This is a genomic window from Exiguobacterium profundum (assembly GCF_001909285.1).
GTDB classification, from domain to species: Bacteria; Bacillota; Bacilli; order Exiguobacteriales; family Exiguobacteriaceae; genus Exiguobacterium; species Exiguobacterium profundum.
In genome coordinates this window covers 2281638-2339308 of the sequence record NZ_MRSV01000001.1, presented here as the reverse complement: position 1 = coordinate 2339308, position 57671 = coordinate 2281638, and the positions used below count along the sequence as shown (strand labels likewise).

The following is a 57671-nucleotide window of genomic DNA, read 5'->3' as shown; positions in this document are numbered from 1 at the left end:
CACTCGCAGGTATCTATATCACGACGCGTCTTATGACGTTGCTCGTCCTTGTATACGGGGCGTACTTAACGTATGAAGGACAACTATCGTACGGACAACTCGTCGGCTTCATCTTGTACATGAATTTACTCATTAAGCCGATTGAAAAGATCACGGCGCTCCTCGAGATGTATCCGAAAGGGATGGCAGGGTTCAAACGATTCACGCAGTTGCTTGATGAAGAGCCGGACATTGAGAACCGAGCGGATGCGACCGAGGTCGAAACGTTGACAGGCGATATCGTCTTCGATGACGTCTCATTCGGCTATTCAGACTACCGCCAAGTGTTGACAGATATTGACTTGTCGATCGAGGCAGGGACGACTGTTGCCTTAGTCGGGACGAGCGGGGCTGGAAAGACAACCATCTGTTCACTCATTCCGCGTTTTTATGACGTCACAAAGGGTGCCATCTCGATTGACGGCATGGATATCCGGAACATGACGAAAGAGAGTTTACGTCGTCAAATCGGAATTGTGCAACAAGATGTCTTCTTATTTGCGGGTACGCTACGGGAGAACATTGCTTACGGGAAACTGGATGCGACCGATGCAGAGATCATGCATGCGGTGGAAAAAGCACATCTCGGCACGCTCGTCGAAGAGCTCGAGCACGGTCTTGATACACAAATCGGAGAGCGTGGACTAAAACTCTCCGGAGGTCAGAAACAACGCATCGCCATTGCGCGTATGTTTTTGAAAAATCCGCCGATTTTAATACTCGATGAGGCGACCTCGGCGCTCGATACGGAGACCGAGGCCATCATTCAGGATTCATTAAATGAACTGGCAGCAAATCGAACGACGCTCATCATCGCGCACCGTTTAGCGACTGTAAGGAATGCCGACCGGATTCTTGTCGTGACGGCAGAAGGAATCGTAGAAGATGGAACGCACGAAGAACTCAGTCAAAAAGGTGGTGTCTTCACGAACCTGTTACAACGTCAACAACTATAAATCGAGGGCTGCCTGATAAAGGGCGGCCCTTTTTTGGCGTGATAACAGCATTTCGTGGGTAAATACTTATGGATGAACGAAAGCGAAGGAGGCAAAATACCATGAAAGCTGTACAAGTCGTAGGATATGGGGACGTTGACCAACTCCAAGTGGTTGATATCCCGAAACCGTCTCCGAAAGCAGGAGAAGTGCTGATCAAGGTACGCGCCTGCGCGATTAACAATACGGAAATATGGATGCGAGAAGGGGCTTATGGAACTGGGGAGAAGTCAGGATGGCGCCCGGAAGGTGTCCAGTTCCCACGCATTCCCGGTTCAGACATCACTGGTGAAGTCGTCGAGCTCGGAGATGGGGTCGACCAAGGGATGATGGGTCGACACGTCGTCTTATTCCCGTTCACCTCGAGCGGACCTGAGCGGAAGGAACACTTGTCGGACGATATGTCCTTTATTGGATCAGAGTATGACGGGGGCTACGCGGAGTATGTATCATGGCCGGCTGACCTTTGTTTTGACATGCCGCTTGATGATTTCGTCGAGAGTGCAGTCTTTTCCGTAAGTGGTCTCACGGCTTGGCATATGAACGAGCAGTTACACATCCGTTCCGGTGAGACGATTGTCGTCACTGGGGCAAGTGGCGGGGTCGGCTCACTCAACATCCAAATTGCGGCGAACGTATTCGGGGCGAATGTGTTCGCTATCGTCGGTGATTTGAAAAACGAGCAAGAGTTAAAAGCGCTTGGGGCGACCGAAGTGTTTTCCTATCGTTCTGAGACGCTCGCCGATGATATCATCGCTGCGAACGGTGGCCCGGTCGACGCGGTCCTCGATGTCGTGGGAGATGCGCTATTTGATGTATCTCTAAACATCTTGAAAAAGGGAGGGAAGTTCTGTATCTCTGGTTCGGCGGGAGGACAGACGACCCATATCGACTTCCGGACGCTGTACTTGAAACATATCGCGATGTACGGGTCTGTTCTCGGGACACGATATGAATTCGCGGAGATGTTGCGCTCGATCGCCGAAGGGAAGCTAAAACCGGTCATTGACCGGACGTTCCCGCTTGAAGAGGCACGTGAGGCACAGGCGTATTTTAAACAATCGGGTAAGTTCGGAAAGATTGTGCTCATTCCGAACACATAAAAAGAGAGGAGATCTCCTCTCTTTTTCATGCGAATTTTACTTTGAGACGATCGACATAGGCGATGAACAGGCGGAACCGTTCTAGCCAAAACTGGAAGAATGGACCGATGAGGAAAATCGATAAGACGGTCCCGAAGAAAAGTGGTCCGCCGAGTGCCCAACCGATGAAACAAGCGGTCAGTTCCATCCAAGTCCTCATGGCACGGACGGACGTTTGGAAACGGTCTGCTAAGGCAAGCGTCAATCCATCGCGTGGACCGGCACCGTACCCGACGGCGACATAGAGACCAGCTCCCATGCCCATCACAAATATGCCGAATGTGAGCCAAACAATATTCACAATCATCCCTTCGAAAACAGGGAGCCATTGCTCATTTAATATCACGTTCATGAACACCCCAACGAACACCGCGTTTACTAGAGTTCCGAACTGAGGACGGATGCGGTCGAGTATGTATTTAAATAGAACGAGTAAAAGACCGACACATAAAATCACCGTCCCGATTGAAATCGGAAGATGGTGAGCGATACCGATATGAAGGACGTCCCACGTGGAAACCCCGAGATTTGCCGTGATCATGATGGATGAACCGAGCGCGAGTAAGAACAACCCGGTCATGAAGAGACCCCATTTGAAGAGAATGCGTAAAAGATGGATGGATCGGACGTGCATGAACATCGCCTCGTTTCAATAGAATGATTGATTTATCTTAGCACAGGCGATTGAAAAACATAAAAAAAACGTCTCAGCTTATTGGCTGAGACGTGAGTTTTATTTCTTCGGTGATTTCTTTGCTTTGTTCTTTTTATAGTAATCGTAGACGAACGGTGCGACCGCCGTCGCGATTTTAATCAATGTTCCCATTTTGCCTTTCTTAGCCATTATGCTGCACCCCTTTCTCTTCTAGAAGAATATATTCCACACAATTTGATTTTGAAAACATATCTCGAGCACATTCCATCTTCATGACAAAGATTATAACCCATCATACTATAGGGTGGAGGAGGTCTATTGATGAAAACAATCATTTGGTACCAAAATGATTTACGTATTGATGATCATTTACCGCTTGAAGAGGCACTTCGCCATGATGATCCGATCGAAGGTCATTTTTTTATCAGTCCGAATCAGTTCGTTGAAAATCGTTATGGCGTCATTCCACTTGGGAAGGAGCGACTTCATTTCTTGAAGGAGTCATTAGAGGATGTGGCCGGTTCACTCGACGCACTTGGTATCCCATTTCACGTGCACGTTGGTCATCCGCTCGAAACGCTCGACCCGTCCGACCGTCTCTTGTTTCAGCGGGCAGTCGGATACAATGAGCGCCGACGTGAAAATGAAGTGATCAAAAAATGGAAAGGGGAGTACGAGACGTTCGGTGGATTCACGTTATTTGAAGAGGGCGATATCCCGTTTGAGAAAATGCCGTTTCTCTTCACGGAGTTTCGAAAAGCGGTCGAATATGATGTACGTCCCCGAGAACTGATTTCCCGTAAGGCGACGGCTGCCACACGCGAGGTGACGTTCCCATTTTCGATTCAAGAAGTAAAGCAAGACCCGAGGACGGCGTTTCCGTTCAAAGGTGGCGAATTGGCAGCGAAGCGTCGATTGAATGACTATTTGTCCGTGCCGATTCGAACGTACAAAGAAACGAGAAATGGTTTTGGTGTCGATGACTCGACGAAGCTATCTTCTTATTTAGCGAACGGCTCGTTATCCCCACGACGGGTATTCTTTGAACTCGAGGCACATGAACGAACGCATGGGGTAAATGAATCAACGTACTGGCTGTACTTTGAACTATTATGGCGTGAGTTCTTTCAATGGGTCGCACTCGAGCAAGGGAAAAAATTATTTCGATCACAAGGCATCCGGTCGAAACGGAAAGACTGGCGAGTCGAGGCGGATGTCATTGAAAAATGGCGAAAGGGAGAGACGGGTGTTGATTTCGTAGATGCGTTTATGCGCGAACTGAATGCGACGGGATGGATGTCCAATCGGGGGCGACAAATCGTGGCGAATTATTTTTCAAAAGAGTTAAAACAAGATTGGCGTTACGGGGCTTCCTACTTTGAATCGAAACTAATCGATTACGACGTGGCGAGCAATTGGGGGAATTGGGCGTACCAGGCGGGTGTCGGGAACGACTCGCGCGACCGCCGTTTCAACATCGAGCGTCAACAGTTCACGTATGACCCGGACCGTGCGTTTCGTAACAAATGGTTGTGACCAAACTGTCACGTGAAGTCGGCGTTTCTCATTGACTTCTTTTTACAGAAGCGCTATAGTTAAATCAACAGATGGGATACCTGAGGTGTACGAGAGCCGCCTTCGTTATTTTGAGCCAACACTTTGAATACGGGAGACCGAACTGCTAACCAGATCAACTGCCTCATCACGTGCAGGAGGACTTGTGAAGGAAACGCTAGGTCACCCACCTGCATACGCAGGTTCAAAAGCAAGGCATCGTCACGGCACTCCGGGCCCCATCGATTTTTTTGTAAATACGTCGCGAGACGTCTTTTTTTTGAATATAATTCCGAGTAAAATAGTATGAGAAAATAGGATTAGTTGGAGGAAGAAATATGTTACACCAGTTTTCACGTAATGAATTGGCCATCGGCTCTGAAGGCCTTGATGCTTTAAAGAATAAAACGGTCGCGATTTTAGGCGTCGGCGGTGTCGGTTCATTTGCGGCAGAGGCACTTGCGCGCAGTGGCGTCGGACGCATCATCCTCGTCGATAAAGATGATATCGACATCACGAACGTCAACCGACAAATCCACGCACTATTGTCGACGGTCGGTCAACCGAAAGTCGAAGCGATGGGGAAACGTCTCCTTGACATCAACCCGGACTTAGACCTCGTCCAATTGAAGATGTTCTATACAGAAGAGACATATGAAGAGTTCTTCGCTCAAAACATCGACTACGTCATCGATGCGTCAGACACGATCATCTATAAGATTCATTTAATCGTAGAATGTAAGCGTCGCGGCATCCCGGTCATCTCAAGCATGGGGATGGCGAATAAGATGGATCCGACACGCATCAAGGTCGTCGACATTAAAGATACGTCATATGACCCGATTGCGAAGATGGTCCGTACTCGTCTACGTAAAGAGAAAATCTACAAAGGCGTCCCGGTCGTCTTCTCGGACGAATCTCCAATCGTGACACGCGAGGACGTGAACGAGGTCGTCGGGAAGAAAGATGCCCCGATCCGTAAAGCGAAGATGCCACCGAGCTCGAACGCGTTCGTCCCATCGGTTGCAGGACTTGTCGCTGCAGGATACGTCATCAATGACTTGCTCGAACAAGCGGGCGTCGAAATCAACCGCATCCAAAAATAAAACGACGCTGGCTCATTTCGAGTCGCGTCGTTTTTCCCAATAATCGAGCCGTTTTTGGATTTGTTGCTCGAATCCACGTGGCGTCGGTTTATAGTAATTTGGTCGTTTTCTAGCCAAGTTTTCTGGCCAATAGTTTTGAGGGACGAACCCGTCTTTTTCGTCATGTGGATACTTGTATCCGACCCCGTTCCCGAGTTCACGTGCTCCTGGACTATGGGCATCCCGGAGATGTACGGGCACAGGGCCTCCCTCGACTGTGCGGACGTGGTGAAGCGCCTTGTCGATGGCGGTGATGACCGCATTTGATTTTGGAGCGGTTGCCAAATAGAGAACGGCTTCTGCGATTGGGATGCGAGCTTCTGGAAAACCGATGTACTCGCTCGCTCGTGCTGCTGCATCGACGATGAGAAGTGCGTTCGGGTCGCTCATTCCGATATCTTCGGCGGCATGGACGTATAAACGACGCATGATGAATCGCGGAGATTCGCCAGCCTCAATCATGACGGCTAGCCAGTATAGCGCGGCATCCGGGTCAGACCCCCGAATCGATTTGATGAACGCCGAAATGACATCGTAATGTCGGTCGCCCGTCTTATCGTATTTGATTGACTTCTGTTGAATCGACTCTTCCGCGACCTCTAGCGTGATATGAATCTCTCCGTCCACCTCAGGCGTTGTCAAGACGGCGAGTTCGAGTGCGTTCAACAGGACACGGTAGTCACCATCCGCCATTTTGATATAATGGTCTGCAGCAGCTTCATCCATTTTGACCGGATAATTTCCGAGACCACGTGAGTCGTGTAGCGCCCGCTCAAGGACGGCACGTAACTCTTCAGCACCAGGTGGCTCGAGTCGAAACACGGTCGCGCGTGACAGGAGTGCGGCGTTTACTTCAAAACTCGGGTTTTCTGTCGTCGCTCCGATGAGGACGAGCTTTCCAGACTCAAGGGCAGGAAGGAGTGCGTCTTGTTGGAGCTTATTGAACCGGTGGATCTCATCTAAAAAGAGAATCGTCCGTTCGTCTTCATAGTCGAAGCGGGACTCCGCTTCACGAATGACGTTCCGCAATTCATCGAGTTTTGCTGTGACGGCGTTCAATTGGACGAATGTCGCTTTCGTGTAATTCGAAATAACACGGGCAAGTGTCGTCTTACCGGTGCCAGGTGGACCATATAGGATAATCGTACCAAGTCGATCGGCTTCGATGGCACGACGAAGTAGCTTGCCCTCGCCGATGATATGGCGCTGTCCGATAACGTCATCTAATGTTTCGGGGCGCATCCGATTGGCGAGCGGTCCGCCATTCGATTGATGAAATAAATCAGGCATACGTAACCATTCCTTTCGACAAACGTTTGTTCGATTAGTATAACAGAAGGAGACTTGAAGATGAAAATATCTACTAAAGGCCGTTATGGCTTGACGATTATGATTGCGTTGGCACGCGAGACTGATAACAAACCGCTCAGTTTAAAAAAGATTGCGGCACGACATGAATTGCCAGAGCATTACTTAGAGCAATTAATCGGCCCACTCCGTAACGGTGGACTCGTCAAGAGCGTGCGTGGTGCGTATGGCGGCTATCAGCTCGTCAAACCGCCAGAAGAAGTGACAGCGGGTGAAATCATTCGCTTGCTCGAAGGACCGCTGGCCATCGTCGAAGAATCTGAAGCAGATGATGCGGTGAAACGGAAGCTTTGGGATAAAATCAAAGAAGCAATTGATACCGTCCTTGATGAAACGACACTCGCTGACCTCGCTGAGGAAGAGTCAGACGGCTACATGTTTTATATTTAATAATGAGGTGACTTTAGATGAACTATTTTGATCACGCTGCGACGACACCGATGCGACCAGAAGTCCTCGAAGCGATGACACCCTACTTTTTAGAGACGTACGGGAACGCGTCGAGCATCCACGGAATTGGACGTAACGCCCGGGCGGCGCTCGATTCGTCACGTCGCGTCCTCGCAAAGTGGATTGGTGCTTCACCGAACGAGATCGTCTTTACGTCAGGTGGGACGGAGTCAGATAATTATGCTTTGTTGGGTGCGGCGTATGCCCATCAAGAAAAAGGCAAACATATCATCACGACAAAAGTCGAACATCACGCCGTTCTTCACGCGATGGAGCAACTTGAGCGCGAGGGCTTCGACGTCACGTATCTCGATGTTGATGAGTCGGGAGCTGTAGATATAGAAACGTTCCGATCAGCGTTACGTGAGGATACGATTCTCGTATCGGTTATGTACGGCAACAACGAGGTCGGAACGCGCCAACCGATTCAAGAAATCGGGGAGTTGTTACAAGACCATCAGGCTCTCTTCCATACGGATGCGGTACAAGCGCTCGGTACAGAAGAAATTGATGTGAAACGTATTCATGTCGATTTATTGTCGGCGTCCGCACATAAAGTGAATGGGCCAAAAGGTATCGGTTTTCTTTTCATGAAAACAGGTGTAAAATTAGCGTCACGTTCTTTTGGTGGACAACAAGAACGTAAACGTCGAGCCGGCACGGAAAATGTTCCGGGTGCCGTCGGATTCCAAAAAGCAGCTGAACTCGTCATGGCAGAGCGTGAGGACCGAGTGACTCTCTATGCTTCGCTCGATTTGGCACTGCGTCAACGTCTTGACGAACTAGGCGTGTCTTATGAGGTGAACGGGTCGAATCGTTTACCTCACATCGTGAACCTATACCTCCCTGGAATTGACCTTGAACCTTTCCTCATCATGATGGATATGCGGGGCATGGCGATTTCGAGCGGGAGCGCCTGCACGGCGGGGTCGGTCGAACCGTCCCATGTATTGTCGGCGATGTACGGGGATTCAGAGCGGACGCGTCAGTCTGTTCGAATCAGTTTTGGCCACGGTAACTCGGTCGAGGACGCGAAACGGCTCGCGGAGCGACTAGAAGAAGTCGTCTCGACATTTATGAACGGAGTGAGATAGATGAATTTACGCACGAAAGCCCCTGAAGAGACGACGGTCGTCGTCGGGATGTCAGGTGGCGTCGATTCATCGGTGACGGCCCATGTGTTAAAAGAACAAGGGTATAACGTCATCGGAATTTTTATGAAAAACTGGGATGACACGGACGAGAACGGTGTGTGTACGGCGACAGAGGACTATGAAGACGTCATCGCCGTGGCGAACCAAATCGGGATTCCTTACTATGCGGTCAACTTTGAAAAAGAATATTGGGACCGCGTCTTTGAATATTTCTTAGCGGAATATCGTCTCGGTCGGACGCCGAACCCGGACGTCATGTGTAACAAAGAAATCAAATTCAAAGCATTCCTCGACCATGCGCTTCGACTCGGTGCCGATTTTGTAGCGACCGGACACTATGCGCAAGTGAAATATGTTGATGGTGAGCATCGTCTGTTACGAGGAAAAGACGATAACAAAGACCAAACGTATTTCTTGAACCAATTGTCACAAGACCAGCTCGCGCGGACGATGTTCCCGATTGGTCATATGGACAAGAAAGATGTACGTGCGATTGCCGAAGAGGCAGGACTCGCGACGGCGAAGAAGAAAGATTCGACGGGAATCTGCTTTATCGGTGAACGGAACTTTAAAGAATTCTTGTCGGAATACCTTCCATCACAGCCTGGTGAAATGCGGACGCTCGATGGCGTCGTCAAAGGACGTCACGACGGGTTGATGTATTATACACTCGGACAACGTCACGGTCTCGGAATCGGTGGCGACGGTGATCCTTGGTTCGTCGTCGGGAAAGATGTTGAGAACAACGTCTTGTTCGTCGGACAAGGGTTCCATCACGACGCGCTCTACTCAGATGCGCTGCTCGCTTCGAAACTATCATGGACGGGAGCTGCTTCATCAGGAGAGTTCCGGGCGACGGCGAAGTTCCGTTATCGCCAACAAGATGTCCCGGTCACGATCGCTCCGCTCGAAAATGGCGAGGTCCTCGTCAAGTTCGATGAGCCACAACGTGCCATCACGCCAGGACAAGCGGTCGTCTTCTATGATGGCGACATCTGTCTCGGTGGGGCAACGATTGACGAAGCGTATCGAAACGGAAAACGACTCGACTATATCGGATGAGGTGATTGATATGAACGCAAACGAACAAGGCATCCAAGCGATGCAGCAAGGTGAATTCGAACAGGCGGCCAAACATTTCAATGAGGCCATCGAAGCGAACCCGACGGACCCGACTGGTTTCGTCAACATGGGGACATTGCTCCAGGCGATCAACGATTACGATCGTGCCGTCATCTTCTATGATAAGGCGATCGAGCTCGATGGTTCGTTCGGTGCCGCTCACTACGCGAAAGGTGCACTTGCCTATGAACTCGAGCAATTGGAGTCAGCGGAGGCGTCGCTTCGCCAAGCGCTCCTTTCTGGGATGGATGATGCTGATCTTCATTTCATGCTCGGGTTGACGTATAAGGCGATGGGTGATTTCGTTCGAGCGATGCCACGCCTGCGTGAAGCGAAAAAACAATCGCCAGAAGACGTGGAGATCACGTTCCAATACGGACTTGCACTCGCACAGAGTGAACAGCTCGAAGAGGCGGTCGTTGCGCTAGAAGAGACGCTCGATCTCGATGCGAGCCATACGGATGCCCGTTACAACTTGGCAATCGCATATGCGTTCTTGGGTGACCAGGAACGAACGTACGCTGAGCTTCAACGCGTCTTGGAGATGCAACCGGATCATGAACTTGCGCGTGACGCCGTCGCGAAGATGGATGCACTGCTTGGAAACTGATTTCTTGAATAGGAAAGTGCCATCGCTCCATTGCGATGGCACTTTTTTGTTGACGCGATTAGAGTTGTTTCGTTGTGATTTTGACGGGTTCTCCGGCAAACTCGCCGTACGCCTCGTCCATATTTTTCGTATACAGTTCGATGATGTTATGGCTCGGGTCTTTGAAGTACGCAGAGCGTTCTTTCCCATTTTTCGTCTCATCCTCGTCCCACATCCGAAGTTTAACAGGGACATCGGTCTCATCTAAGATTTCGAGTGCCTGTTCAAACGACTCCATCGGAACGAAGAACGCACAGTGGACGTGGACGCCACCTTCATCATAGAGCGTGTCCCATTCCGTCACGTCTTGTTTCCGGTTCGCATCCTCTTCATCCGTAAAGTCGCGTTTCAACCAAAGACCTAACCGTGTGTTCCCGCCGATATAGAGCCATGTTGCCCACGGTTCGTTCGCTTGTTCTTGTGATTCACTCGGTTCGGCATCGTCTCCGACCCATTGTTCGACGACAGGAAGCCCTAATTTTTCATGCCAAAAGGCTACGGCTTCGTTCATGTCTGTCACTTCTAAAACGAGTTCACATAATCCGCTGACTGGAATTCGTTTGCCCATAGATGATTCCTCCTTCAATGTTTCATTCGAACAGTTCCCCGTTTCTTTAAATCAAAAACGCGACTAGCTGTGTTGAAGTGGGGGAATGACAACCTATAGAAGGAGGTCGAGTGGCTTGCGAAAATTTAGCATGGTCAGCGTCATTTTGTTTTTTATTGTCGAGTACGTCTGGTTGAATCAATTATTTGAATCGGTAAATGAACGATTAGCAGACGGGAAATGGACGAATACGATCTTATATCAAGTGGTCGTTGAACCACGTGGACTCTTAACGTTAATCCTTCTTTTATTCGTAGCGCTCCTTCTCGTTGGATGGGCTGTTCACTATGTATACAGTGAGCAAAAGTCTTGGCAACATACATCTGAACATGTCGGTATTGGTTGGGTCGTTCCATTGATTTTGGCAGTACTCGGATTCCTCATTCCGAACGTATATGTCCAAGTCGGGATGTTACTCCTTCAAGTAACGTTCATTCCGCTCATCCCGTTCATCCATCAGACCGTTCCATTCTGGAAAGTCGTGACGAACTGGTTGATTCAGTTGGCGGTCATCGGGCTCGTCCTGTTCGGGGCGAGGGGGATGCTTCAGGACTCGATCCGCATCGAGAAGACCGAGCTCTTCACAAAACTCGAGGCATATCAGGCGTCTGGTGACTTGGATAGGATCCAGCGTTTAATTGAAGAGGTGGACCTGGATCAGGTTGAGCGCATTTTGGACCGGGTCGATATCGAACAGTTGATACGTATTTTGGAGGTCGTCGATCTCGACCGAATCGAGCAAATCTTGAGTCTATTCGACTAGGGCATTTGTTCAATCGATTCATCTCGGGCTATAATGGATGATGGAAAAATAGCTGGAGGTGTCGGATATGATGGCAACACCTTATGAGTTGACTGGAAAAGTCATTCGCGTCCTGTTTCAATCAGAAGAAGAGGCGCATACGATTGCGCTCGTACGTATAAAAGAAAAGAATTTTGAGACGGATGAGACCGAGATGGTTATCGCAGGCGTCGGAGTCGGCATTGAGAAGGGCGAGACGTATAAGGCGCACGGTCGTCTCGTCGAACACCCTCGATTCGGAAAACAGATGAAGGCGGATTGGATTCGCCGTGTCGTCCCGATGACGAAACGGGCAGCCGTCCGCTTTTTGACGAACGGGTCTTTCCCTGGAATCGGTCAAAAGACGGCGCAGAAGATTGCAGATTCTCTCGGGGACGATTGTATCGACCAGATTGTGAAACATCCGAGCATCCTGTCCGAGGTCGACGGATTGAAAGAAAAGCAGGCACGTGTGATCACCGAGCGCCTGAATGTCTTATATGGGGTCGATCAATTACTTTTATTTCTCGCTCCATTCGACGTGACACCGCGTCTCGCCTCAAAAATCCATAAAGAGTATGAAGGACGGGCGATGGAGACGATTGAGAAGAATCCGTATGCGCTCATGTACGACGTACAGGGCATCGGTTTCAAGACGGCTGATGCCATCGCGGCGCACTTCGGGATTCAAGGCATTCATCCCGAACGCATCGCGGCAGCGGTGCTTTACGTGTTAGAACTCGAACAAGGGAACGGTCATCTCTACGTGACGGCAGAACAACTTGAAGCCGAGATGCCTCGAATTATCGGGGCGGACCCAGGTGAGGCGCTCGTCACGGCATTAGAGTCACTTGCCAAAGAAGAACGGGTCGTCATCGATGATGGGGTCGTCTATCACCCTCGCGTGTTCCGTGCTGAGCGAAAAGCGGCAGAAGAGTTGGCGCGCATCATGGCGACATCGACAACAGAGGATGTGGATATGACGACCATCTTTGATGCGGTCGGACGTGTTGAGGAAATGTTTTCAATCGAATATGCGACCCAACAGCGAGAAGCCATCGAACTTGCGCTCAAGTCACCGCTCATGGTTCTCACAGGTGGTCCAGGTACCGGGAAGACGACGGTCGTCCGAGGGATCATTCATGCACTCAGCGACGTCTTCGATTGGAAGTTAGATCCCGTTCCGAACCAACCGTTCCCGTTCGTCTTGGCCGCACCGACGGGTCGAGCGGCGAAACGCCTAAGCGAGTCGACAGGGCTACCGGCCTCGACGATTCATCGGCTGTTAAAGTTCGACGGTAGTTCGTTCCAAGTCGATGAGACGAATCCGCTTGTCGGGAAAGTGCTCATCGTCGATGAGGCGTCGATGATTGACATCTTTTTGTTCCGAAGCTTGCTAAAGGCGGTACCGAACGGCATGAAAATCTTGTTCGTTGGAGACCGCGATCAGCTCCCGTCTGTCGGACCGGGGCAAGTACTTGCCGATTTGATGGCGACAGAAGGGATTCCGGTCGTCCGCCTCGACGTCGTCCACCGTCAGGCGTCGGAATCGAGCATCCTCCGACTTGCCCATTCCTTGAACGCCAAAAAGATGCCAGAAGATTTGTTGGCGTCACTGCCGGACCGGCGCTTCTATACGGCGAATCAGGAGACGGCACTTCAAGCGATTTGTCAGATGGCAGGAGCGGCTCTCCGAAAAGGATATTCACCGTTTGATATTCAAGTGCTCGCACCGACGTATCGAGGGGTATGTGGAATTGACGGACTGAATGAAGCACTTCAAAACGTATTCAATCCAAAATCAAGTGCCCGTGAAGTGAAGCATGGGACGCGCATTTACCGAAACGGTGATAAAGTGCTACAACTCGTCAACAACGCCGAGGAGAACGTCTATAACGGGGACATCGGGGAAATCACGAACATCTTCTACGCGAAGGAAAATGTCGATAAGGTCGACAAGATTTATATCCGATTCGACCAGACAGAAGTCGAGTACAACCGTAGTGAATGGGACCAGTTCACCCATGCCTACGCCATCACGATCCATAAGTCACAAGGTTCCGAGTTCCCAATCGTTCTCATGCCGGTCTTCTTCAACGGAGGATTCCGATCGTCGCGCAACTTGATTTATACAGCTGTGACTCGGGCGAAGAAGAGTTTACTCTTGTTTGGTGACGTGCGTGCGCTCGAGGCGGCGACGCGAGAAGAGGAGCCGGTGCGACGGACAAAATTGGTCGAGCGCTTAGGCGGGAAGTCTTGACGTCTTTCCGAACGCGTGTGATAATGACGAATAGACAACTGAAACGATACAGACGATGAAGGAAATGAGTACGTCGTCACCGCCTCTACAGAGACATCTTCCTAGGCTGCGAGAAGATGGGGGTCGGCCGACCGAAGCTATTCTGGAGTCCCCACTCAACCTGGGCGCCTCATCCACGTTAACGGATGTTCGAGGCACGGTGTATACCGTGCGAACGAGGGTGGTACCACGAAGCGATGCTTTCGTCCCTTTCCACAGGGGCAGGCATCGCTTTTTTTCGTTTCGTTCAGAAATAAGGAGGAATTGTTCATGAAACCGCTCAAATCATTGACTGGCGCACAAATTCGCCAAATGTACTTAGATTTCTTCAAATCAAAAGGGCACAGCGTGGAGCCGAGTGCTTCACTTGTACCGGTTGAAGATCCGACTTTGTTGTGGATCAACTCTGGTGTTGCGACATTGAAGAAATACTTTGATGGACGTGTGATTCCAGCGAACCCACGTATCGTCAACGCTCAAAAATCGATTCGTACGAACGATATCGAGAACGTCGGGAAGACAGCGCGTCACCATACGTTCTTCGAGATGCTCGGGAACTTCTCAGTCGGTGAATACTTCCGTGAAGAAGCGATCACATGGGGTTGGGAACTGTTGACGAGCGACGAATGGTACGGACTCGACCCGGACCGTCTCTCTGTCACGATTCACCCGGACGATGAAGAGTCAAAACAAATTTGGTTGAACCTCGGCATGCCGGCTGATCGCATCATCCCGCTAGAAGATAACTTTTGGGAAATTGGCGAAGGCCCATCTGGTCCAAACACGGAGATTTTCTTTGACCGTGGACCAGCATTCGGGGACGACCCGACAGACCCTGAACTTTATCCAGGTGGAGAGAACGAGCGTTATCTTGAAATTTGGAATATCGTGTTCAGCCAATATAACCATGACGGACACGGAAACTATACAGAGCTTCCGCGCAAAAACATTGATACAGGGATGGGACTCGAGCGGATGGCGAGCGTCCTTCAAGACGTACCGACAAACTTCGATACCGACCTCTTCATGCCGATCATTCGTGAAACTGAAAAAATCAGTGGCGACGTATACCGTCAAGACAGCAGCAAAGACGTTGCGTTCAAAGTCATCGCGGACCATATTCGTACAGTATCGTTCGCAATCGGTGACGGGGCACTTCCATCGAACGAAGGACGTGGCTATGTCCTCCGTCGTCTTCTCCGCCGTGCTGTACGTTATGCGAAGATGCTAGGAATCGAGCGTCCGTTCATGTATGAGCTCGTCGATGTCGTCGGAGACATCATGGTCGACTTCTACCCGCAAGTGAACGAGAAGAAAGACTTCATCAAGAAAGTCATCAAGAACGAGGAAGAGCGTTTCCACGAAACGTTGAATGACGGTCTCGCAATTTTGAACGAAGTTGCGAAAGCACAAAAAGCTGCTGGGTCAAACGTGATCAGCGGTCAAGATGCATTCCGTCTTTATGACACGTATGGCTTCCCGCTCGAATTGACAATCGAATACGCAGAAGACCATCAGATGACGGTCGATGAAGATGGTTTCAAAGAAGCGATGAACGAGCAACGTGAACGTGCACGTCAAGCGCGTGCTGATGTAGAATCGATGCAGATTCAGTCGGGTGTGCTTGCAGACATCACGATGCCGTCGACATTCCTCGGTTATAACAACCTTGAGACGAACGCAAAAATCATCAGCTTGATTCACAACGGCGAACTCGCTGACGTCGTCGCTGCAGGGGAAGAGGCACAAGTCATCCTCGATCAGACACCATTTTACGCTGAGAGTGGCGGTCAAATCGGTGATAAAGGAGAAATCGTCGGAGAAGACTTCCTTCTTCGCGTGAAAGATGTGTCGAAAGCGCCAAACGGACAGAACTTGCATACTGTCACGGTCGAGTCAGGTGTGGCGAAAGCGGAAGTAGCCGTCACAGCCACTGTCGACCAGGCATCGCGTCAAGCCATCGTCAAAAACCATACGGCGACGCACCTTTTGCATCGTGCACTCAAAGATACGCTCGGGGAGCACGTCAACCAGGCGGGTTCACTCGTGACACCAGATCGTCTCCGTTTTGACTTCTCACACTTCGGTCAAGTGACACCTGAAGAGCTTCAATCGATTGAGCGTCAAGTGAACGAGAAAATTTGGGCATCAATCGGTGTCGACATCGAAGAGATGAACATTGCGGATGCGAAAGCAAAAGGTGCGATGGCACTCTTCGGCGAGAAATATGGTGATGTCGTTCGGGTTGTATCAGCAGGGGATTACTCGGTTGAGCTTTGTGGTGGGATTCACGTCTCCAACACGGCTGAAATCGGACTCTTTAAAATCTTGTCTGAATCAGGGATTGGCGCTGGGACGCGTCGAATTGAAGCGGTCACGGGAGCTGGCGCATATGAAGTGATGAACCAGCAAATCGAGACGCTTGAAGCAGCAGCGAAACTGTTGAAGACAAAACCACTTGAAGTTCCTGCACGCGTTCAAGCACTTCAAGCTGAAATCAAAGAAGTCGAGCGTGCTTCAGAATCGCTTAAAGCGAAGCTTGCCAACATCGAGGCATCTTCATTAACGGATGCAATCGAAACGATTGATGGCGTTCAATTGATTGCGAAACGCGTCGATGGACAAGATATGGATGCCCTTCGCAGTATGGTCGACGACTTGAAAGGGAAACTCGGTTCTGCCGTGATTATCCTTGGTTCGGCGAACGGTGAGAAGGTCAACCTCGTCGCAGGTGTGACGAAAGACTTGAACGATCGTGGCTTCCATGCCGGAAAACTGATTAAAGAAGTCGCGACACGCTGCGGTGGTGGCGGTGGCGGTCGTCCAGACATGGCACAAGCAGGTGGCCGTGATGCAACAAAACTGGACGAAGCATTGAAGTTTGCTTCACATTACGTCGAATCACTGGCATAATAGAGTGTGAAGTGCAAACGGAAAGAGGTGGATTCTTGTGAGCCAAATGGATCGCACGATGCAATTCAATTTTCCAGAAGATGATCAACGTGCTAACACACGTGAGACGCTGATTACGGTATATCAAGCACTCGAGGAAAAAGGTTATCAACCGATCAATCAAATCGTGGGATACTTACTGTCAGGTGACCCTGCCTACATTCCACGTCATAATGATGCGCGAAACTTGATTCGTAAAATTGAGCGGGATGAACTTCTCGAAGAGTTGGTCAAATCGTATTTGAACGATCGTAGAGAGGATTAATATGAAGCGAGTCATGGGACTCGATGTCGGATCGAAGACGATTGGTGTCGCGGTGAGTGACCTGATGGGATGGACGGCGCAAGGTGTGGAGACGGTCTACTGGACCGAACCTGACTTTGATGAAGCCGTCCGTCTCCTTCGTCCGTTTATCGAGCAGTACGATGTGAAAGAAGTCGTCGTCGGTCACCCGAAAAACATGAATGGAACAGTCGGTCCGCGCGGTGAAGCGTCCGAGGCATTTGCCGAGGCGTTCACAGAACAGACAGGCTTACCTTGCGTGTTGGTGGATGAACGATTAACGACGATGCAAGCGGAACGGATGCTCATTTCAGCAGATGTCAGCCGCAAAAAGAGAAAAGCGGTCATCGACAAGATGGCGGCCGTGATGATTTTACAAAACTACCTGGATCGTTCCGGGAAATAAGGAGGAATCTCTCATGGCAGAAATCCGTCGTGAAGAAGAAATGTACCGTATTCCAGACGAAAATGGAGACGAACATTTATTTGCAGAAATTTTCCGTATGACGAGCGACCGTTCGAAAAAGACGTTTGTCGTACTCGAACCGGTTGGCGCACCAGAGACAGAAGATGAAGATACGATTGAAGTATACGCATTTGAAATTGAAGAACTTGAAGATGGCGAATTCATCTTGAAGCTCGTCGAAGACGATGAAGACTTCGATGAGGTCATGGAAGCATTCGACATCGTCAATGACGAAGTCGGTCTAGACTAAATAGGGGACGGGCGACTAGGGAACATCCCTCGTCGCCTCTCTTTATAAAAAGAACAGGGGAGAAATGCATGAATCATCCATCTATGTCAGATGAGAAACGTGCCCGCAACCGGATCGTCCGTCGCATCACGGTTGTCATCCTGGCCATCTTCCTTCTCGTCATCGCCACAGGGTCGGCGCTCACATATGTCTTTGTGAAGCGTTCCATCGAACCGATTGACCCAACTTCGACTGAAACGGTCGAGATTGAAGTCCCGCTCGGTGCTGGTTCGGGATACATTGGTGAATTACTAGAAGAGAATGGGCTTGTAAGGAGTAGCACGATTTTCCGTTTCTATACACGCTTTAAGAACGAATCGTCGTTCCAGGCGGGGACGTATACGTTATCTCCGTCACAATCAATCGATGAATTGATTGAAACGTTGCAAACAGGTAAAGTCATTGTGGTCCCTGATATCAAGCTCGTCATTCCAGAAGGATTCACGATTGATCAGGTGATTGCGAGGCTTGCGAAAGTGGCCGAAATCCCGAAAGAAGAGATTTCTGAGCAGTTGAGCGACCGTGAATACATTCAGTCTCTCGTAAACGAGCATGAAATGTTGACGGAAGAAGTATTGCAGGAAGGCATCTATCATCCGCTTGAAGGATACCTGTTCCCAGCCACATATGAATTCAATAAAGGCGTAACGCTCAATGAAATCATCGACGAGATGTTACTACCAACCGAAAGTATGTATCAAGAATACAAAGGTCGTTTAGCCGATTCAGGACGTACGTTCCATGAGACGCTCGCGCTCGCATCCGTTGTCGAGAAAGAGGCGGTGTCAACGGAAGACCGTAAAGAGATTGCTGGCGTGTTCGAGAATCGCTTAAACGACGGAATGAAATTACAATCTGACCCGACCGTCTGGTACGGAACGGGAGAAACATCGATTTTCACTTCATTCGCGGACTTGGAGAACGATTCCTTATATAACACGTATCGTTACGAAGGCATCCCGATTGGACCGATTGCGGCCGTGAGCCGTGACGCATTTGAAGCGGTGCTTAATCCGAACGACACGGAGAACATTTACTTCTACGCACGCCCTCCACGTGAAGGGTTCCCGAACGGGGAAGTCTTGTTCGAAGTCGACTATGAGGATCACCAACAAAACGTCAATAAGTACCGTTCCGAATGGGAAGCGTTTGAAGAAGCAAACAGTAATTGATGGGACGACCGGAAGCGGATGCTTCCGGTCGTTTGAATGAAGAGAGTTAAGAGGTGGAACGAGTGGACCATGCATCCTATGAGGGATATGTAGAAAAACTAATCAATGACCGCTCCCCGCTATTGACGGAGATGGAGGCGTTCGCGCGTGTTCATCACGTCCCAATCATGGATTTGACGGGTTCGGAAGTGCTGCTCTCCTTACTGGCGATGCAACGGCCGACCCGAATCCTCGAAGTGGGTACGGCCATCGGCTATAGTGCCATTCGCATGGCAGAATTGTTACCCGATGCAGAAATCGTCACTATCGAGCGGAATGCTCGCCGTTTCGAAGAGGCGACGGAATTCATCAATCGATCGGACGTGCGCGATCGTATTACGCTCGTTCACGGCGATGCCGTCGAATTGATTGGAACGATTGAAGGTGAATTCGATGCCGTATTTATTGATGCGGCAAAAGGACAATATCAAAAATTTTTTGATGGGTATGGCGCTTTAGTACCAATTGGTGGTACGATTTACAGCGATAATTTGTTTTTACGAGGAGACGTCTTGCTAGAGGATGTATCGGTTTTAGACCGACGCCGACGCCGGCTCGTGCGTCTCGTGAAACAGTTTACTGAGCAATTGATGGCACGGACCGATTATCATACTGCAATTTTGCCCCTTGGTGATGGCCTAGCAATCAGTCGTAAATTACGATGAGGAGGACTTAACTTTGATGCAACATAAACCCGTCATTATTGGCGTGGCCGGGGGTACCGGATCAGGAAAAACGACCGTGGCCCGCGCGCTCGTCGATGCGTTTCAAGGTCAATCGGTCGTCATGATCGAGCAAGACGCGTACTATAAGGATCAATCAGAGATGACCATGGAGGAGCGGTACAAGACGAACTACGACCACCCCTTCGCCTTTGATAACGATTTGTTGATCGAACATATCCAACAGTTACAACAACATCAGGCGATTGAAAAGCCGGTCTATGACTATGCGGCCCACACGCGTTCAAGTGAAACCATCTTAATCGAACCCGTCGATGTCGTCATCGTCGAAGGGATCTTGGCACTCGAGGATGCGCGTTTACGAGATTTGATGGATATCAAAGTTTTCGTGGATACAGATGCGGACGTTCGAATCTTGCGTCGTATGCAGCGTGATTTGAATGAACGTGGACGTTCAATCGATTCGGTCGTTGCCCAATATACAAATGTGGTGCGTCCGATGCACCTACAATTCTGTGAACCTACAAAACGGTATGCAGATATCATCGTTCCTGAAGGCGGAGAAAACTTTGTCGCGATCGATTTACTCGTGACCAAAATCCGTTGGGTGCTCACTGAGCGCAATCGCGCGTGAGGAAATAAATCGTTTTCAATTCAACCCTAGCTGTAATATACTAGGAGACAATGAAGGAGTGACAGAAATGGCTGAAAAACAACACTATATGACGTTAGACGGAAAAGCGAAGATCGAACATGAATTAAACGAACTGAAGACGGTCCGCCGTAAAGAAGTCGTTGAAAATATTAAGATTGCTCGTGATTTCGGTGACTTGTCAGAGAACGCGGAATATGACGCGGCGAAAGAAGAACAAGCGATGGTCGAAGGACGCATCGCACAATTAGAAGAAATGCTCCGTAACGCGGTCATCATTCAAGATGATGCAGGCGATAACTCGGTTGTCTCAATCGGGAAGACGGTAACGTTCTTCATTCAAGAAGATAATGAAGACGAAACGTATACAATCGTTGGTGGAGCTGAGGCAGACCCGTTCACAGGGAAAATCTCGAACGAATCACCGATCGCCAAGGCACTTCTTGGACGTACGATTGGTGATGTGGTCACGGTGCAAACACCAGGTGGCGACATGGTCGTCGAAATTAAAGAAATCAAATAAATTGTTGAGCGACCTCCTATTCGGAAGTCGCTCTCTTTCTGAGGAGGAGACGGAATGAAAGTAGGCATCATCGGCGCGATGGAAGAAGAAGTGAATCTACTTCGGAACGAGTTGACAGAACGAGTAGATACTGAAATCGCGAACTATCATTTTTATGAGGGCTATCTTGGTAACATGCAAGTCGTCATCTTGAAGTCAGGCATCGGGAAAGTCAATGCTGCCATCGGCACGACACTTTTGATTGATAAGTTCAAACCGGACGTCGTCATCAACACAGGGTCTGCCGGTGGTTTTAAAAAAGGGATGAAAGTCGGAGACGTCGTCGTCTCGACGGAAGTTCGTCATCACGATGTCGACGTGACGGCATTCGGGTATGAGTACGGACAAGTACCAGGTATGCCGCCTGCGTATGAGGCGGATGCCAAGCTCGTCAGCGTCTGTAAAGATGTCATTGAAAACTTGCCGGACGTGAATGTACATCAGGGATTGATTGTGACGGGAGATTCGTTCATCAACGATTCGAAACGCGTGGCGGACATCCTCGGTCATTTCGACGGCGTCGCAGCGGTCGAAATGGAGGCTGCCCCGATCGCTCAAACGTGCTATCAGTTTGGTATTCCTTTTGTCGTCACACGCTCGATTTCAGACAGTGCAGACGAAGAAGCGAACTTGTCATTCGACGAGTTTTTGGAGACGGCATCGATCAACTCTGCGAAGATGGTCATGGCTGTCACAAAGCGTTTAGAACAAGCTTAATCCAGTCAACACGAGGAGGATGCATTGACATCCTCTTTTTATTCCCTTATATTAGTACCAGATACTAAGAATAGGGGTCGACGATATGAATATTGGAATCATCGGCATCGGATCGTTCTTACCGGACAATCGGGTGACAAATATCGATTTAGAAAAACGAATGGATACGAGCGATGAGTGGATTCGTACTCGTACAGGCATCGAGGCACGTCATTTGGCTGAAGGAGATGTGACAGTCGCAGATATGGCGACACGCGCTGCTGAACGGGCGTTACAGAGTGCGGGCGTCACGATCGACGACATTGAAGCCATCGTTTGTGCGACAGCAACGGCGCCAGCCTTCCCGGCAACTGCATGTGTGGTTCAGGCGAATCTTGGCGCGAAAGCCGCCGTGGCGTTCGACGTGAGCGCGGCATGTAGCGGTTTCATCTTTGCAATGGACACGGCGAAGAGTCTCATGGATTCAAAAGGATTTAAAAAGACGCTCGTCATCGGCGCAGAGAAGATGGGAAGTCTGATTGATTGGGATGATCGATCGACGGCTGTCCTTTTCGGAGATGGGGCAGGGGCTGTCGTGCTCGGGGAAGACGATATCGCTTCAATTGACTCACTTGTGCTCGGAAGTGACGGGACAGGTGGCAAACATCTGTATGAAAATGAAGAAGGTAAAATCGTCATGAACGGTCGTGAAGTCTTCAAATTTGCCGTTCGGAAGATGCCCGAAATCGTTCTTGAGGCACTGGACAAAGCCGATAAGACGTTGGAGGACCTTGACGTCCTCGTTCCACACCAGGCGAACCGTCGAATCATCGACGCTGCGATGGAGCGTTTACACTTAGAAGAAGAGAAAGTTGTCATGACCATTCAAGACCATGCGAATACATCAGCAGCTTCCATTCCACTCGCATTGGCCGAGGCGGTCAAGTCTGGCAAAATCCAAGATGGACAAACGGTCGTCATCGCAGGATTTGGTGCTGGGCTCACGTGGGGGGCTAGCTGCCTGACATGGAATCACGCAACCATTACGGAGGGGAATCATTTATGAAACGAGTAGTAGTGACAGGATTAGGAGTCGTATCACCATTAGGAAACGATGTCTCAACAATGTGGGATCGCCTGTTAAAAGGGGATAACGCGATTGATACGTTGACGAAGATTGACATCAGTCAATACCCGGCCAAGGTCGGGGCGGAAGTGAAGGAATGGAACATCGATCATTTAGTCGAACCGAAGGAAGCGCGTAAGATGGATTCCTTCATCCAATATTCTTTACTTGCGGCAGACGCTGCCCATAAAGACAGCGGACTCGATGTGAAAGCGATCGCGGACGATGTCGGGATTTGGATCGGGAGCGGAATTGGTGGCGTCGAGACGATTGACAAACAGTCGGCCATCTTGCATGACCGTGGACCACGTCGCGTCAGCCCGTTCTTCATTCCGATGATGATTCCGAACATGGCGAGCGGACAAGTATCTATCTATCTTGGAGCAAAAGGACCGAGCAACTGTTCCGTGACGGCTTGTGCGTCAGGGACGAACTCAATCGGCGAAGCGTTCCGTGTCATTCAACGTGGAGATGCCATCGCTATGTTCGCAGGTGGAGCGGAAGCGCCAATCACACCACTCTCGTTCGCAGGATTTTGTTCGAACAAAGCTCTATCTACGAATCCAGACCCGAACACGGCCTGCCGTCCGTTCGATGAGAATCGCGACGGGTTCGTCATGGGTGAAGGAGCTGGGGTGCTCGTGTTAGAAGAATATGAGCACGCATTGGCACGTGGGGCAAAAATGTACGCTGAAGTTGTCGGATATGGAATGAGTTCGGATGCATACCATATCACAGCACCGTCACCAGAAGCTGAGGGCGGATCAAAAGCGATGAGTGAGGCGATTCGTGACGCTGGAATCACGCCAGAAGATGTTCAATACATCAACGCGCATGGAACGAGTACACCGCTCAACGATATGCTCGAGACGAAAGCGATTCGTCGAGTGTTCGGGGAACACGCTGACAAGCTCGCCGTCAACTCATCAAAATCGATGATTGGTCACCTTCTTGGTGGTGCAGGTGGCGTCGAGGCCGTCATCACAGCATTATCGATTCACGAAGGCAAGATTCATCCAACGATTAACTGCGAATCACCAGCAGCAGATTGTGATTTGGATTATGTACGTGAAGGAAATCGGGAACTTGACATTCGTTATGCACTCAGTAACTCACTCGGCTTCGGGGGCCACAATGCGACACTCGCATTTGCAAAAGTGATGAACTGACGGTAGAAAAAACACACAAAAAAGGTTAGGGTATAAGGGTTGGTCTAACAGAAAGGAGTGCAACGAATGAAAAAGAAATCATTCATCGTGGCCGCCTTGTTAGGTTCAGTCCTTATCCTTTTTTTATTTATTTGGAACGAACAACGAGAGCAGTCACGCAAACCAGTACCAGTAGAAGAACAACAATTGACGATTTACGGGGAGTCACTTCCGACTCAGCCGGATGTCATGCTAGCAATCGATCCGTCATCTCAAACAATCCTGTCCCATCTCTATGAAGGCCTGTATCGATTCGGAGCAGACGGGTCCATCGAACCAGCGCTCGTTGAGAAGTTAGAGCGATCCGAAGACGGAACGGTCTATACATTCACATTAAAAGAGAGTGTGACGACAGAAGGGAATGCGATTGACGCGCAAACATTCGTCGATCACTTCCAAAAACTCGTGGACGTTGATACGAATTCACCGTTCAGCTTCTTACTAGCAGATGTTCAATCCGCAAAAGAAATCGGACTTGGCCAACAAGAACCGGATACGCTAGGGGTCAAGGCAATCGATGACCGGACGCTCGAGTTGACTCTTGTCCGTCCGATGGAAGGGTTCGAACAGATTTTGGCGATGCCCGCATTTTTACCTCAACCAAATGTGGAAGCATGGGAAGAGCTAGAGACGAACGGTCCATTTAAAATCAAGGCAATCGGAGATACGACCATCTCGTTACATAAAAATGAAACGTACCGAGAAGCTGAACAGGTCACGCTTGAAACGATTACCATTAATAGTGAAGCGAACTTGACGGAAGCGACAGGGATGCAACCCGTCCCATACGATTTTGACGTTTCCACGATTGATGAGGAAATTTTGAACGTACAGGACGTTCCACGAAGTGGAGTCTTTTATTTAAAGCCGAATGTTAAAAAAGCCCCGTTTAATGATGTAGCGTTCCGACAAGCCATCGCATTGACGCTTGAGCGGTCGGAAATCGAGGATTCACTCGCGCGAGCGGAACAGACGACAGAACGATTACTCGTCATCGACCAAGAGGATGCGATCGCACAATTAGAAGGAAACGCCGACCAATTGTTTGACACCGTGAAGAAACGGCTGAAGAAAGATGAACTCGAAATCGAGCTGCTCAGCTTTGTCGATGACGAAGCGCGTCAAATCTCCGCAAAATTAAAGAAGAATTTGGAACAGTTGGATGGTTTGACCGTTAACATTATCGAGCTCCCCTTAGGAGAAAAAGTTAGGAAAGAAGTCTCAGGGGATTATGCGTTTTCTCTATCAGGCTGGCAACCGGACTATCCGATGTTATCCGCCTATTTGACTCAATTTGAAACAAACGATGTCCTCAATTCGAGTCGATATGCTAGCGAATCGTATGATCAATTGATGGATCAGGCTCGCTCAACGGATCGGTTGGAAGAACGAAATGAAATCTTCCGAGAAGCGGAGGCACAGCTGTTAGAAGAGGCTGTTGTTATGCCAATCTATCAAGCTGGACGCTCTTATGTGATCGAAAAAGGTTACGACCATATCGGATATCCGGTCACCGGTCCTTCATATGTCCTAACCTTTGCAAAAAAATACGAAAATTGAGCTAAAAGCCCGCCACTGTAGGCGGGCTTTTAGACTATAGATAAAATTTTTTAGAAAAATCAAAATAAACACTTTGCAAAATTATCAGAATATTGTATTATTGCATCAACGGGATTTTGGTAACAAATACTGTCAGAAGAAATGACTGAATTTTCTACCATCATTCACTTCGTTAAAACGAAAAAATCAGGGGGTCATCGCAATGAATAAGAAAAAAGGTTTTGCTTTAGCATCATCGGTTACACTTCTATCAAGTGCATTCCTAGCTGCATGTTCGACAGGGGAAGAAACGGATTCTTCACAAGGATCAACAGGCGAAGGTTCAGCAGATGAAGCGCAAGTCCTCAACTTGCTCGATTCTTCAGATATTCCTTCACTTAACCCGACACTCGCAACAGATGCTGTATCGTTCAACGTATTGAACAACGTTAACGAAGGTCTCTACCGCATGGACGAAGAAGACAACCCGACTGAGGGGATGGCTGAATCTCACGACGTTTCAGAAGACGGGAAAACGTACACGTTCAAAATCCGTGAAGGCGCGACTTGGTCAAACGGGGAGCCTGTCACAGCGAATGACTTCGAATACGCTTGGAAAGAAGTACTCAACCCAGATAACGCATCACAATATGCATACGTTATGTCAATCATCGAAGGCGCAGAAGCGTACAACACAGGTGAAGGCGAGCGCGATGCTGTAGGCGTTAAAGCAATCGACGATCAAACACTTGAAGTTAAATTGACAGCACCAGCTGACTACTTCCTCGGATTGACTAGCTTCGGCGTATTCATGCCAAAACTCGAGTCATTCGATAAAGAGCAAGGCGAGAACTTCGGTACATCTGCAGAGACGACTCTCTACAACGGACCGTTCAAACTCGACAGCTGGGAGCGCGAGCAAGGCTGGAAGATGGTCAAGAACGAAGACTATTGGGATGCTGACACAGTTAAACTTGAAGAAATCAACGTTAAAGTCGTTAAAGAAGTTTCAACGGGTGTTAACTTGTATGAAAACGGTGACGTTGACCGCACAGGCTTGACTTCTGAGCTCGTAGCCCAGTATCAAGACAGCGAAGAGTTCTCAACTGTCGTTGAACCAACACTCTTCTACCTCCAGTTCAACACAGCTGTGGAAGAACTTAACAACCAAAAAATCCGTAACGCGATTGACAAAGCGTATGATAAAACAGCAATCTCAGAGACGCTTCTTGCGAACGGTTCGATTCCTGCGAACTACCTCGTACCAAAAGATTTCGTAACAGGTCCTGACGGCAAAGATTTCCGTGAAGCGAACGGCGATATCGGTGGATACAATGTGGAAGAAGCTCAAAAACTTTGGGAAGAAGGGCTTAAAGAGCTCGGAACAGACAAAGTTGAGCTTGAGCTCCTCAACTATGACTCAGAGTCTGCGAAGCAAATCGGTGAGTTCATCAAAGGTGAACTTGAGAAGAACCTTCCAGGCATTTCGGTATCAATCAAGCAACAACCGTTCAACAACAAACTTGACCTTGAGAACAAAGGTGAGTTCGAGTTCACATTCGCTGGATGGGGACCTGACTACCAAGATCCAATGACATTCGTTGACCTCTTCGTCACTGACGGACCATACAACCGTGGTAAGTGGTCGAATGAAGAATTCGATAAGTTGATCGAATCTGCGAAATCAAGCACAGATGCTGAACAGCGTTGGGCTGACCTTCAAGCTGCAGAGAAAATCGTTCTTGAAGAGAACGCAATCTCGCCAGTTTACCAACGTGGATCGGCTCGCCTCACGAAGCCATATGTTAAGGATATCGTTGAGCACGCATTTGGTGCGGACTACTCTTACAAGTGGGCTTCAATCGAAGGAAAAGAATAATCAAATCATCTTTACGAAGAGAGACAGGGACGCCTGTCTCTCTTTTTATGTAGATATTTGATACAAAAAAGAACGCTCAGCTGAGCGTTCTTTTTAACATCATTTATTTTTTCACTTTGGCACGCTTGCGACTGAGACCCATCGCTTTCTCGATTTTTGCGAGATTCTTGTTCGCGACGGCTTCAGCCTTCACGCGACCGGCATCAAGGATTTCATCGAGTTCTGGTGAATCAATCAACTCGTGATAACGCGTTTGAATTGGTTCAAGCAGGGCAACGACCGCTTCTGCCACATCCTGTTTAAATGTTCCGTAGTTCGAATTCTCATATTGCTTGACGAGGTCATCAATTGAAGTGCCGGTAGAGAGTGAATAAATTTCTAACAAGTTTGAAATCCCTGGTTTGTTCTCCCGATCGAATGAGATGACACCACTCGAGTCTGTGACGGCACTCTTAATCTTCTTACGGATGACATTCGGCTCGTCGAGCATCGAGATATATCCTTTGGCATTCGTATCCGATTTAGACATCTTCTTCACGGGATTCGTGAGAGACATGATCCGAGCGCCTTCTTTTTGAATGAGTGGTTCCGGCATAGTGAATGTCTCGTAATAACGTTTGTTAAAGCGTTCCGCCAAGTCACGAGTAAGTTCGATGTGTTGCTTTTGGTCGTCTCCGACTGGAACGAGTTCCGTATTGTATAACAAAATATCAGAAGCCATGAGCGTCGGGTAGACGAACAACCCTGCGCCTACATTCTCGCTGCCTTGCGACTTGTCTTTATACTGCGTCATACGACCGAGCTCACCCATGCCGGCGATACAAGTTAGCATCCAACCGAGTTGAGCGTGTGCTTTTACTTCAGACTGTACGAAAATCGTCGCTTTTTCCGGGTCGAGACCGGACGCGAGATAAAGTGCTGCTAATTTTCGCGTGTTGTTCATGAGCTCGACACGGTCGAGTTGAACAGTAATTGAATGTAAATCGACGATACAATAATAGGCATTGTTGTCGTCTTGTAGGTCGACGAATTGTTTCATCGCGCCAAGGTAGTTCCCGAGCGTCACGACGCCGGTCGGTTTGATTCCTGAAAAAATCGTTGCCATGTGAATACACCTCCGAAAAATATAAAAAACCGCAGTCGTCCTCCCGAATAAATCGGGACGAATAACCGCGGTGCCACCCAAATTTGCATATACTATGCCACTTGAACGCGTTAACGGGCGTGAACCGTCTCCCCATACTTTTTGTTCAGGCGAGCCACTCCGAAGTCCATTCATTCAATAACTTTTCATCTACTCACAGCACCGTAGACTCTCTGAGGAAAAGGGGAATTGAATTACTTGTCTTCATCCAAGTGTTCTTATTCTGCATTTAGTTTAGCACAGGATTCAAGTGACGAAAAGATTAAATCAAAGCGACGAGAAATGAGAGAGCGATACTTCCAACTCCGATATACACCCAGTTCCAAGCCGATTGTTTACGGAGTTGTCGATCTTCCGGTTCTTCTTCCTCATCTTCTTCATAGTCCGCGTCAATTTCTTTCAACTTTGCACGTCGATTACGCTTAAATCCGTACATGATTCCGTCAAATAGACCTGTTGCACTCATATGGGAGAACATCCCGATGGCAAATATCAGAATACCTGAAACGAACAAGCCGCCACTCAAATGAAACGTGAAGGACTCAGTTCGGAAATAGGAAAAAATTGACCACACCGTATAGAAAAGTGTGACAATCCCCCAAACAATCAATATATTTCGAAACTTTTTCAACGATGTAATCTCCTTTCGAGCGTTAGAGGGAATGCATCAACATTCCGTGTTTCTTCTATGATACTAGGAAGGTGGGGCAGAAAGCGAGTAAGAATGTTAAATCAAATGAGAGCGTTTTATTCAATAGTTGACAGTTATATTAAAAATTTCTTACAATAGCCCTAACGTTCTTTCGTCGAATACTTTATGAAATATTCAGAAAATTAAAGAAAAAGTAAGATGTTTATTCGACGATCGGCTAGTTTTTTAAAACGAAAGGGGAAATCGCAATGAAGAAAAAATCGATTTTGCTCATGATGACAATCATCTTGGCACTCGGTTCAGTTCTCGCAGCTTGTTCGACAGGCGGAGACTCTGATGGCGGCGGTTCTTCTTCAAACGGAGAGAAAGTTCTTCGTTTGACGGATACGTCAGATATCACAACAGCCGATCCGGCTCTTGCTACAGACGCGGTCGCATTCAACTTGATCGCCAACACAATGGAAGGTCTTTACCGTCTTGATAAAGATGGAAATGCCGTCCCGGCACTTGCTGAAGGCGAACCAGAAGTAAACGAAGACGAAACGGTTTACACGTTCAAACTTCGTGATGCTGAATGGTCAAACGGGGAACCGGTCACAGCAAACGACTTTGTTTACGCTTGGCAACGAGCTGTTGATCCTGCAACAGGCTCACAGTACGCATACATCATGAACACAGTTAAAAACGCTGAAGCAATCAACACTGGTGACACACCAAAAGAAGAGCTTGGCGTAAAAGCAATCGATGAGAAGACACTCGAAGTTACACTCGAGCGTCCAGACCCATCATTCCTTTCACTTACTTCGTTCGGTACATTCACTCCGATCAACGAAGCATTCGCTACAGAAAAAGGTGAAGACTTCACGACTGGTCCTGAAAACCTTCTTTATAACGGACCGTTCACATGGACTAAATGGGATCGTGAACAAGGCTATGTCTTAACGAAAAACGAATCATATTGGGATGCAGAAAATGTTGCTCTCGACTCTGTTGATGTGAAAGTTGTTAAAGAAACATCTACAGTCGTCAACTTGTATGAAGCGGGCGATGTCGACTATGCTGGTCTCGCATCAGAGCAAGTCGCAGCATTCCAAGAGGATGAAGATTACAACACAGGTCTTCGTTCTGCAGTTGGTTACTTCAAGTTTAACCATGAAGATGAACTTTTCTCTGATGTAAATGCACGTAAAGCAATCGCACGTGCAGTCGACCCATCAGGAATTATCGATCAGCTCTTGAACAACGGTTCAGTAGCAACGACGTCATTCATCCCGAAAGACTTCATCAAGTATGAAGACGGAACGGATTATACAGAAGGCGTGGAATACTTCAAAACAAACACTGAAGAAGCTGCTTCACTTTGGGAAGAAGTAACCGGTGGAGAAGCAACAACAATCGAACTCCTCTCGTTCGACAGTGAAGTATCGAAACAAATCTCTGAGTACATGAAAGGTCAAATCGAGTCGAACTTGCCGAACGTAACGGTTGAGATCGCACAACAACCTTTCAACAACAAACTTGAGCGTGAAGCAAAAGGGGACTACCAAATGTCATTCGCACTTTGGGGACCTGACTACCAAGATCCGCTTACGAACCTTGGTATCTTCACTTCAGACAATGGACAAAACGACATCAACTACTCGTCATCTGAGTATGACAAGTTGATTGATGAAGCATCTGCTGAAACAAGCATCGATGCACGTTACGACTTGTTCAAAGAAGCTGAAGCCCTCTTGATTGAACAAGATCAAGCAATCATGCCTATCTACCAAGCTGGTGTGGCATACTTGATCCGTCCAAACGTCGAGAACTTCAACCGTCAATTATTTGGTGCTGATTACCAGTACAAATACGTTGATATTAAGTAATGGAAGGAGGGGGCATGCTAACCGCATGTCCCCAATTTTCTAAAAAATTCTAGCGAAGTATGAGAAAATACTGTTCAAATGTTTTGTTGGTAAAGTATAATGTAGTAACAGTGAAAATTCAGAATAATCTCTGAAAAGAATTTTCTTTATTTTCAGTCGCTGTACTAAGAGCCTTGAGATGACGTATAAGCTATTCTTTCAGAAAATTCCTTTCATTTTGTGAATTTGAAAAATAGGTCATATGTCATAGTGAAGCTGTTGGTGCAAGTAGTAGAAAGAATTAGACAAAACAGGGGGTTTTTATTCATGGGACGTTATATCCTACAACGGCTGACTTACGGCCTCATCACGTTCTTCTTGATTGCCACGTTCACGTTCTTCCTGATGGACCTGCTCCCAGGTTCGCCTTATCAGAACCAGGAAAAACTGACAGAATCACAAATTCAATTGTTGAATGACCGCTACGGACTCAATGATCCGCTTCCGGTCCGCTATGCGACGTACATTGGAAACATGCTACAAGGTGACCTTGGCGTATCGTTCCGTACGGCTAACCGTCCAGTAACTGAGTTGATTATGGAACGAATTGGTCCATCGGCACAATTAGGGGTTCAGGCATTAGTACTTGGAACTCTATTAGGTGTATTGTTGGGTGTTGTTGCGGCGATTCGTCACAATACGGCAATTGACTATGGTTCAATGTTCGTATCGGTAATCGGGATTTCCGTCCCATCATTCGTCTTTGCAGCCCTCCTTCAGTACTATGTTGGAGTTAAATTACAGTTGCTTCCGGTAGCATTCTGGGAATCTCCAGCTCATACGATCTTACCAACCATCTCGTTATCGCTCGGGGTTACGGCAGCAATTGCCCGTTTCGTCCGAACCGAGATGTTAGAAGTAACCGGACAAGACTATGTCACGCTCGCGAAAGCGAAAGGGTTGACGGGTAACGCCATCGTATGGAAACACATGGTACGTAACGCGATGATCCCAGCGATCACGATTCTTGGACCGATGACAGCTGGACTTTTAACGGGTACATTCGTTATCGAGAAAATTTTCGCAGTACCTGGTCTTGGAGAATTGTTCGTTACGTCAATCACGTTGAATGATTACTCTGTCATCATGGGCACGACACTCTTCTTCTCGGCCCTCTTCATTATTATCATTTTACTTGTCGACTTGCTCTATGGGGTTGTGGACCCACGTATTCGTCTTGGGGGGAATAACTGATGATTGAAAACAAAAAGAATTACGAACAGTTCGACCAAGACATGTTCACACCAGTTGAAATGAATGAACAGCTTGGTGAGCGGATTGCCGGAAAAAGTTTGAACTTTTGGCAAGATGCATGGATGCGCCTAAAGAAAAACAAGGCGGCTATCATCTCGCTCTCGATTATTTTAATTCTCGTTGCACTCGCTTTGTTTGGACCGATGCTCTCAAGCCGAGATGCATACGAACAGAACATCTCGCAAGCAAAACTACCGCCTAAAGTCACTGGACTTGAATGGGCTGGATTTGATGGGTTGGCAACACTTGGAGGTCGTGAAATCGACTTCTACGAACAGAAGAATGTAGAAGAAAACTTCTGGTTTGGTACCGATTATCTCGGTCGTGATCTTTGGTCGCGGATTTGGGAAGGGACACGAATCTCTCTCTTTATCGGTTTAGTCGCAGCCATCATCGATACAATCATTGGAGTTGCATACGGTGGTATTTCAGCTTACTTCGGTGGACGTACGGATAACATCATGCAACGTATTGTTGAAATCTTGACAGGTGTACCTAACTTGATTTTGATCATCTTGTTCATCTTGATCTTTGACCCAGGTGTCTTCACCATCATCCTTGCCATGGCCATCACCGGTTGGATTGGGATGAGTCGACTCGTTCGAGGTCAGATTCTCAAACTCAAAAACCAAGAGTTCGTCTTGGCAGCTCGTACACTCGGTGCTTCAAGTGGACGCTTGATTTTCAAACATTTAATTCCGAACACATTGGGTGCCATTATCATCACACTCATGTTCACGATTCCATCTGCCATCTTCTTCGAGGCATTCCTCAGCTTTATCGGAATCGGGCTTCAACCACCACAGGCATCACTTGGTACGTTGATCAACGATGGATACAAAGAACTACGAACTTTCCCGTTCCTTCTTATTATCCCGTCTATCATCATCGTCTTGCTCATGGTCAGCTTCAACTTGCTTGCCGATGGCTTGCGTGATGCGTTCGATCCGAAAATGCGTAAATAAAAAAGAAAGAGGGGGACTCGTGCATGGAAACGATTTTATCAGTCCGAGACTTAGAGGTCTCGTTCCACACATATGCAGGAACAGTTCAGGCTGTTCGTGGTGTTTCGTTTGATTTGAAAAAAGGCGAGACGCTCGCCATCGTAGGAGAATCGGGTTCAGGTAAATCCGTTACTTCGAAGGCAATTATGCGTCTCATTCCGAACCCTCCAGGTGAAATCACGAACGGAGAAATCATGTTCGAAGGAAAAGACTTGGCGAAACTTTCGGAAAAAGAAATGCTTAAAATTCGTGGTCGCGACATCGCAATGATTTTCCAAGACCCGATGACATCGCTCAACCCGACGATGACGATTTACAAGCAAATCGCAGAAGGGTTGAAACAGCACCAAGGGTTAACGGGTGAGGATGCGAAGAAACGTACGCTCGAACTGTTGACACTTGTAGGGATTCCAAACCCTGAAGCACGCTTGAAACAGTATCCACACCAACTTTCTGGTGGGATGCGACAACGGATCGTTATTGCGATCGCACTCGCATGTAACCCAAAAGTGTTGATTGCCGATGAACCGACAACAGCACTCGACGTAACGATTCAAGCGCAGATTCTTGAACTGTTAAAAGACATTCAGCAAAAGACCGGCACAGCGATTATCTTCATCACGCACGACCTTGGTGTTGTTGCGAACATGGCTGACCGTGTTGCTGTTATGTATGCGGGACGTCTCGTTGAAAAAGGAACGGTTGATGAGATTTTCTATGAGCCACGTCACCCATACACATGGGGACTTCTCGGTTCGATGCCGCGTCCGACAGATGACCGCAATGAAGCGTTACCGGCAATCCCGGGTACGCCTCCAAACTTGCTCGATCCTCCAAAAGGGGATGCATTCGCACCGCGTAATCCATACGCGATGAAGATTGATTTTGAGAAAGAGCCACCGATGTTCCAAGTAAGTGATACACACTTCGCTTCGAGTTGGTTGTTACATCCGCAAGCGCCAGCGGTGAACCCGCCACGCGCGATTCGTGAACTCGCTCTCAAATATCGTCCAGACAGTGCGTTCGCAAAATCGTTTACGAAAGGTGGTGCTGAATAATGGAACGCGAGAAATTACTCGAGGTAAAAAACCTGAAGCAGCACTTTAAAATTGGTCGTGGCCGCGTTGTCAAAGCGGTCGACGGGATTTCATTTGATATTTACAAAGGTGAAGTGCTTGGACTCGTAGGTGAGTCTGGTTGTGGGAAGTCAACGACAGGACGTACGATTATCGGTCTCTACGACGCGACGGATGGCGATGTCGTGTTCAAAGGCGAAAACGTCCACGAAAAAAAATCGAAGGCAGACAAATTGAAATTCAACCGTGCGATGCAAATGATTTTCCAAGATCCATACGCTTCGCTCAATCCGCGTATGACAGTCGCCGATATCATCGCAGAAGGAATCGATATTCACGGTCTTGCGAAGACGAAAGAAGACCGCATGAACCGCGTATATGACCTTCTTGAAACAGTTGGTTTGACGAAAGAGCACGCGAGCCGTTATCCACATGAATTCTCAGGTGGTCAGCGTCAGCGTATCGGGATTGCCCGTGCTCTTGCGGTTGAACCGGACTTCATCATCGCCGATGAGCCGATTTCTGCACTTGACGTTTCGATTCAAGCGCAGGTCGTCAACTTGATGAAAGAATTGCAACGCGATCGCGATTTGACGTATTTGTTCATCGCTCACGATTTGTCGATGGTTAAATACATCTCTGACCGTATCGGTGTTATGTATCAAGGTCACCTCGTAGAGCTTGCAACAGCAGATCGCCTTTATGAGAACCCAATTCATGCCTATACGAAATCGCTCCTTTCAGCGATTCCGCTTCCAGACCCGGAGCATGAGCGTACACGTAAACGGATCGTATATGAATCGACATCGAAAGGTCCAGTCGGACGTTCAGATGAAGATTCAAGTATCCCGCCACTTCGCGAAGTTGAGCCGGGGCACTATGTCTCGCTCACAGACGAAGAGTACGAAGCGTATAAAGCGCAACTCGTATAACGAAATCAATCCTGACTCATTTATTGAGTCAGGATTTTTTTGCACAAAAAAATCACCTATTAAAGTAGGTGACTGATTATCCGTTCGAGATGCGTGGTAAATTAGAAAGACGTTCCACGATGGCGTCGATTAGACGGACGCGAGCTAACGCATCTTCAATTTCCATTGTCTCGTAATGATGAAGACCGCCTGGCTGCTCCACATACGTGTCCGCGTCATGGACGAGCTGTTGAAGTGGAGTTCGTTGAATACGACTCGGTGGTAGGTAGGAATCCGTGTGCAAGAGAATCATGACAGAAATCTCTTTTGCTCGGGCTGGATCTTCCCCTAAACGAATCAATAATTTGTGGGCACGTTCGGCCCCCTTAATCGCATGGATATCGTTCTGACGATACAAATCATAATTCCATTTACCTTCTGTATACCATTCATAGTGTCCGATATCATGAAGAAGCGCAGCTTTCGTCGCCAAATCTGTATCAAGACCACGTTTCGTTGCCATTTCGAGAGCGCGTTCACAGACGTCGACCGCATGTTTTAAGCCAGATCGAGTTAAATATTTTTGGGTAACCGGATGTTTCATAATCGTTTCTAAAGTGATTCTCATCATCGCTCTCCTCCTTTAAAATAAAAAGGTTATTTCTATAAACTATACAGGTTTCTTCAATTCATTGCAAATGATATCTGTGTAAATTTGAGATGAACGTGTAAGAATGATTCACATTTCACAAACGAGTGTGCTATAATTTAAATGTAGATATAGTGCAACTTCAAGATTTTCAGAATCGGTAATGCTCGGTCGGTTCCTTACGCTGTATGGGGGTGAGAGGCCATGAAAGAACGTGACAAAGTTCTGCGAGAGAAAAAGAGACTTTTGAAAGAAGTATTGAAGAAAAAGCTGAAAGACTTACAAGTCAAGCCAGGGAAAGAGACGGTGTCTCAACCGGTTTCTCGAATCCCTGCGTCTTAAGTTAGGTCGTTCAAGGTCGCATTCAACGAATGCGCCCTCTTTTCATATCTGATTGATAAAGAATATCATTGAAGTTTTGATAAATAAGAATTACTATAATTAAGTGGATGCGAATTTGGGTATACAAATAGAGTCACTTAAAAAGATGGACGCATACTCGATCAGGGAGGAAGAAAAATGGTCACACTTTATACGTCTCCAAGCTGTACATCTTGCCGAAAGGCACGGGCTTGGCTCGAAGAACATGATATCCCGTTTACAGAACGAAACATATTTTCAGAACCGCTCTCATTGAATGAGATTAAACAAATTTTACGTATGACAGAAGACGGGACGGATGAAATCATTTCGACTCGCTCGAAAGTCTTTTCTAAAATCGATGTGTCTGTTGATGCGTTATCTCTTCAACAGCTTTACGATTTGATTCAAGAATATCCAGGTCTTTTACGTCGTCCGATTCTGATTGATGAGAAACGTTTACAGGTCGGATATAACGAAGATGAGATTCGTCGATTCTTGCCACGTAAAGTTCGGACGTTCCAATTACAGGAAGCCCAGCGACTTGTGAATGAATGAGAGCATACTGTTTAAGCAGTGTGCTTTTTATTATCGATTATTTCCTATAAAATAAAGTTATAACCCTTCATCTAGATTGAACGATGTTAAAAAGGGTACAAAGATAACAAGACAATTTCCCCTCTCCTCCTTATGTGAATTGGGAGCGAGGTGAGAAGGGAGTGGACAATCGTGAAAATTGAGCGCATCAATGATAATACCGTCAAATTTTTCATCACATATGTGGATATCGAGAAACGTGGTTTTGCTCGTGATGAAATTTGGTACAATCGAGAACGAGGCGAGCAGCTGTTCTGGCAAATGATGGACGAGGCTCACGAACGTGAAGACATCTCGTTTGATGGTCCACTATGGATTCAAGTACAAGCTTTTGAAAAAGGTCTAGAAGTGACTGTAACAATCGCGAAAAATGTAATGGACACGGAAGACGATTCTGAACTCGGTTCGCTTCTTCGATCAGCAATCGATGAGGCACGGGATCAACAATCGGTACTCGACCAATTGAGTGAGTTGGATGAACTTGAAGCCGAGGCAGATGCTTGGGCACCACTCGCGATGGAAACAAATGATTTCGAGGCAATCATTTCGCTGAGTAAACGCGCAGGAGACATGTTCAGCGATCTTGATTTGAAACTATACCACTATCAGGACCGTTACTACTTGTGGATTGATTTCCCGGATGAAATGGAACCGGAAGACGAAGAGAATGCACTCAGTCTTTTAGCAGAGTATTTAACATTCAGCACACAGACGCAACCGATGCTTGAAGAGTATGGAAAACTCATTCTCGATGGCGACGTCTTTGCGAAAGTGCGTCACTATTTCTAATGACACATCGCCTGTTCAGTTGGACAGGCGATTTTTTCAAATCGACGGTAAAGAGGTGTTGGTATGGTGAGACGAATTCGATTACTACTTGATGACAGTGCATGGTTTGTCCCATTTTTATACGGAATGGGTGGCATCGTATTAACGGCATTAACCCAAATGTTTGGGGATTTCTTTCGTGATTTATTACCAGACTTTATTTATTTAGATCTGGACTCAGCGGCGTCTGTGTTGTCTTCGACATTTACGAGCCTGATGACGATGATGACGTTCAGTTTTTCCACGATTCTGGTCGTATTGACAACGTATTCCTCTCAGTTTTCTCCCCGGACAATCAATAACTTTTTGACGAACACGTCGGCCAAGCATACGCTCGGTCTTTTCATCATGACGACGGTTTATGGAATTTCGAACTTATTCCTCGTCCGTACGGCAGATGAAGGGGTCGTGTTGTCGTCCGGGATCAGTGTGCTCTTAGTCATTGGTTCGATTTGGGCATTCGTCAAGTTCATCCAGACGATCAGTGTTTCGATTCAGGCGGAACGTCTATTATCCGCGTTACATAAAGAAGCGCTCTCTGTCATCAGCGAGCAAAAAAAGGCAATTGAGTCGGATGAGGTTCATCTCGTCCTGCCTCGATCTGTCCATTCGTTCGAAGGTCAAGCGGTACGAGCTCCGCGAACGGGTTATATTCGTTTGTTTTTAAGAGAGAAGCAAGGAGATTATTCAACGGATTTCGAGTCTATTGTAGCTGTTGGGGAGTTTGTAGCCAAAGGTGATTTACTCGGATTCTGGAAGGGTGAGGATGTGCCGGACATCGAGTTGTTTGAGATTGGCGAAGTTCGTTCTTCGATGCAAGACCCGTCATTTGCGGTTGAAAAATTGAGTGAGATTGCGCTAAGAGGAATCTCTCCAGGAATCAATGATCCGAACACGGCAATTCATGCGATTCATTACATCGGGGATATTTTAAGAGAACTTTGTGAATTACCAGAAGGTGATTTTTTGTATTCGAACGGGAAGTCTGACTGGCATGTGAAACGAAAAACGCTTGAGACGATTCTATTTGAATCGCTATCGCCGATGCAGACTTATGCGAGCCGAGATATCTTTGTGATGGGGTCCGTGTTCGAGGCGATTCGAATGGCGCGCCTCCAAGCACATGAAACACTCGATTCGACATTTGAGGACATGATTCAATATTTTGCGGATGTGATTGATTGGGATCGTCTTCATGCGAAAGAACAGAACTATTTGCGCAATAAGATGAATCGGGCTAAAAAGATGACGACATGAGTAGAGACCACCTGTTCTAAAGAAGAGGTGGTCTCTGTTCAAGACAATGTATATCCGCCATCGACTGTGATGGCTTGGCCGTTAATGTAAGTTGAAGCATCAGTCAATAAAAATTCTACGACCGGCGCCACTTCCTCAGGATGTGCGGCATGTCCCCGGAAATGGTGGGTCATCGCCTCTTTGAACTTTGCTTCACCCCCATATAGCTTGTGACTGAGCGGTGTGTCAATCGGTCCAAAACAAACGGCATTGAATCTTACTTTTCCTTTCATTCGGTGTGCGAACGTTTTAGTTAAGGCTATTACGGCCGCCTTTGAAGCGGCATAGTGCGCGAGCATCGGTGGAAACTTGACGTGCCCAACGATGGCGGCATTGTTGACGACACTCGCTCCTTGGTCAAATAGGGGAATGGCACGTTGTGTGACGGTGTTCAGCGCATACAAGTTGACATCGAATACCTCGTTATACGACTCATGTGTCAAACGTTCAGGTGTGCCCGGTCTACCAAAAGTAGCGGCGTTATTAAATAATCCGTTCAAGGTCACACCTTGCTCTTTCAACTGAGAGAAAAGATGGTCGATGTCCTCTGTCGAAGCAAGGTCACATCGAATGAATGTGGCTTGTCCATTTGAATCAGACTCGAGAGAGGTGCCTCTTGTTTCATCCCGACCGATCCCGATGACTCGGTGCCCCTTAGCAGTCAACTGTAAAGCGACGGCGCGACCAATCCCGCTTGTCGCACCTGTGATCAGAAAAGTCCCCATAATTCATTCGCTCCCCTCAAAAAGATGACGTTACGATGTATAATTAATGATAATACATGACAGAAACGAGGTCAGCTTATAATATGTTGCGACGCATACAAGTACTCTTTTCCCTCATTTTGCTCGCAGGACTCATTGCGATATTATCGTATTACTGGAGCTCACAAGTAATTGGATTGTTCTCGATTCTCGTCTTTTTGACAACGTTCAGTATATTACTCGTCATCTTACTTGAAAATCGAAATCCACAACGTACGCTCATTTGGGCAATCGTCATGATTGGTTTTCCAGTCATCGGATTATTTGCATACTTTGTATTCGGCCAGAACTATCGACGTAAACGTATGTTCAAAGAAAAAGCGATGCTTGATGAAGAGACATACTTGGCCTATCGTCAGAAAGCGATGACGTTGTCGCCGTCTCTTATGTTCGCCCACGACGATTATGAGAAGCTGATGCATCTTACTTCTTCGTTGAACCAATTACCTGTTTCATCGAATACGTATACCCAAATCTTGACGAACGGCCGTGAAAAATTCTCGAAGTTATTGCCGGCTCTGAAAGGAGCGTCCCGACACATCCATCTAGAGTATTATATTTTTCGGGAAGATCGTATTTCTCGGGAAATACAGCGAATCTTGATTGAAAAGGCGAAGGCGGGGGTCGAAGTCCGGTTTTTGTACGATGCGGTCGGGTCCATTCATACGAGTGGCACGTTCTTTGAAGAGATGAAGCAAGCCGGTGTCCAAGTCCAGGCATTCTTTCCAGTTGTATTGCCACTCGTTTCGAGTAAGACGAACTATCGAAACCACCGAAAAATCGTGGTCATCGATGGTACCGAGGCATTCACAGGTGGCTTGAATGTAGGGGATGAGTACTTGGGTGAGCACTCTAAGTTCGGATTTTGGCGCGACACTCATCTGTATGTCAGAGGAGAAGGGGTATCTGAACTGCAACTGATTTTCTTGCAAGATTGGTATTACATGACCGGGGAACGCCTATTCACACCGTTCTATCTAGAGCCGCTTGAGACGGTAAGAAGTGCGAGCGGAGGGGTTCAAATCGTTGCGAGTGGACCGGATGAACCTTATGAGACGATGAAATCCATTTACTTTTCACTCATCAATGCTGCAAAAAAATCTGTCTACATTTCGTCACCTTACTTGATTCCGGATGAAGACATAATGAGTGCCTTAAAGACGGCATCATTATCAGGAATTGATGTCCGCATCGTCTTACCGAGTTATCCCGACCATAAAATCGTTTTCTACGCGAGTCGGTCCTATTATGAAGAACTGTTACTCGCCGGTGTAAAGATCTATCTATATGAGAAGGGATTCATGCATTCAAAAGTCATCGTGGTGGATGATGGATTAGCCACGATTGGGACGGCGAACATGGATTTTCGGAGCTTTCATTTGAACTTCGAGGTCAATGCGCTCCTCTATAACACGAACTCAGTCCATCAACTGAAACAAGACTTATATGATGATTTCGAAGGGTCACACGAACTCGTATTAGAAGAGTTCGCGAAACGGTCATTCTTTATCAAACTCGTTGAATCATTAGCCAGAATGTTTTCACCACTGCTATGAGGAGGGAGCAAGATGCGGTTTGCAATCGATCGGGAAGGGGATATCGTTGATTCCTTTACATTAAATCGGATGCAAGCAGAGCAACTTGCTCCTTTTCGATGCCCGACTTGTCAAGAAATGTTGATTGTGAAGCAAGGTGTGAAGAAACGGCTGCATTTTGCGCATATCCACACCTGTGGGAGAGCTGAATCGGTCATGCATCATCAGGATAAATGGGCAATATGCCAGTGGCTTCAAGAGAATGGCTATCCTGTCGAGCAAGAAGTGACGATTAAGAATCGTCGGGCTGACATCCTCACGAACATGGACGGGCAGCACACCGTGTTCGAAATTCAGGCGTCTCCTTTACGACCTGGAGAATACGCCGAACGAACGAATGATTATCGACGAGCGGGGTTTGATGTGGTTTGGATTGCGAGCGGTCTCGATTTGAGAAACAATCAATCGTTTCAACCATGGATGCGTCTAGAACTTTTTCAGCGACATCGGTTGTTGACGGTGAAAAATGGGAGATTGTTACGCTTCAATGGATTTCCGATTTCGATCAAGTATGGAATCGGAAACTGGGAAATCTCATCTTCAGTGAACACGTCACCGTACGAAGCCTATTATCGGTTCGATGCTTTTGAATGGATAGAGATGATTCGTCGTAAACGCATGTCGCCGATTTATCCGTCTCCGCTAAATCGACGGCTCATATTGAATCGGCTCTATCCACTTGGTCTGTTACCCGGATTATTACCGACCGCCTGTTACCTTCCGCTTTCATCGCTTTGGGGAATCCGTGTACATCCGATTGATTTTCAGACCGTGCATTATTTGAATCGCTACGAGTCACCGCGCGATTCCGTGGAATGGAGTATTCAAAAAACATGTCGACAATTTGGAGTGACACCGACAAGCGACTTTTCCCAGTCATTTCATGTACAATGGAAACAACTCTTGAATGCGAGTCGTCTATCCTGTGATGTCAGGTCATGGCCGCATCCAAAGCATTACGAGGAGGCCAGACATCACGATACACGTTTGTTTCAAGGACTTCAGCGATTGATTTTACAATCGACTTAATCATCGAAAAGGAAGTGGACGTATGTCAGAGGTATTGACTAGACAGCAAGTTCCAGTGGAAGAAACATGGAACTTAGAAACCATCTACAGCAATGACGAGGCTTGGGAATCGGATTTTCAAGCGTTAAAAGAGAAAGTGCCGGCATTGATTGGATTTAAAGGACGCCTTGGGGAGTCGGCGGAAACGTTGCACGAAGCGTTGCAACTTCGGGACGATCTCTCACGTCAGTTACATAAGCTATATACGTATGCTCATATGCGCTATGACGAAGACACGGCGAATAGCCATTATCAAGCATTGAATGATCGTGCCGGCTCACTTGCGTCTCAAGTTTCAGCACAACTCGCGTTTATGACACCTGAGTTGCTCTCGATTGATGAGAATCAGATTGAAGCCTTCATGGAGCAGAATGAGTCACTTCGCGTTTATCGTCATGCATTCGATGAGTTGGCACTAGAGCGTCCACACGTGTTGACGGAGGCGGAAGAATCGATTTTGGCACAAGCCGGAGATGTGCTCGGTCAATCGAGCTCGACGTTCGGTATGCTCAACAACGCAGATTTAAAATTCCCGAAAGTGAAAAATGAAAAAGGGGAAGAAGTTGAGTTGACGCACGGTCGATATATCACGTTCCTTGAATCGGCTGACCGAAGCGTTCGCGAAGGGGCATTTAAAGCGATGTACGGGACGTACGCGCAATATTTGAATACGTTCGCCTCAACATTATCTGGAAGTGTGAAGAAAGATAACTTCTATGCGACTGTCCGTAAGTTTGAAAGTGCAAGACAGTCCGCGCTCCATCATAATGCGATTCCGGAGTCTGTATACGATGGGCTTGTAGAAGCTGTAAACGAACGACTCGACTTGTTACATCGTTATGTCGCGTTGCGTAAGCGAGCGCTCGGCTTAGATGAGTTGCATATGTATGACCTCTACACACCACTCGTCAAAGATGTCGAAATGAAAGTATCGTATGAAGAAGCGAAACAATGGATGGTAGATGGTTTGGCACCACTCGGAGAAGAGTACGTCCAAATCGTCAAAGACGGTCTCGATTCGCGTTGGGTCGACGTTCGAGAGACACGCGGTAAGCGTAGCGGTGCTTACTCCTCGGGAGCATACGATACGCAACCGTTCATCCTGATGAACTGGCAAGATAACGTCAACAACTTGTTCACGCTCGCACACGAGTTCGGACACTCGGTGCATAGTCATTACACGCGCGCATCGCAACCATATCCGTATGGCGATTACTCGATCTTCGTTGCAGAAGTGGCATCGACGACGAACGAAGCTTTGTTGAATGACCATTTGTTGAAAACGAGAACAGCGAAAGAAGAACGTCTCTACTTGTTGAACAATCAGCTTGAAACGTTCCGTGGAACATTGTTCCGTCAAACGATGTTCGCTGAATTCGAACACATGATTCATCAAGCTGCTCAAGAAGGCGTATCGCTCACTCCGGAGTACTTAAATGAAACATACCTCGAGTTGAACAAACGTTACTTCGGAGACGAGATTGTCATCGATGAAGAGATTTCATATGAGTGGGCGCGCATCCCACACTTCTATTACAACTACTACGTCTATCAATATGCGACAGGGATTTCGGCATCTGCTGCACTGTCACAACAGATCATGGAAGAAGGGGAGCCAGCCGTGCGTCGTTATATCGATAACTTCTTGAAGGCGGGTTCTAGTGACTATCCGATCGAGGTGTTGAAGGCGGCTGGCGTCGATATGACGACGAAGGAGCCGGTATTAAAAGCGCTCGATCAGTTCGAAGCGGTTCTTGATGAAATGGAATCATTATTGTTCTCGTGAACAATATGTGACAATATGCACAAAGAGGTTGTCAGATGATTCTGCACTAGGTATATTATAAGTGTGAAATCAATCACAAACCCCTTTATTGACCGTAAACTTTCTCCCATCTTGTAGGCCTTCCCCGGGCCTCAAGGTTCGATGTCTCTTGTCCCCGCTTGAGACGTCAAAAACCCCATGGCTCCCCGGCCATGGGGTTCTTTTTTATTTCGTTTGAGCCCACGCTTCACCGCTACATCCTGGCACAGGACGGCAACGCTGTTGTAGGGAGAGTTTCTTCAATTCGCGTTCAATCACCGTCTTATCCAAGTCTAGAATGTACGATAGCTCTGTTATGGTCGACGCATCATAGCGTGCCAACACTTTGGCTACATCCCAATCGGTCGAACGGCTCGGTGCATAACCTAACAATTCAGTCATGACCGATTGATAGACGTCGTACGGATAAACCCCTTCAATCTTCAATGCTTCATCGCGCGTCACGAATGTGAGTGCGGGCAATAACTCAATCTCCCAATCTTTCAACACTTGATGGTCGACAGCTAGTGCATTCAAGAGCTGGTTCGATTGAAGATCGGCTTCGAGTTCACTTAAATCAAGGCCATACTCTTCGAAAGAACGTGCGATTTCCCATAAATCGATTGAACCAAGTTGTTCACCAGAGAATAGATCATTCACATGCAAATGACGCAAGAAGCGCATCGCATGACGTTTCCCTTGTAATTCCAGCGCTTTGATCATGGTGAGAAGGCGAACTTCTTCCTGACATCCGCCAACACAGCTAGGAACGGTAGAGACCATTCGAAAACGAATCACGTGTCCGTATTCAATCTCTAACTTTTTGATCAGTGTCATCACATGAAAGTTCTCAGGACTTGAGATGTCCATGAAATAGAATAACTCCAATGGCTTATACGTTACTTGAATAGGAGTTTCTTCCAGTGAACAGGATGACCCATTACATTGTTCAAGTTCCATTTGTGTCGCCTCCTCTCGTCAAAAAACTCATTTAACTTTGTAAACTCATTGTAGCAACGAAAAAAAAAGGTTGGCAATGTATCTGCTCAACCTTCCAACCGACTTATTTTTAATTCCATGAATCGGACGATTTTATTTTTAGCGGGACGATAGGGGAGACCATGTTTTTCAAGAAGTCCTTCGAACGCACGTTTTCCCTCTTCTTCATTCGTCACTTCAAATTCTATTTCATAGTCGGTCGTCTCCAAATAATGGCTTTCGTCCAAAACGAGGAGACCGTCTTCTGTCTGGAGCTCTGCCCGGTTCGTCTCGAGTCGACCGAGATGCTCAAGCGGTGCATTTAGCTGAAACGGAGCCAATGCCTGCTTCATTTGCTCGTCATGAATGATTCCATACTTAAACAAATCCTCAGCCTCATCTTCTGTAATTGTGGCGTGTGTCTCAAGTAAGCCGACCTCGTTGGGTTGCTTTAACGTCAGCACTTGACCATGTTTCTTCTCGCGAATGCGAAGTGCTGCCCCGTTCGCTTTTAGCTGAAAGGAAGGGGTGTCGAAATAATCATTCGCCTGCCAACGAACTTGGTCATCAAGCTGATAGGCACGTAGGAGTGTCTCATACTCGTCTTTCGTCAACATTGATTTAAATTCAATTTCCACTTCTTGGGTCATGAATCATCGCTCCATTCTATGAACAATTGTTCGTTTATGATACCATACAAACGGATACATACGGAAAGGACGCGTTTTTTCCGGAAAAGAACGAAAGTGGTGACAGCGTATGCAATCAGTGAACTGGGATCAGTTTTTAGTACCGTATCAAATCGCGGTAGACGAGTTGAAAGTCAAATTGAAAGCCGTTCGAAAGCAATTCAAGTCCCAAAATGACCATTCTCCGATTGAATTTGTCACAGGTCGAGTGAAGCCGGTCGGGAGCATTCTCGAGAAAGCGAAACGAAAAAATATCGCTGACCATGAATTGGCGACGGATATGCAGGATATAGCGGGATTACGAATCATGTGTCAATTTGTCGATGATATCGTTCACGTCTTGGATTTGCTACATCGTCGAACAGATTTTAAAATAGTGGAAGAACGCAATTACATTACCCATCAGAAAGACTCGGGCTATCGATCATATCATGTCATCATCGAGTACCCGGTTCAGACGATTCACGGTGAAATCCCTACGCTCGTTGAAGTGCAAATCCGCACGCTTGCGATGAATTTCTGGGCCACGATTGAGCACTCATTGAATTATAAATATGATGGTGACATGCCTCTTGAAGTGCAGGAACGATTGAGACGTGCAGCCGAGGCGGCCTTTTTACTCGATGCCGAGATGAGCCAACTCCGCGTTGAAATTCAGGACGCCCAGCAAGTGTTTCGGGATAAAGAGATGAACGTGAAAACGGACGAAGACTAGGGGGAAACCGATATGCAGTTTGCGATTGTATCGAGGGGAGATACGCGATCAGCGGAGATCGCTCAGGAACTGACTGAAAAACTTCAAGCCGCCGGGCATACATTATCGGAACAGCCCCGAATCGTAGTATCGGTCGGAGGGGACGGGACGATGTTACAGGCGTTTCATAAATACATCGACCGACTCGATGAAACGCTACTTGTCGGGATTCATACCGGGCATCTCGGATTTTATGCCGATTGGCAACCGGAGGAGTTGGATGAACTGACCGAGATGATCACGAGCGAATCGTTCGAGCCGGTCTCCTATCCGCTCGTTGAGGTGCTCATTGACTATGAGAACGGGGTGACTGATCGTCGACTGGCGATGAATGATTGCACGATTAAGAACTACAAGCGCACGCTCGTCTGTGATTTATCGATTCGAGACGACTACTTTGAAACGTTTCGTGGAGATGGATTATGTATATCGACACCATCGGGTTCGACCGCCTACAATAAGGCACTCGGTGGAGCAATCGTTCACCCATCGATTGAAGCCATTCAAGTGACTGAGATGGCTTCAATCAACAACCTAGTGTATCGAACGATCGGTGCACCGCTTCTCTTACCAAAACACCATCAAGTGAAAATCAAACCGCACACGAAAACCGAATTTGAATTGGCGTTTGACCATCAAGAAGCGTTGTCCTGGTCGGATGTCGTCTCGATTCGATGTGCGGTCGCAAAAGAAAAAGTGACGTTCGCTCGCTTCCGGCCCTTCCCATTCTGGCGCCGAGTTCGCGAATCGTTCATCGAGGAAGGGAAGTAACGAATGCAAGGGTTTACGATTCGTCGCGTTGTGGAGAAAGCCGTCCCACTTCGCGACTTTTTAATGCAAGATATGGGGATTTCTCGAAAGATGCTCACACTCGTGAAGCATGAAGGGGATATTGAAGTGAATGGCATGCACCGCACCGTAAGACATGAACTCGAACCAGGGGATGAAGTGATGGTGCGATTCCCGCTTGAAGCCCCTTCACTCGACATGGTCGCCTCAGATCGTCCTATTCGAATTCTGTATGAAGATGATACGCTGTTGGCGGTCGATAAACCGGCAGGGATTGCCACGATTCCATCACGACTACATCCGACCGATACACTTGCGAACGCTGTACTCGGCTATTATCAACGCATCGGTCTGTCATCTGCGATTCACGTGATCAATCGGCTCGATCGCGACACGAGCGGTGTCGTCTTGTTTGCAAAGTATGGATTTATTCATCATCGATTTAGTGAACTTCAGAAAGCGAATGGATTGGTACGTACGTATAAGGCATTGGTCGAAGAAGAAGTGACACCACAAACGATTGATGCACCGATTGGGCGTGCCGAGAACTCGATTATGGAGCGAGTCGTGACAACTGAGGGACAACGCGCCATCACGCATATCCTCGCGTGTCAGCCATTTGAGAGCGGCTCGTTATTGACGATTCGACTCGAGACGGGACGGACCCATCAAATTCGCGTGCATTTGCGCCATATTGGTCATCCGCTCATTGGGGACTCCATGTATGGGGGAACGACTCGTATGCCCCGTCACGCCCTTCACAGCGCGTCTGCGCGATTCATTCATCCGATGACAGGGGATGAGATTCAGATTGAGGCGCCAATTCCGGAAGATTTTCGAACTATATAAAGAAATCCCTCAAGGTAAAACCTTGAGGGATTTTGTCAATCATCATCAAACATATAGGTTTTTGATTTAGAGGCCACGTTCATGACGAGACCGATGGCAATCATGTTCATGATAATCCCTGTTCCCCCGTAACTGACGAACGGGAGGGTAAGTCCAGTGATCGGCAAGACACCGATTGTCATACCGATGTTTTGGAACACTTGGAACGTGAACATGGCGATAACACCGGTGACGATATAACTTCCGAACGCGCTACTAGACTCTAACGCAATGTGAATCATCCGATAGAGGAATAAGAAGAAGACGATGATCACGAGAGCTGCGCCAATGAACCCATAGTGTTCTGCGATAACAGCAAATATGAAGTCCGTTTGAGATTCCGGTAAATAGACGAGACCCTGGCCGTATCCTGCTCCGAACATCTGTCCAGAACCAATCGCCTGTAGCGATTTGATTAATTGGAATGCCAGATCATCTGAATATTCGTAAGGATAAATCCAGGCCTGGAAGCGGTTGAGGGCGTGTCCAGGTACGAATGCTTGTAAGACTTCGAAATGGGCAAAGAACAGATACATGAATGTGCCGATGGTCAAAGCCGCAGCGCTGAAGAGACCAAGAAGCCACTTCCAACCGATTCCCGAGACGATGATGATGGCGCCGAGCATCGTCATCAGAACGAGCCCGGTCCCTAAGTCCGGTTGTGTCACAATCAGCCCGAGCGGCGGGATGGCGATTAGTACCAGTTTCACGAGAAGCCATGTATCGAGTTGTGACGATCCGTAACGTTTATTGTGCTCATAGACGATGGTCGACATGGAAATCAATAAAAAGAGCTTCATGAATTCGGCTGGCTGGAAACTGAATCCAGGCACGTTATACCAACCATACGCCCCGTTAATGTTCGGTACGAGCGACGTGTCACGTAACGGAATCAGACCGACGAGCAGAAGTAGACCGAATGCGTATAAGTACCAATGGATTTTCCGGAGTTGCTCATATTCAATCGTCATGATCGCGAACATTGCAAAAAAGCCGATGACATAACGAATGCCTTGTTCAAGAGCGAAGTTGATATGTTGAAGTCGCGTTGGCAACATCGGTTGAGCGGTATAGATTGCACCGAGACTGATGATCATCAATAGGAAGACGATGGTCAACAGTGTCGTATCTAAACTTTTAAAATATGATTGTATACGGTTCATAATGGAGTCGAATCACCCTTTCTATACGTATTTTATCTTACCGCAACTTAAAAAAATCGCAATACGTAACGAGTCGGTTGACAAAACAGAAACCTTTCTGTAATCTGAGAACAGATATTATCACCAGGTACTAAAAAGGGGAGTTTATGATGTCAATTTATCCAACATTAACGAATAAAACGTACGTCGTCATGGGGATTGCCAACAAGCGCTCGATTGCATGGGCGATTGCCAAAACGCTTGATGAGGCAGGGGCGAAGCTCGTGTTAACGTATGCGGCAGAACGATTCAAATCGGGTCTCGAGTCACTCGCAAGTGAGTTGAAACAAGAAGCGATTCTACTTGAGTGTGATGTGACGAATGACGAAGCGATTGATTCAACATTCCGTTCGATTCACGAACAAGCTGGCGAGATTCAAGGAATCGCGCATTCGATCGCATTTGCTGACAAAGAAGCATTGCGCGGTGAGTTCTCAGAAATGACACGTGGTCAGTTCGCGCAGGCATTAGACATCTCAGCATATAGTTTGACGGCAGTTGTGAAAGCGGCGAAGCCTTACTTCGCACAAGACGCCTCGGTGATCACACTCACTTACCTCGGCGGCGAGCGTGTCGTTCCGAACTACAACTTGATGGGTGTCGCCAAAGCGGCACTTGATTCGAGCGTCAAGTATTTGGCGAACGAATACGGTCCACATGGTGTGCGTGTCAATGCTATCTCGGCGGGGCCGATTCGTACATTGTCAGCCAAAGGGGTTGGTGATTTCAACAGTATCCTTTCTGAGCTTGAACAGAAGGCGCCATTGCGTCGAAACGTTTCGGCGGAAGAAGTAGCTTCGACAGGCCTCTTCCTCCTCTCGGGGATGGGAAGTGGCGTGACCGGCGAAGTCATTCACGTAGATAGCGGATACCATATTTTATAAGTTTGGGGAATGGCGCAGTGATGCGCCATTTTTGTATTACCTCGTGAATAAATCGGGTAAGGACCTATGAAGGAGGTCAGATCATGGGTCCCTATCAGATTGATTTTACTGTCGTACAATACGTCAACCGACAAGTCCAGCCATCAGGTCGAGCAAGCATCGAACCGGTGACACGAATCAAACGTGTCCAACGAATCCGACCTCGACGTGAAGAATGGCTTGAAGAAGAGCAAGAAAAAAACCCCGGTCGCTATGTCGACCGGAGCATATAAGGTTAGCCTCGGAAACGGAACGTCTCATAGACGTTCCATGTTTCATTTTCGAGTTCATACATGACGGCCATACGAGTGATCGTCTCTTCGAAATGAACCTGCTCCATACGCATACGTTCGAGGACGTCGAACAGCTCGGCATCGGTCAAATCTTGACCAATCGTGATGTGCGGCAAGAATTCATATTTCGGTGTTTGGTTGAGCACACCTTCATGCAGTCGTTGCTGAAGAGTCGACAAATCACGTGTCGGTAACACTTTTAAATACAAGACATTGTTCGTCGGTGCGAAAGACCGAACGCCATCGACTTTTAACTGAATCGGTTTAGTCGAATCCGCAACTTGTTGCAAGTACTCGAGTACTTTCGGCAAGTCTTCTTCTGACACCTCTGTCCGCTCTTTAATGGTCACGTGAGGTGAAATCAACGCATATTTTGTGTCATAGCGTTTTCGATAAGAGTTCGCAAAATCTTGCACTTGTTTAGACGGAAATAAGACTACCCCAATCTTCATTCCTCTTCCCCCTTTAATCGTTTAACCTACATGTTAATGATGACCGATTTAATGTGGGAAGTCAAAGCAGGGTTCGTCTTTTTTCAATTTTTCAGTATAATGGTTATATCATATAGAGAGACGATGACTCTCTGAACGAAGGGATGTGAAGCGGGATTTCGATCCTGCGCCTATTATGAAACACGTACCACACTCACGTGATGTCCGAGAAGCGGCTCGTGCTCGTTTGCTCGAACGCGGGGTCACAATTGAATCGATTGCTGAAATCGTATACCAGATGCAGGCACCCTATTCGCCGCATCTTTCTCTAAAAGATTGTATGGATTCTGTCGAGGCGGTTCTTGATAAACGTGAACTACAACATGCGATTCTCGTGGGATCAGAGCTCGATATGTTGGCTGAAAAAGGGCAATTATCTGAACCGCTTCTGTCGATTATCGCCTCAGACGAAGGTTTATTTGGAGTGGACGAGACGATTGCGATCGGTGCCGTCAACACATATGGTTCGATTGCCGTTACGACTTTCGGATACTTAGACAAGGCAAAAATCGGTATCATCAAACAACTCGACACGAAGATGGATGATGGGCAAGTGCATACGTTCATGGACGATCTCGTCGGTGCCATCGCTGCCAACGCTTCAGGACGATTGGCGCACCGGTTACGAGATATGGTCGATTTCGGAGAAGAAGAGATGCGTGAAAGAAAAGGGTTGTATTGATGAAGTGGACACCGCAGATGGTGGTCATCACCGGGACGGTCGCATATGTGATCGTGTCGGTGTTTGTCGTTTTAGGGGCGGTCGATCCGATGAACACATTCGTATATGAATGGTTACAGCCGCTACCGGATCGAGTGTTTGCCTACGTGACAGAGCTCGGGAGTGCACAAGTCATTGTGGGACTCTCCATATTAGGATTGTTGTTCTGGTATTGGCGTGGGGACCGTATCGAAGCGTGGCGCCTAGCGCTCGTCGGAATCGGGACACTTCTGTTTACTCAAGTGCTGAAGCTAGTCTACGGAATCGACCGACCGCTCATTGATGCATCACTCGATGCAACGACATACAGTTTTCCGAGCGGACATGCCTCAGGATCGCTTGCACTATATGGATTGACAGCTTATGTACTGTATCGAAAGAAACAGTCGAGAGTCGTCATCTTCATTCTCTTGTGCCTCGTCCTTGCGGTCTCGCTCAGCCGTGTCATCTTAAACGTTCATTACTTTAGTGATGTGCTTGGCGGTTGGCTCGTTGCGTTGACGATGATTGCATTGTCTGAATGGATCATAAGGAGGAGAACGGTTTGATCGTTGTGGTAGATGTAGCAAAATGGTTATTCGTTCGAAAGAAAGAAGCTGATGATGCATCAGTTCCCACGATATTAGTGGAAAAAGATAGAGAAGGGGCGACATGGTTCACCTCGATGAAAATTTTGTTCCAGTTAAAGAAATGGACGGGTCGACGTCGTTTTGTTCCCCTTTTACTGTGTGATGAGCACACCTATCGTTCATATGAAGTTTTTCATGTCGATGCTGTGCCGTCTTTGGCTCTACTCGACGGGGGGCGGACGTTACTAGTGGACAATAAACGAGATGAGTCATTTGATGTTGTGATACGGGAAAGCGGATTGGAAACAGAAAAATCGATTTTATTGTTCGCGCTTCAGTATATTGAACAGATGACGAATGAATCAGTCGTTTTTGCCGGAGATGAGTCGATTGAGGCGACGCGGATCGTCCCGACAGCATTGTTGGATAAGGCGGACCGCTTAGAATCAGGACGTCGTCTATTTGAATGGATGCATGATGAAGACTTACGTAAGGAGAATCAACATGACTGATTGGGAAATGACATTTCAACAATTATTGGACGAACAAGTGGATGAAGTGAACGTGCCACGCGAAGATTTTTTATCCGTTCGAACCATTTTGATTGAGAAAGGCTGGCTCTTTCAAGTAGTAGGAGAGGCCAAGCATGGTGGCGTGACGATTTATCGCAGAAACCCGGTCACTGCGAATTCATAATGGCAAGAGACGAATGAATATAAAGATTCACTCGTCTCTTTTTTTATGCATTCATGAAGAGACAGAAGTTTGTGGGCGAAGTTCCCAAAAGTCAGTCGTAACCGCTTACATTTTGTGATTGATTTCGTTTTATACTACAGGTGTAGGAGGCCTCTACTATGCAACTGAATGAAAAAAGCAAACGAATCTTGAATGTCATCTTGCATGAAAAGCAAATGACACTAGACACCTTGACCATGATGCTTCCATATTCTCGACGGACAGTCGAATATGAATTGGAACGTATACAAGAATGGCTCGTCGGAAACGGACTATCGAATTTGAAGATGGACGGAACAAAAATAGAATTGACCGTGACAGAGGCGCTAATCGAGCAAGTCGAGCGCGCCGAATTAGTCTGGTCAGAAGAAGAACGAGAGCTTGTCATCACGCTATTCGCGATGACCCAAGTCGAATTTCTATCCAGTTTTCATTTTCAGCACCTATTAGATGTTTCCAAGTATACGGTCCAAGAAAGTTTGAACACCGTTAAAAAGCAGGCGGCCCAATTCGGGATTGATTTTTCTTATACAAGGAAAGAAGGATATCGGTTCAACGGTCATCTCCAAACGGTCGCATTATACGTGTACCGAACAATTGAACAATTGCTTGAGAAGTCAACGTTCGCTCAATTACTCGATTTATGTTTCGATTCTTGGCAAGTTGAGTTTATGGAACGGATCGGACAGATTGAACATTTTGAAAACTTGAATCAGTTTCAGTTTGTTGAAAGCCATCGTGAAAAATTAGCATATTTTCTGATGATTGGGTCTAGGTTATCACCTGACGCATATGTTCAAGATGACGATTCCTGGTTGACAGAAAAAGTCGATGCATCAATCCGAGACAATTTTGAAGATGTTCCACAGCTGTGGGAGACATTGATGATGTTAATTCAAGGTGGTTCAAAAGTGTCGGAAGAAATGGATGAGCTGGTACAGCAAAATCTTGCGTCTATCATGATTGAGGTGATTGAGCGCTTTGAAGGTTTGAGTTGTACACGTGTAATCGAACGCGAAGCGTTATGTGAAAAACTAGTCCTCCATGCGAAAGCGACGCTCAATCGTGTCCATACCGAAATTATGCCGTCAGATGAATTGGAACGATATGTGATGAAGGAGCACCGTGTACTAAATGTAATTGTCGACCGCTCTCTCGACCCGATTCGAGACCAAATTCAGACGAAAATTCCAAGTTCAGAAGTCATGTATTTCACTCTTCATTTTGCGGCCCATCTTCATCAACAGGGGCAACATCTAGATGAAAAAATGAAAGCGATTGTCGTATGTCCAAGCGGGATTAGCGTTTCGCATATGCTCGATCACATTTTGAAAAATCAATTTCCTGACTTTGTATTTCTGCCACCAATTTCGCAACGGGATGTCTTGGAGTTTGCACCGCTTGTCGATTTGATTTTTACGACGGTGCCATTGCCGCTAGCGGTTCAACAACAAGCACACGTGACGCTTGTTCCGACACTACCGACAAGGCTAGAACAGCTTGCCTTAAAGCGCCAAATCCAACAGCGCTTCATCGCAAATGGGAGCGTCGCCCGAATGGAAGTCGCAGATATTCTCGAAGTGGTGAAGAAATATGCAACAATCCATCAAGAAGCGCAACTAAGAAAAGAATTGAAACATCTGCTACAAGATGAACCGATGAAAGATGAATGGAAAGGGGGACAACCCGTGCTAAATCAACTCGTAACAAAAAAAGAAATCCAACTTGACGATCAAGTATCGGATTGGCAGGAGTCCATTCGTCTCGCGGCCAAACCACTTGTTGATAATGGAACAATCGAATCTCGTTATGTTGAGACGATGATTGAGAACGTCATAGAACATGGTCCTTATATCGTGCTCATGCCACAAATTGCAATCCCTCATGCGAGGCCGGAAGATGGTGTAAATCACCTTGGGATGAGTGTGCTGAAGTTAACAAAACCTGTATTCTTTCCTGGAGAGAAACCGGTTCGTGCTTTCTTTGTCCTAGCGGCAATCGATCAAACGACTCATTTAAAAGCCCTTGCACAGTTGACCGAGCTATTAGGAAATGAACAGGACGTGTCACTTCTTTTAGAAGCAGACACAGTAGACGATATTGTTGAGGTACTCAATCGCTATTCAGAGGAGGAAGAATAATGAAAAAGATTTTAGTGGTATGCGGTAATGGATTAGGCTCGAGCTTTATCATGGAATTGAACGTAAAAAAAGCACTCGAACAAATGGGGAAAGAGGCGGATGTCTCTCATACAGACCTGGCGACGGCACGAACTGAACCAGCAGATATTTATCTCGGAGCTCAGGATATCATCGGAACGTTAGATGATGGTTCAAAAGAAATCGTCGCACTCGAGAACGTGATGAATATTGAAGAAATTAAATCAAAACTAGATGGAAAAGTTTAAGATATATGAAATTTTATTAGGGGGGAACGCTCATGCTTGATTTGATTATGCGAGATATATTGGGGACACCTGCCATATTGGTTGGACTGTTCGCTTTGATTGGGCTCGTTCTACAGAAGAAAGATATTGCTTCAATCGTCTCTGGTACATTGAAGACAATCATGGGGTTTGTGATTATCGGGGCGGGTGCCGGCGTCATTATTGCGGCACTCGACATATTCGGACAGATGTTCGACGAAGCGTTCAGTATCCGAGGGGTCATTCCGAACAACGAAGCGATCGTTGCGGTTGCGCAAGATGCGTTTGGTGTCGAAACAGCAATGATCATGGTGTTCGGTATGGTTATGAATATCGTGCTCGCACGTATCACGCCATTTAAATACATCTTCTTGACAGGTCACCATACGTTATTTATGGCAAGCTTACTAGCAGCAATTTTATCCGTATCAGGACTCGATGGTACGTTATTGATCATCGTCGGATCGGTATTGCTAGGACTCTGTATGGTCTTATTCCCGGCACTCCTTCAACCTTTTGTACGTCAAATTACTGGCTCTGACGATTTTGCAGTTGGACATTTCGGGTCACTCGGATACTTTGTTTCAGGGACAATCGGAAAATATGCGGGAAACAAAGAGCATTCAACCGAGCAGATTCAAGTACCGAAACAACTTGGTTTTTTACGTGATACGTCGGTAGCAGTTTCGTTGACGATGACCTTACTCTTCGTGGTCGTCGCAATCTTTGCCGGTCCTGCGTTCATTGAGACAGAATTATCAGATGGGTCGAACTATATCGTCTTCTCTATCATCCAAGCCATTACTTTTGCAGCGGGCGTGTATATCGTACTTGCGGGGGTTCGCATGTTGATTGCCGAAATCGTACCTGCCTTTAAAGGGATTGCTGATAAGATGGTTCCGAACGCAAAACCTGCGCTCGATTGTCCGACAGTTTTCCCGTTTGCACCAAACGCTGTCATTATTGGATTTCTTGCAAGTTTTGCCGCTGGATTATTTTCGATGTTTCTATTACCGTTGTTTGGTTTGGCGGTCATCGTCCCGGGTCTCGTACCTCACTTCTTTACAGGAGCGACAGCGGGAGTATTCGGGAACGCTACGGGTGGACGTCGAGGAGCGATTCTTGGATCGATTGCTAACGGAATTCTGATTAGTTTCTTACCGGCTTTGTTACTTCCGCTATTAGGGAACTTAGGTTTTGAAAGTACGACGTTTGGAGACTCTGACTTTGCTATTGTGGGCATTCTAGTCAGTTGGCTCGTTTCATTGTTCTCATAATGTGAAAAATGAGGTCTTTCTCCCATATGGAGACAAGACCTCATTTTTTTACGCGTTCGAAGCGAGTTTTATTTTTTGTCGTTTCATCTTGTGTAGTAACCAAGCATAGAGGACTTCACAAGAATTGTGAGGAAGGATCAGCTCCACCAAAGGGTGAGCGTGACCAAATATAGTGAAGCGCGAATGGTCTTCGTCGAGCAGAGAGACTTGAATATCCGTCGCATCCTGTAGGGAAATGCGCTGTTCTCCTGCGTGAGCATCTTTAAGTTTCAGCATTTTTCCATTCGTCGCAAACTTGGTGAACGATGAGACTCCTTGTACTTTCAGTTGTTCCATTTCGTGTATCTATCCATCGCGTGATGAATAGATTTTCACCTCGCTTTCTCTATATTGCCTTCCATTCCTCCAGAAGGTTATTCCTAGTATAACGCCTCGTTCGAAAAAGAAAAGTGTTAATTTAACAAAAAATTAAGACAATTTGTTATCAATTTTTAAGAATAGCGTTCAACCCTGTCTAGCATA

General features: G+C 47.3%; 59 protein-coding genes, 1 other RNA gene and 1 other annotated feature (1 of these 61 only partly in view). Of the genes, 48 read left to right on the top strand and 12 right to left on the bottom strand.

Annotation, left to right across the window (positions count from 1 at the left end; genetic code table 11):
- Together BBB58_RS12105 and BBB58_RS12100 are read left to right on the top strand one after the other, a co-directional pair.
- Positions 1-995, top strand: the 3' portion of a protein-coding gene (locus BBB58_RS12105) for an ABC transporter ATP-binding protein (RefSeq protein ID WP_074037457.1). 718 nt of this gene lie to the left of the window's left edge; the window shows 995 of its 1713 coding nt (coding positions 719-1713); its start codon lies off the left edge, out of view; the stop codon is at positions 993-995.
- 101 nt (positions 996-1096) lie between these two features.
- Positions 1097-2137, top strand: coding sequence for an alcohol dehydrogenase family protein (locus BBB58_RS12100; RefSeq protein WP_074037455.1), 1041 nt, complete (start codon positions 1097-1099; stop codon positions 2135-2137).
- 25 nt (positions 2138-2162) lie between these two features.
- On the opposite strand, the gene BBB58_RS12095 is transcribed toward BBB58_RS12100, so the two are convergent.
- Positions 2163-2810, bottom strand: a complete 648-nt coding sequence (locus BBB58_RS12095; protein ID WP_074037454.1) for a YczE/YyaS/YitT family protein — start codon at positions 2808-2810, stop codon at positions 2163-2165.
- A 342-nt stretch (positions 2811-3152) separates the two neighbouring features.
- Here BBB58_RS12095 and BBB58_RS12090 point away from each other — a divergent pair, with 342 nt between their 5' ends.
- The 3 genes from BBB58_RS12090 (at position 3153) to BBB58_RS12080 (ending at position 5491) form a co-directional block, all read left to right on the top strand.
- Positions 3153-4367, top strand: a complete 1215-nt coding sequence (locus tag BBB58_RS12090; protein ID WP_074037452.1) for a DASH family cryptochrome — start codon at positions 3153-3155, stop codon at positions 4365-4367.
- Positions 4368-4441: 74 nt separating this feature from the next.
- Positions 4442-4628, top strand: a non-coding RNA gene (gene ssrS, locus BBB58_RS12085) — 6S RNA.
- Between the two features lie 95 nt (positions 4629-4723).
- Positions 4724-5491 carry a tRNA threonylcarbamoyladenosine dehydratase gene (locus tag BBB58_RS12080; protein WP_074037451.1) on the top strand — a complete coding sequence of 256 codons (768 nt, stop codon included), beginning with the start codon at positions 4724-4726 and terminating at the stop codon, positions 5489-5491.
- 12 nt (positions 5492-5503) lie between these two features.
- On the opposite strand, the gene BBB58_RS12075 is transcribed toward BBB58_RS12080, so the two are convergent.
- The gene (locus BBB58_RS12075; RefSeq protein ID WP_074037449.1) at positions 5504-6820 is read right to left on the bottom strand and encodes a replication-associated recombination protein A; all 1317 of its coding nucleotides are present in this window, start codon (positions 6818-6820) and stop codon (positions 5504-5506) included.
- 60 nt (positions 6821-6880) lie between these two features.
- On the opposite strand from BBB58_RS12075, the gene cymR reads away from it, so the two are divergent.
- The 4 genes from cymR to BBB58_RS12055 are packed head-to-tail and all read left to right on the top strand — an operon-like array spanning position 6881 to position 10234.
- The gene (gene cymR, locus BBB58_RS12070) at positions 6881-7288 is read left to right on the top strand and encodes a cysteine metabolism transcriptional regulator CymR (RefSeq protein WP_074037447.1); all 408 of its coding nucleotides are present in this window, start codon (positions 6881-6883) and stop codon (positions 7286-7288) included.
- A gap of 17 nt (positions 7289-7305) precedes the next feature.
- A complete protein-coding gene (locus tag BBB58_RS12065; protein WP_074037446.1) occupies positions 7306-8442 on the top strand; it encodes a cysteine desulfurase family protein in 1137 nt (378 codons plus the stop codon).
- The gene (gene mnmA, locus BBB58_RS12060) at positions 8443-9564 is read left to right on the top strand and encodes a tRNA 2-thiouridine(34) synthase MnmA (protein ID WP_074037444.1); all 1122 of its coding nucleotides are present in this window, start codon (positions 8443-8445) and stop codon (positions 9562-9564) included.
- Complete coding sequence (locus BBB58_RS12055) at positions 9452-10234, top strand: tetratricopeptide repeat protein (RefSeq protein WP_244150745.1); 783 nt, start codon at positions 9452-9454, stop codon at positions 10232-10234. The genes mnmA and BBB58_RS12055 overlap by 113 nt, the downstream gene beginning before the upstream one ends.
- A 58-nt stretch (positions 10235-10292) precedes the next feature.
- Here the strand turns inward: BBB58_RS12055 and BBB58_RS12050 are convergent, their stop codons facing one another.
- Positions 10293-10841 (bottom strand): VOC family protein, encoded by a 549-nt coding sequence (locus BBB58_RS12050; protein ID WP_074037443.1) that lies wholly within the window; start codon positions 10839-10841, stop codon positions 10293-10295.
- 115 nt (positions 10842-10956) lie between these two features.
- Between BBB58_RS12050 and BBB58_RS12045 the strand changes: the two genes are divergently transcribed.
- From BBB58_RS12045 to BBB58_RS11975, 15 genes are all read left to right on the top strand, one after another.
- Positions 10957-11643 (top strand): hypothetical protein, encoded by a 687-nt coding sequence (locus BBB58_RS12045; RefSeq protein WP_074037442.1) that lies wholly within the window; start codon positions 10957-10959, stop codon positions 11641-11643.
- A gap of 70 nt (positions 11644-11713) precedes the next feature.
- On the top strand, positions 11714-13921 hold the full coding sequence (gene recD2 / locus BBB58_RS12040; protein WP_074037951.1) for an SF1B family DNA helicase RecD2: 2208 nt from the start codon (positions 11714-11716) through the stop codon (positions 13919-13921).
- A gap of 309 nt (positions 13922-14230) precedes the next feature.
- Complete coding sequence (gene alaS, locus BBB58_RS12035; RefSeq protein WP_074037440.1) at positions 14231-16873, top strand: alanine--tRNA ligase; 2643 nt, start codon at positions 14231-14233, stop codon at positions 16871-16873.
- Between the two features lie 37 nt (positions 16874-16910).
- A complete protein-coding gene (locus tag BBB58_RS12030) occupies positions 16911-17177 on the top strand; it encodes an IreB family regulatory phosphoprotein (protein ID WP_015881196.1) in 267 nt (88 codons plus the stop codon).
- A gap of 1 nt (position 17178) precedes the next feature.
- The gene (ruvX, locus tag BBB58_RS12025) at positions 17179-17601 is read left to right on the top strand and encodes a Holliday junction resolvase RuvX (protein WP_015881197.1); all 423 of its coding nucleotides are present in this window, start codon (positions 17179-17181) and stop codon (positions 17599-17601) included.
- A gap of 13 nt (positions 17602-17614) precedes the next feature.
- The gene (locus tag BBB58_RS12020; RefSeq protein ID WP_015881198.1) at positions 17615-17911 is read left to right on the top strand and encodes a DUF1292 domain-containing protein; all 297 of its coding nucleotides are present in this window, start codon (positions 17615-17617) and stop codon (positions 17909-17911) included.
- Between the two features lie 68 nt (positions 17912-17979).
- Positions 17980-19122 (top strand): endolytic transglycosylase MltG, encoded by a 1143-nt coding sequence (gene mltG, locus BBB58_RS12015; RefSeq protein ID WP_084543099.1) that lies wholly within the window; start codon positions 17980-17982, stop codon positions 19120-19122.
- Between the two features lie 62 nt (positions 19123-19184).
- Positions 19185-19826: an O-methyltransferase gene (locus tag BBB58_RS12010; protein ID WP_074037439.1), complete on the top strand. Its 642-nt coding sequence runs from the start codon at positions 19185-19187 to the stop codon at positions 19824-19826.
- A 16-nt stretch (positions 19827-19842) separates the two neighbouring features.
- On the top strand, positions 19843-20478 hold the full coding sequence (gene udk, locus BBB58_RS12005) for a uridine kinase (RefSeq protein WP_015881201.1): 636 nt from the start codon (positions 19843-19845) through the stop codon (positions 20476-20478).
- 67 nt (positions 20479-20545) lie between these two features.
- Complete coding sequence (gene greA, locus BBB58_RS12000; protein WP_015881202.1) at positions 20546-21019, top strand: transcription elongation factor GreA; 474 nt, start codon at positions 20546-20548, stop codon at positions 21017-21019.
- A 54-nt stretch (positions 21020-21073) separates the two neighbouring features.
- A complete protein-coding gene (mtnN, locus tag BBB58_RS11995; protein ID WP_074037438.1) occupies positions 21074-21775 on the top strand; it encodes a 5'-methylthioadenosine/S-adenosylhomocysteine nucleosidase in 702 nt (233 codons plus the stop codon).
- 85 nt (positions 21776-21860) lie between these two features.
- Positions 21861-22820: a beta-ketoacyl-ACP synthase III gene (locus BBB58_RS11990; protein ID WP_074037436.1), complete on the top strand. Its 960-nt coding sequence runs from the start codon at positions 21861-21863 to the stop codon at positions 22818-22820.
- Positions 22817-24049, top strand: coding sequence for a beta-ketoacyl-ACP synthase II (gene fabF / locus BBB58_RS11985; protein ID WP_074037435.1), 1233 nt, complete (start codon positions 22817-22819; stop codon positions 24047-24049). Before BBB58_RS11990 ends, fabF begins: the two co-directional genes overlap by 4 nt.
- A 66-nt stretch (positions 24050-24115) precedes the next feature.
- Positions 24116-25648, top strand: a complete 1533-nt coding sequence (locus tag BBB58_RS11980) for a peptide ABC transporter substrate-binding protein (RefSeq protein WP_074037433.1) — start codon at positions 24116-24118, stop codon at positions 25646-25648.
- 202 nt (positions 25649-25850) lie between these two features.
- Positions 25851-27506, top strand: a complete 1656-nt coding sequence (locus BBB58_RS11975; RefSeq protein ID WP_074037432.1) for a peptide ABC transporter substrate-binding protein — start codon at positions 25851-25853, stop codon at positions 27504-27506.
- Positions 27507-27609: 103 nt separating this feature from the next.
- Here the strand turns inward: BBB58_RS11975 and trpS are convergent, their stop codons facing one another.
- Both trpS and BBB58_RS11965 read right to left on the bottom strand, forming a co-directional pair.
- Positions 27610-28611, bottom strand: a complete 1002-nt coding sequence (gene trpS / locus BBB58_RS11970) for a tryptophan--tRNA ligase (protein WP_074037431.1) — start codon at positions 28609-28611, stop codon at positions 27610-27612.
- A gap of 50 nt (positions 28612-28661) precedes the next feature.
- Positions 28662-28870 (bottom strand) — a binding site (T-box leader).
- Between the two features lie 42 nt (positions 28871-28912).
- On the bottom strand, positions 28913-29281 hold the full coding sequence (locus tag BBB58_RS11965) for a DUF3899 domain-containing protein (RefSeq protein WP_074037429.1): 369 nt from the start codon (positions 29279-29281) through the stop codon (positions 28913-28915).
- A 269-nt stretch (positions 29282-29550) separates the two neighbouring features.
- Here BBB58_RS11965 and BBB58_RS11960 point away from each other — a divergent pair, with 269 nt between their 5' ends.
- The 5 genes from BBB58_RS11960 to BBB58_RS11940 all read left to right on the top strand — a co-directional run bounded on the left by BBB58_RS11960 (position 29551) and on the right by BBB58_RS11940 (position 35475).
- A complete protein-coding gene (locus BBB58_RS11960; RefSeq protein WP_074037428.1) occupies positions 29551-31170 on the top strand; it encodes a peptide ABC transporter substrate-binding protein in 1620 nt (539 codons plus the stop codon).
- A 306-nt stretch (positions 31171-31476) separates the two neighbouring features.
- A complete protein-coding gene (opp3b, locus tag BBB58_RS11955; protein ID WP_074037427.1) occupies positions 31477-32403 on the top strand; it encodes an oligopeptide ABC transporter permease in 927 nt (308 codons plus the stop codon).
- Positions 32403-33428 (top strand): oligopeptide ABC transporter permease, encoded by a 1026-nt coding sequence (opp3C, locus tag BBB58_RS11950; RefSeq protein ID WP_074037425.1) that lies wholly within the window; start codon positions 32403-32405, stop codon positions 33426-33428. Before opp3b ends, opp3C begins: the two co-directional genes overlap by 1 nt.
- A gap of 23 nt (positions 33429-33451) precedes the next feature.
- The gene (locus BBB58_RS11945; protein WP_015881213.1) at positions 33452-34525 is read left to right on the top strand and encodes an ABC transporter ATP-binding protein; all 1074 of its coding nucleotides are present in this window, start codon (positions 33452-33454) and stop codon (positions 34523-34525) included.
- Positions 34525-35475: an ABC transporter ATP-binding protein gene (locus BBB58_RS11940; protein WP_074037423.1), complete on the top strand. Its 951-nt coding sequence runs from the start codon at positions 34525-34527 to the stop codon at positions 35473-35475. The genes BBB58_RS11945 and BBB58_RS11940 overlap by 1 nt, the downstream gene beginning before the upstream one ends.
- A gap of 76 nt (positions 35476-35551) precedes the next feature.
- Here the strand turns inward: BBB58_RS11940 and BBB58_RS11935 are convergent, their stop codons facing one another.
- Complete coding sequence (locus BBB58_RS11935; protein WP_074037421.1) at positions 35552-36085, bottom strand: HD domain-containing protein; 534 nt, start codon at positions 36083-36085, stop codon at positions 35552-35554.
- Positions 36086-36307: 222 nt separating this feature from the next.
- On the opposite strand from BBB58_RS11935, the gene BBB58_RS15200 reads away from it, so the two are divergent.
- From BBB58_RS15200 to BBB58_RS11920, 4 genes are all read left to right on the top strand, one after another.
- Complete coding sequence (locus BBB58_RS15200; protein ID WP_015881216.1) at positions 36308-36445, top strand: hypothetical protein; 138 nt, start codon at positions 36308-36310, stop codon at positions 36443-36445.
- Between the two features lie 177 nt (positions 36446-36622).
- On the top strand, positions 36623-37021 hold the full coding sequence (gene spxA / locus BBB58_RS11930) for a transcriptional regulator SpxA (protein WP_015881217.1): 399 nt from the start codon (positions 36623-36625) through the stop codon (positions 37019-37021).
- A gap of 171 nt (positions 37022-37192) precedes the next feature.
- On the top strand, positions 37193-37849 hold the full coding sequence (gene mecA / locus BBB58_RS11925) for an adaptor protein MecA (RefSeq protein ID WP_074037420.1): 657 nt from the start codon (positions 37193-37195) through the stop codon (positions 37847-37849).
- Positions 37850-37912: 63 nt separating this feature from the next.
- Positions 37913-39145, top strand: coding sequence for a DUF2254 domain-containing protein (locus tag BBB58_RS11920; RefSeq protein ID WP_074037419.1), 1233 nt, complete (start codon positions 37913-37915; stop codon positions 39143-39145).
- A gap of 38 nt (positions 39146-39183) precedes the next feature.
- Here BBB58_RS11920 and BBB58_RS11915 read toward each other — a convergent pair whose 3' ends face one another.
- On the bottom strand, positions 39184-39909 hold the full coding sequence (locus tag BBB58_RS11915) for an SDR family NAD(P)-dependent oxidoreductase (protein ID WP_074037417.1): 726 nt from the start codon (positions 39907-39909) through the stop codon (positions 39184-39186).
- A gap of 83 nt (positions 39910-39992) precedes the next feature.
- Between BBB58_RS11915 and cls the strand changes: the two genes are divergently transcribed.
- Genes cls through pepF form a run of 3 tightly spaced genes read left to right on the top strand, consistent with a single transcriptional unit; the run spans position 39993 to position 44397 of the window.
- Positions 39993-41504, top strand: a complete 1512-nt coding sequence (cls, locus tag BBB58_RS11910; RefSeq protein WP_015881221.1) for a cardiolipin synthase — start codon at positions 39993-39995, stop codon at positions 41502-41504.
- Between the two features lie 12 nt (positions 41505-41516).
- Positions 41517-42572: a competence protein CoiA gene (locus BBB58_RS11905; protein WP_074037416.1), complete on the top strand. Its 1056-nt coding sequence runs from the start codon at positions 41517-41519 to the stop codon at positions 42570-42572.
- Positions 42573-42594: 22 nt separating this feature from the next.
- Positions 42595-44397, top strand: a complete 1803-nt coding sequence (pepF, locus tag BBB58_RS11900) for an oligoendopeptidase F (RefSeq protein WP_074037415.1) — start codon at positions 42595-42597, stop codon at positions 44395-44397.
- A gap of 204 nt (positions 44398-44601) precedes the next feature.
- Here the strand turns inward: pepF and BBB58_RS11895 are convergent, their stop codons facing one another.
- Together BBB58_RS11895 and BBB58_RS11890 are read right to left on the bottom strand one after the other, a co-directional pair.
- Positions 44602-45375 (bottom strand): DsbA family protein, encoded by a 774-nt coding sequence (locus BBB58_RS11895; RefSeq protein WP_074037413.1) that lies wholly within the window; start codon positions 45373-45375, stop codon positions 44602-44604.
- A gap of 86 nt (positions 45376-45461) precedes the next feature.
- Positions 45462-46043: a CYTH domain-containing protein gene (locus tag BBB58_RS11890; RefSeq protein ID WP_074037412.1), complete on the bottom strand. Its 582-nt coding sequence runs from the start codon at positions 46041-46043 to the stop codon at positions 45462-45464.
- A gap of 109 nt (positions 46044-46152) precedes the next feature.
- Here BBB58_RS11890 and yjbM point away from each other — a divergent pair, with 109 nt between their 5' ends.
- From yjbM to BBB58_RS11875, 3 genes are read left to right on the top strand one after another with little or no spacing between them, the layout of a single operon-like run.
- Complete coding sequence (gene yjbM / locus BBB58_RS11885) at positions 46153-46797, top strand: GTP diphosphokinase (RefSeq protein ID WP_015881226.1); 645 nt, start codon at positions 46153-46155, stop codon at positions 46795-46797.
- Positions 46798-46809: 12 nt separating this feature from the next.
- Entirely contained in the window at positions 46810-47607 is a 798-nt protein-coding gene (locus tag BBB58_RS11880) for an NAD kinase (protein WP_074037410.1), read from the top strand.
- A 3-nt stretch (positions 47608-47610) separates the two neighbouring features.
- Positions 47611-48474, top strand: a complete 864-nt coding sequence (locus tag BBB58_RS11875) for an RluA family pseudouridine synthase (protein WP_074037409.1) — start codon at positions 47611-47613, stop codon at positions 48472-48474.
- 35 nt (positions 48475-48509) lie between these two features.
- On the opposite strand, the gene BBB58_RS11870 is transcribed toward BBB58_RS11875, so the two are convergent.
- Positions 48510-49676, bottom strand: a complete 1167-nt coding sequence (locus BBB58_RS11870; RefSeq protein ID WP_074037407.1) for an FtsW/RodA/SpoVE family cell cycle protein — start codon at positions 49674-49676, stop codon at positions 48510-48512.
- A 149-nt stretch (positions 49677-49825) separates the two neighbouring features.
- Between BBB58_RS11870 and fabI the strand changes: the two genes are divergently transcribed.
- Entirely contained in the window at positions 49826-50599 is a 774-nt protein-coding gene (gene fabI, locus BBB58_RS11865) for an enoyl-ACP reductase FabI (RefSeq protein ID WP_074037406.1), read from the top strand.
- Between the two features lie 83 nt (positions 50600-50682).
- Complete coding sequence (locus tag BBB58_RS11860) at positions 50683-50871, top strand: hypothetical protein (RefSeq protein ID WP_015881231.1); 189 nt, start codon at positions 50683-50685, stop codon at positions 50869-50871.
- A 2-nt stretch (positions 50872-50873) separates the two neighbouring features.
- Here the strand turns inward: BBB58_RS11860 and BBB58_RS11855 are convergent, their stop codons facing one another.
- The gene (locus tag BBB58_RS11855) at positions 50874-51383 is read right to left on the bottom strand and encodes a YjcG family protein (protein WP_015881232.1); all 510 of its coding nucleotides are present in this window, start codon (positions 51381-51383) and stop codon (positions 50874-50876) included.
- A gap of 175 nt (positions 51384-51558) precedes the next feature.
- On the opposite strand from BBB58_RS11855, the gene BBB58_RS11850 reads away from it, so the two are divergent.
- From BBB58_RS11850 to ulaA, 7 genes are all read left to right on the top strand, one after another.
- The gene (locus BBB58_RS11850) at positions 51559-52104 is read left to right on the top strand and encodes a phosphatidylglycerophosphatase A family protein (protein ID WP_015881233.1); all 546 of its coding nucleotides are present in this window, start codon (positions 51559-51561) and stop codon (positions 52102-52104) included.
- Positions 52104-52691 carry a phosphatase PAP2 family protein gene (locus BBB58_RS11845; protein ID WP_074037404.1) on the top strand — a complete coding sequence of 196 codons (588 nt, stop codon included), beginning with the start codon at positions 52104-52106 and terminating at the stop codon, positions 52689-52691. The genes BBB58_RS11850 and BBB58_RS11845 overlap by 1 nt, the downstream gene beginning before the upstream one ends.
- Complete coding sequence (locus BBB58_RS11840) at positions 52688-53224, top strand: hypothetical protein (RefSeq protein ID WP_074037403.1); 537 nt, start codon at positions 52688-52690, stop codon at positions 53222-53224. The genes BBB58_RS11845 and BBB58_RS11840 overlap by 4 nt, the downstream gene beginning before the upstream one ends.
- Positions 53217-53408: a protein YkzS gene (gene ykzS / locus BBB58_RS11835; protein ID WP_074037402.1), complete on the top strand. Its 192-nt coding sequence runs from the start codon at positions 53217-53219 to the stop codon at positions 53406-53408. Before BBB58_RS11840 ends, ykzS begins: the two co-directional genes overlap by 8 nt.
- A 158-nt stretch (positions 53409-53566) precedes the next feature.
- Positions 53567-55588 carry a BglG family transcription antiterminator gene (locus tag BBB58_RS11830; protein ID WP_074037401.1) on the top strand — a complete coding sequence of 674 codons (2022 nt, stop codon included), beginning with the start codon at positions 53567-53569 and terminating at the stop codon, positions 55586-55588.
- Positions 55588-55854 carry a PTS sugar transporter subunit IIB gene (locus tag BBB58_RS11825; RefSeq protein WP_074037399.1) on the top strand — a complete coding sequence of 89 codons (267 nt, stop codon included), beginning with the start codon at positions 55588-55590 and terminating at the stop codon, positions 55852-55854. The genes BBB58_RS11830 and BBB58_RS11825 overlap by 1 nt, the downstream gene beginning before the upstream one ends.
- 32 nt (positions 55855-55886) lie before the next feature.
- Entirely contained in the window at positions 55887-57149 is a 1263-nt protein-coding gene (ulaA, locus tag BBB58_RS11820; RefSeq protein ID WP_074037398.1) for a PTS ascorbate transporter subunit IIC, read from the top strand.
- Between the two features lie 48 nt (positions 57150-57197).
- Here ulaA and BBB58_RS11815 read toward each other — a convergent pair whose 3' ends face one another.
- Entirely contained in the window at positions 57198-57485 is a 288-nt protein-coding gene (locus BBB58_RS11815) for a hypothetical protein (RefSeq protein WP_074037396.1), read from the bottom strand.
- Positions 57486-57671 lie beyond the last annotated feature (186 nt).

Bases quoted from the DNA above. Each gene is read 5' to 3' on its own strand.
- BBB58_RS12100 (WP_074037455.1), top strand. From the start codon at position 1,097: ATGAAAGCTGTACAAGTCGTAGGATATGGGGACGTTGACCAACTCCAA.
- BBB58_RS12095 (WP_074037454.1), bottom strand. From the start codon at position 2,810: ATGCACGTCCGATCCATCCATCTTTTACGCATTCTCTTCAAATGGGGT.
- BBB58_RS12090 (WP_074037452.1), top strand. From the start codon at position 3,153: ATGAAAACAATCATTTGGTACCAAAATGATTTACGTATTGATGATCAT.
- BBB58_RS12080 (WP_074037451.1), top strand. From the start codon at position 4,724: ATGTTACACCAGTTTTCACGTAATGAATTGGCCATCGGCTCTGAAGGC.
- BBB58_RS12075 (WP_074037449.1), bottom strand. From the start codon at position 6,820: ATGCCTGATTTATTTCATCAATCGAATGGCGGACCGCTCGCCAATCGG.
- cymR (WP_074037447.1), top strand. From the start codon at position 6,881: ATGAAAATATCTACTAAAGGCCGTTATGGCTTGACGATTATGATTGCG.
- BBB58_RS12065 (WP_074037446.1), top strand. From the start codon at position 7,306: ATGAACTATTTTGATCACGCTGCGACGACACCGATGCGACCAGAAGTC.
- mnmA (WP_074037444.1), top strand. From the start codon at position 8,443: ATGAATTTACGCACGAAAGCCCCTGAAGAGACGACGGTCGTCGTCGGG.
- BBB58_RS12050 (WP_074037443.1), bottom strand. From the start codon at position 10,841: ATGGGCAAACGAATTCCAGTCAGCGGATTATGTGAACTCGTTTTAGAA.
- recD2 (WP_074037951.1), top strand. From the start codon at position 11,714: ATGGCAACACCTTATGAGTTGACTGGAAAAGTCATTCGCGTCCTGTTT.
- alaS (WP_074037440.1), top strand. From the start codon at position 14,231: ATGAAACCGCTCAAATCATTGACTGGCGCACAAATTCGCCAAATGTAC.
- ruvX (WP_015881197.1), top strand. From the start codon at position 17,179: ATGAAGCGAGTCATGGGACTCGATGTCGGATCGAAGACGATTGGTGTC.
- BBB58_RS12020 (WP_015881198.1), top strand. From the start codon at position 17,615: ATGGCAGAAATCCGTCGTGAAGAAGAAATGTACCGTATTCCAGACGAA.
- mltG (WP_084543099.1), top strand. From the start codon at position 17,980: ATGAATCATCCATCTATGTCAGATGAGAAACGTGCCCGCAACCGGATC.
- udk (WP_015881201.1), top strand. From the start codon at position 19,843: ATGCAACATAAACCCGTCATTATTGGCGTGGCCGGGGGTACCGGATCA.
- greA (WP_015881202.1), top strand. From the start codon at position 20,546: ATGGCTGAAAAACAACACTATATGACGTTAGACGGAAAAGCGAAGATC.
- mtnN (WP_074037438.1), top strand. From the start codon at position 21,074: ATGAAAGTAGGCATCATCGGCGCGATGGAAGAAGAAGTGAATCTACTT.
- BBB58_RS11990 (WP_074037436.1), top strand. From the start codon at position 21,861: ATGAATATTGGAATCATCGGCATCGGATCGTTCTTACCGGACAATCGG.
- fabF (WP_074037435.1), top strand. From the start codon at position 22,817: ATGAAACGAGTAGTAGTGACAGGATTAGGAGTCGTATCACCATTAGGA.
- BBB58_RS11980 (WP_074037433.1), top strand. From the start codon at position 24,116: ATGAAAAAGAAATCATTCATCGTGGCCGCCTTGTTAGGTTCAGTCCTT.
- BBB58_RS11975 (WP_074037432.1), top strand. From the start codon at position 25,851: ATGAATAAGAAAAAAGGTTTTGCTTTAGCATCATCGGTTACACTTCTA.
- trpS (WP_074037431.1), bottom strand. From the start codon at position 28,611: ATGGCAACGATTTTTTCAGGAATCAAACCGACCGGCGTCGTGACGCTC.
- BBB58_RS11960 (WP_074037428.1), top strand. From the start codon at position 29,551: ATGAAGAAAAAATCGATTTTGCTCATGATGACAATCATCTTGGCACTC.
- opp3b (WP_074037427.1), top strand. From the start codon at position 31,477: ATGGGACGTTATATCCTACAACGGCTGACTTACGGCCTCATCACGTTC.
- opp3C (WP_074037425.1), top strand. From the start codon at position 32,403: ATGATTGAAAACAAAAAGAATTACGAACAGTTCGACCAAGACATGTTC.
- BBB58_RS11945 (WP_015881213.1), top strand. From the start codon at position 33,452: ATGGAAACGATTTTATCAGTCCGAGACTTAGAGGTCTCGTTCCACACA.
- BBB58_RS11940 (WP_074037423.1), top strand. From the start codon at position 34,525: ATGGAACGCGAGAAATTACTCGAGGTAAAAAACCTGAAGCAGCACTTT.
- BBB58_RS11935 (WP_074037421.1), bottom strand. From the start codon at position 36,085: ATGATGAGAATCACTTTAGAAACGATTATGAAACATCCGGTTACCCAA.
- BBB58_RS15200 (WP_015881216.1), top strand. From the start codon at position 36,308: ATGAAAGAACGTGACAAAGTTCTGCGAGAGAAAAAGAGACTTTTGAAA.
- spxA (WP_015881217.1), top strand. From the start codon at position 36,623: ATGGTCACACTTTATACGTCTCCAAGCTGTACATCTTGCCGAAAGGCA.
- BBB58_RS11920 (WP_074037419.1), top strand. From the start codon at position 37,913: ATGGTGAGACGAATTCGATTACTACTTGATGACAGTGCATGGTTTGTC.
- BBB58_RS11915 (WP_074037417.1), bottom strand. From the start codon at position 39,909: ATGGGGACTTTTCTGATCACAGGTGCGACAAGCGGGATTGGTCGCGCC.
- cls (WP_015881221.1), top strand. From the start codon at position 39,993: ATGTTGCGACGCATACAAGTACTCTTTTCCCTCATTTTGCTCGCAGGA.
- BBB58_RS11905 (WP_074037416.1), top strand. From the start codon at position 41,517: ATGCGGTTTGCAATCGATCGGGAAGGGGATATCGTTGATTCCTTTACA.
- pepF (WP_074037415.1), top strand. From the start codon at position 42,595: ATGTCAGAGGTATTGACTAGACAGCAAGTTCCAGTGGAAGAAACATGG.
- BBB58_RS11895 (WP_074037413.1), bottom strand. From the start codon at position 45,375: ATGGAACTTGAACAATGTAATGGGTCATCCTGTTCACTGGAAGAAACT.
- BBB58_RS11890 (WP_074037412.1), bottom strand. From the start codon at position 46,043: ATGACCCAAGAAGTGGAAATTGAATTTAAATCAATGTTGACGAAAGAC.
- yjbM (WP_015881226.1), top strand. From the start codon at position 46,153: ATGCAATCAGTGAACTGGGATCAGTTTTTAGTACCGTATCAAATCGCG.
- BBB58_RS11880 (WP_074037410.1), top strand. From the start codon at position 46,810: ATGCAGTTTGCGATTGTATCGAGGGGAGATACGCGATCAGCGGAGATC.
- BBB58_RS11875 (WP_074037409.1), top strand. From the start codon at position 47,611: ATGCAAGGGTTTACGATTCGTCGCGTTGTGGAGAAAGCCGTCCCACTT.
- BBB58_RS11870 (WP_074037407.1), bottom strand. From the start codon at position 49,676: ATGAACCGTATACAATCATATTTTAAAAGTTTAGATACGACACTGTTG.
- fabI (WP_074037406.1), top strand. From the start codon at position 49,826: ATGTCAATTTATCCAACATTAACGAATAAAACGTACGTCGTCATGGGG.
- BBB58_RS11860 (WP_015881231.1), top strand. From the start codon at position 50,683: ATGGGTCCCTATCAGATTGATTTTACTGTCGTACAATACGTCAACCGA.
- BBB58_RS11855 (WP_015881232.1), bottom strand. From the start codon at position 51,383: ATGAAGATTGGGGTAGTCTTATTTCCGTCTAAACAAGTGCAAGATTTT.
- BBB58_RS11850 (WP_015881233.1), top strand. From the start codon at position 51,559: ATGAAACACGTACCACACTCACGTGATGTCCGAGAAGCGGCTCGTGCT.
- BBB58_RS11845 (WP_074037404.1), top strand. From the start codon at position 52,104: ATGAAGTGGACACCGCAGATGGTGGTCATCACCGGGACGGTCGCATAT.
- ykzS (WP_074037402.1), top strand. From the start codon at position 53,217: ATGACTGATTGGGAAATGACATTTCAACAATTATTGGACGAACAAGTG.
- BBB58_RS11830 (WP_074037401.1), top strand. From the start codon at position 53,567: ATGCAACTGAATGAAAAAAGCAAACGAATCTTGAATGTCATCTTGCAT.
- BBB58_RS11825 (WP_074037399.1), top strand. From the start codon at position 55,588: ATGAAAAAGATTTTAGTGGTATGCGGTAATGGATTAGGCTCGAGCTTT.
- ulaA (WP_074037398.1), top strand. From the start codon at position 55,887: ATGCTTGATTTGATTATGCGAGATATATTGGGGACACCTGCCATATTG.
- BBB58_RS11815 (WP_074037396.1), bottom strand. From the start codon at position 57,485: ATGGAACAACTGAAAGTACAAGGAGTCTCATCGTTCACCAAGTTTGCG.